Genomic DNA, 56,662 nt, shown 5'->3' with positions numbered 1-56,662 from the left:
GGGGCCGCTGCGCCCGGGGCGGTCGGCCGGAGCTGGCCCGGACACGACCTCTCTGGGTATACCACCCACGCCACGGAGGTCAAACGGGAAAGCTGCGGACGGCGCCGCGCCTTCCTTCAAATACCAATCCCCTCAATGCCGTCCCAGCAGCAGCACCGTCAACGTGGTAAGGGCGATTCCGGGCCCCAGGGGAATTCCGCCAGCGGTAGCACCAAGGCGGTAGATAACATTCTTATGCCCGGTCAAACGCCGAAACACGTACTCCGCTCCGGAGAGGGCGAGTGACGTCGCGCACGCCCCGGCAACCACCGCGAGCCCCCATGCGGGACCGGCCCACGCGCCCGCGGCGCAGAGCAGCTTGACGTCGCCTCCGCCCACCCCGGCGCGCCCCGTGAGCCGTCGCGACGCCGCGGCGGCGAGGACCATCACGCAAAGGACGACTGCCGCGCCGAGCGCCGAGCGCACGACGGGCGCCGGCCCGCCCTCGTCGAGCGCCCTCAGCAGCGCCGAGGCGAGCCCTGACGCCGCAACCGCCGCCGAGCACCCGTTGGGGATGACGCGCCTCTCCAGGTCCGCCCGGGCGGCCCGCACGAGGGCGACCGCCAGAACCACGAGCGCCGCGCCCTCCGCAACCGCAACCATCTCGACCTCCTTGCACATAAAGGGACGTGCCTGAAACATGCAAGCTTCTGCACGAAACGGGCGCGTCCCCCTTTGACGGGCGCTTCGTGCGGGGCCACATCGTAGGGAAGGAGCGGGGAGGCCGAGCCCCGCCGTGGCGCGCCAAAATCGCCCCCGCGGCGCCCTGCGACCAGATTTGACGGCTCTGAGCTGGGACGGTACAAAAAGTGACAAGCGCCGTCAGATTGGTGGCAGGTTCGCGGGCGGCGCGTTTGGAGCGGCGAAGGGCGTATACTGGCCCCGTGATGCCCGCTAGAGCCCGACGGGAGGAGCGCATGAGCCAGAGCCCCGCACCGCGACGCAACCCGCGCATAGAGGCGCTGCGGCTCGTTGCCATAGCGGGCATAGCCGTCTTCCACACCCTGCTCCCCTGGTTTGACATGGCTCAGCTGGGCTGGTGGGTGCCCTCCGCCCCCGTCGCCCTCATACTTGGCGTGGTGAGCCTGCTCGGCGCCTTTGGCAACCACGTCTTCTTCCTCGTCTCCGGGCTCTTTCTCCTGCCGCGCGCCGCCGACGCCTCGGAGCAGCCGGGCTACTGGCACGAGCAGGCACGCTCGACGGCGCGCCGCGCCCTGGCGATAGTCCTCTCCGTCGCGCTCTACGCCGCGGCTGCGCTTGCCGTGAGCGCCTGGGTGACGCCCGTCCCCGGGGTCTCCCTCGCCGAGACGGGCTGGCTCGTGGGCGGGCTCGAGTTCATATGGGTCTACCTGGTGGTCGTAGCGCTCTGCCCCGTCATCGGCTGGGCGTGGCGCCGCCTGCCGCACGTGGGCGGCGTGACGTTTGCCCTCGTGGCCTGCGTCTTTGCCGTCAACGCCTACATCGCCTTCGTCTCCCCCGGTGAGGAGGTCCGCGACCTCCTGGAGTGGCGGAAGCTCATGAGCGCCGTCACCTATCTCGCGTCCTTCCTCACGGGCGGCCTCCTCGCGAGGGCCCGCCTCGAGCGCGCGCTCCTGGCGCTCGCGTGCGGAGTCGCCGCCACGCTCGTGGCCGAGGGGCTCGCCGCCCTCGCGGGCGACCTCGCGGTCATGGACGCCCTCTCCTTCAAGTCGACCTCGCTCCTCTCCTTCGTGCTCGCCGTCTGCGCCGTCGCGCTCGCCGCGCGGCCCCGGCAGGCCGAGAGCGAGAGCGCTGCCACGAGGCTGGTGTGCGCGGCCTCCCCCTCCGTACTGGGCTTCTACATCACGCAGTCGATCTTCTCGCCCCTCTGGCAGCCCGTCGCGACGCAGGTGTGCCAGTGGTCGCTGGACCGCTCGGAGTGGCTCCTGCTGGCCGTGGGAACGGTCTTTAGCCTCGCCCTTCTCGCCCTTGCGCTCCTGATTGACAGAATCATGAGGATTCCCCTGCTCAAGGCGGCCCGCCTCGCCTGAGTGCGGGTATACTCCCACTCGTTTGAATCGGGCCCGGGAGGAGACTCATGACTGACTGGCTGGTGCGCACCTTCGTCCCAGACGCGGACAACGTGGACAGCCCGACCGTGCGCACGCGCTACGGCCTCGTGGCGAGCGTCACGTGCATCGTCTGCAACGTCGCGCTCTGCCTGGGCAAGGGGGCCGTGGGCCTTCTCGCCGGCTCGGTCTCCATCGTGGCGGACGCCGTGAACAACCTCTCCGACGCCTCGAGCAACGTGGTGAGCCTCCTGGGCTTCAAGCTTGCGAGCCGCCCGGCGGACGAGGACCACCCCTACGGTCACGGGCGCTACGAGTACCTCGCCGGCCTCGTGGTGGCGGTCCTGGTGTGCGCCATCGGTCTCAACCTGGTCACCAGCTCCGTCGAGAAGATCGTCCACCCCGAGGCGGTGGACTTCGGCCCCGCCGTCGTGGTGGTGCTCGTTGCCTCCATGGCGGTCAAGCTGTGGATGGCGGCGTTCAACCGGCGCCTGGGGCGCACCATCTCGTCCGAGACGCTCGAGGCCACGGCCGTGGACTCAAGAAACGACGTCATCGCAACCGCGGCCGTCCTCGCCTCGGCCGTCATCTCCCAGGTCACGAGCGTGAACCTCGACGGCTGGGCGGGCCTTGCCGTGGGCGGCTTCATCCTCTGGAGCGGCGTGGAGCTCGTCCGCGAGGCAGTGAGCCCGCTGCTGGGCAAGGTGCCCGACCCCGAGTACGTCGAGCACATCCGCAGAAAGATCCTGAGCTATCCGGGCGTGCTGGGCACGCACGACCTCATGGTCCACGACTACGGCCCCGGCAGGCAGTTCGCGAGCGCGCACGTGGAGATGGCGGGCGAGGGCGACCCCTTCGAGCAGCACGATCTTCTTGACAACATCGAGCAGGACTTCAAGGACGAGGAGGGGCTCGTGATGACGCTGCACTACGACCCCATCGTCACCAACGACCCTCAGGCGCGAGACATGCGCCACTGGATAGACCTCGCCGTCAAGAGCATCGACGAGCGCCTCTCCATCCACGACCTGCGCTGCGTGCCCGGCCCCACGCACACCAACGTCATCTTTGACTGCGTGCGCCCCGCGGGCTTTGGCATGGGCTCCTCCGAGCTGCGCCGCCGCATCTCGGAGCTCGTGACCCAGCGCTACCCGCAGGCCGTCTGCAAGATCACCATCGACGACTCCTACGTCTCCCCTCGCCAGTGACCGCGCCGGGCTTGACAGTTTGCTCAGGCTTGACAGTTTGCTCAGGTCCAGCTGTCAAGTCTAGGCACTTGACAGCTGGACCTGAGCAAACTGTCAAGCCTGAGCAAACTGTCAAGCCCCGCCCCCAGAGAAAGGAACCCCCGTGCCCTCGAGCAGCTACCTTGCCAAGCAGATGATCGTCATGCGCCGAGACCTCAAGATGCGCAAGGGAAAGATCGCCGCGCAGGCGGGGCACGCCTGCGTCGAGGCCGTCCTCATGGCCATCGCGCGCGAGGGCCGCGGGGCGGACGTGCAGGCGGGCGACGGCTGGGCCTGGCTCTACCACGACGAGGACGACCGCACGCCGCTCACGGACTGGTTCGACGCCGGCGTGGCCAAGGTGTGCGTCTACGTGGACTCTGAGGAGGAGCTCCTAGACCTCGCCGAGCGCGGGCGCGAGCTTGGCTTTGCCGTCGCGCTCGTGCGCGACGCCGGGCACACCGAGTTCCACGGCGAACCCACCTACACCTGCCTCGCCTTCGAGCCCCTGCCCACCGAGGAGATTGACCCGCTGACCGGGAAGCTACCGCTCTACTAGGGACGCCGCCCCGCCGGACCCCTGCGACGGCGCCTTTGTTACGGCGCTGTAATTCCTACTTGCAGGGTGGGTTTATAGGTGACACCCTTGCCATACGCGAAGGCCGGAGAGGGAGGCATCATGCGCGTCGCACGCACCGTCGAGGACCTCATAGGGTCGACACCGCTCGTTGAGCTCACCGCCCTGCTGGGCGAGGGGGGCGGCGCGCGCGTGCTGGGAAAGCTCGAGGCCGCCAACCCCGGGGGCTCCGCCAAGGACCGCGTGGCACGCGCCATGGTCGACGCCGCCGAGCGCGAGGGCAGGCTCTCCCCCGGCGGCACCATCATCGAGCCCACGAGTGGCAACACCGGCGTGGGGCTTGCCATGGTGGCGGCCGCACGCGGCTACCACCTCGTCCTCACCATGCCGGACACCATGAGCGTGGAGCGCCGCGCGCTCGCCGCCGCCTACGGCGCGGAGGTCGTCCTCACGCCCGGCGCCGAGGGCATGGCCGGAGCGGTCGCCCGCGCCGAGGAGCTCGCCGCGACCACCCCCAACTCAATCATCGCCGGGCAGTTTGACAACCCAGCCAACCCGCAGGCGCACTACGAGACCACCGGCCCCGAGATCTGGGCAGACACGGAGGGCAAGGTCGACGTGCTGGTTGCCGGCGTGGGGACGGGCGGCACGCTCTGCGGATCCGCTCGCTTTCTCAAGGAGAAGAACCCTCAGCTCCTGACCGTGGCCGTCGAGCCCGCGGAGTCCCAGGTCCTTGCGGGCGGCGCCTCCGGACCGCATGGGATCCAGGGCATAGGCGCAAACTTCGTGCCGGGCAACTTCGACCGCTCGCTCGTGGACGAGATCATGCCCGTGAGCTCGGACGACGCGCTCGCCACGGCACGGCTCCTGGCGCGTGGGCTGGGCCTTCTCGTGGGCATCTCCTCGGGCGCCGCCGCGCACGCGGCGCTCACGGTTGCCGCCCGGCCCGAGCTCGCCGGAAAGACCGTGGTCACCGTGCTCCCGGACACGGGGGAGCGCTACCTCTCGGTGGGTCTCTGATGGAGGCCGTGGCCACACCCTCCGCGCGCTCCGCGAGAGGCGAGAAGAACGGGCCGCTCGGCCTGCGCGACCTCATACGCGAGGACGCCCAGGCGGCCTTCGAGCGCGACCCCTCGGCAGAGAGCGTGAGCGACATCACGCGCTTCTCCGTGGGCTTTCGCATCGTGCGCGCGTACCGCCGGCAGCACTGGCTCTACGAGCACGGGCACCGCACGCTGGCGCTCTGGCTCGCCATGCGCACGCGCGTGAGGTACGGCGCGGACATCCACCCCGCGGCGCAGATCGGCCGCCGCTTCACCATAGACCACGGTATCGGCGTGGTCATAGGAGGCACGGCCATCATCGGCGACGACTGCCTCATCTACCAGGGGGCGACGCTCGGCATGACCGGCAAGCACGGAGGCAAGCGCCATCCCACGCTGGGGAGCGGCGTCATGGTGGGCGCGGGGTCCATCCTGCTGGGCGCCATCACGGTGGGCGACGGCGTGCGCGTTGGCGCGGGTTCCGTGGTGGTGGACGACGTGCCCGCCAACACCACCGTCGTGGGCAACCCCGCGCGCGTGGTCCGCACCCGCGAGTGCCCGCTCTTCGATGACTTCGTCTGCGTCACGGACGACTTTGGCAAGAGCTGGGTCCTCGAGAAGTAGCCCGTCAAAAGGGGACAGGTGCAGAAGGCCAGATAACCTGCCAATAGTGGAAAGAGACCCACTGTTGGCAGGTTTTATCTGGCCTTCTGCACCTGTCCCCTTTTGACGGGCCTACAGCACCTGCTCGAGGCAGGTCTTCTGCACGGACATCCCCATCGCGTCGTAGAACGCGCGGGCTCCCGGGTTGCACTCCCAGACGTTGAGGGTCACGTTGTGGCAGCCCAGCTCGCGGGCGTAGTCGATGACGTGCCGATAGAGAGCGCTCGCCACCCCCTGGTGACGGTGCAGGTCGTCCACGCAGATGTCATCGACGTAGAGGCTCAGAATCGGCTGCATGTTGTTGCTGGAACGGTAGTCGTTGAGCTCGCAGAAGGCGTGACCCAGGACCTCGCCGCCCTCCACGGCAACAAAGACCGGGCGAGAGTCGTCGGCGAAGATGCCAAGGAGCTCCTCGTCGGTGTACTTGCGGGTCCCCGCACGGAAGAGGTCCGGCCTGCCCTCGGCGTGCACCGCGAGCACCTGGCCCAGCAGACGATGGACGCCCTCGAGGTCCTTCTCGCCAGCGCGCCTAATCTCCATCTCTTCCCCCTTCATCCGCGGGCTCGTGAACGTAGGCGACAAACTCGTCCGCCTCTGCGGCCGTGGCGAGGCGTGCCGTGAACTGATAGTTTCCCAGCTCGTCCGAGAGCGCGTCGGGCACGCGCCCGGCGGACACCAGCGCGCGCCCCCAGCGCTCGCGAACCTCCGCCTCGTCGTGGGCGTAGGCGCGGGCGTCGCGGCGACCGGCGTACGCGCAGTACGCGGGGACGTCCTTGGGCGCCGCGTGGCGCAGCTCGTCGTAGCAGACCATGTCCGCCCACGCCTGGTAGACGTCGAGCCCGTGCGCCCAGCACATCATCTCGGGCGTGAGGCCTCCGGGCGGGCGCACGTTGACCTCGAGCCCCACGTAGTCCCCCGCCGCGCCGAGGCCGGGCCGGTCGTGCGCGAGGCGGAAGAACTCCAGGTGGACGAAGCGCCTGGCAAGCCCGAAGGCGCGCGTCACGGCTCGCCCGAGGCGGGCAAGCTCCGGGTCGACCTCCGGGCAGGAGCGGTAGCTCATGTCGAGCCCCAGGCGCGCCACCTCCGCCATCGAGGGCGGGAACTCCTCCTGGTTCTCAAAGAGCGGCTCGCCCCGGCTGTCGAGGATGGCGTCGTAGGAGCAGATGTCCCCCTCCACGTACTGCTCGACCACATAGGGGACGCCGCCGTGGTCCGCGAGCAGCTCCCTGAGGTCGTCGTCGCAGGTGAGCAGCCGCGCGCCGCCAGAGCCCACGCCAAACTCGGGCTTGGCGAAGACCGGGAAGTGCCCCATCTCGCCGATGAGCCAGCGGGTCTCGTCAAAAGAGGTGAGGCGGGCCTGGCGCGCGGTCGGGACCCCCGCCGCGGCGTAGAGGGGCTTCTGCTCCGCCTTGCTCTGCCAGCGGGCCAGAAGAGAGGGGCGCGGCCCCGTGAGGACGTTGAAGTCCTCCCGGAGCCGCGCGTCCTGCGCGAGCCAGTGCTCGTTGTTCGACTCTATCCAGTCGATCTTCCCGTACTTGAACGAGAAGAACGCGACGGCCCTGAAGACCTGGTCGTAGTCCTCGAGGCTGGAGACCCAGTAGTACTCGTCGAGCGAGTCCTTGACCTCCTGCGCGAGCTGGTCGTACGGGGTGTCCCCGATGCCGAGCACGCGCGCGCCGTCGCGCCGCAGCGCGGCGCAGAAGCGCCAGTAGACGGACGGGAACTGAGGGGAGACGAAGACGAAGTTCATTACTTCTCGCTCGTGCTCCGCTTCCTCGTGGTGGTCTTGGCGGCCGTGGCCTTAGCGGCCGTGGTCTTGGCAGCGGGCTTCTTGGCGGCAGCCGGCTTCTCGGCGCCCGCGGTCTCAGCCGTGGCCTCGGCCTTGGCGGCCTTGGTCGCGGTCTTGCGAGCCGTGGTCTTCTTGGCGGCCGGCTTGGCGGCGGGGGCGTCCTCGGCCTTGGCCGGGACGGCGGCCTTGGTGGCCTTGGCGGGCGCCGCCGGCTTCTCGGCCTTGGCGATGGTCGTGGCCTTCTTGGCCGCGGTCTTGGTCGCCGGCTTCTCTGCCTCGGTGGCCTTGGTCGCGGCGGCCTTGGCGGTCGTCTTCCTGGCGGTCGTCTTCTTGGCGGCGGCCGGCTTCTCCTCCGCGGCCTTCACGTCCTTCTCGGCAGCGGCCTTCTTGGTCGCGGGCTTCTTGGCAGCGGTGCTCTTGCGCGTGGTGGTGCGCTTGCGGGCAGGGGCCTTCTTGGCCGTGGACTTCTCGGCAGCCGTGGTCTTCTCGACGTCCTCGAGGACGATAGGCAGGAAGTAGCGGATCTGCTTCTTCCACCAGAACCAGGTGTGGGAGACGTCGCCGCCCCAGTAGTCGCACCAAGCCTCAACACCCAGGCGAACCAGGTTGGCGTCGATCTCGCGCGTGGTGCGGACGCTCTCGGCCTCGCTCGCCTCCTGGCCGGTGCAGAAGAGCAGCTGGCGCTGGTTGTAGAGCGCGACGTAGGGGTGGTCGGCCGGCATGTTGGGCAGGAAGGCGCAGGGCGTGTTGTCGTAGAGCGTCGCATCCATCCAGTCGCCGAAGTAGCGGCGGGCGTCATAGATGCCCGAGAGGCACACGCAGCCCTGGAAGAGGTCCGGGCGACGGAGCGCGAAGATCGCGGCGTGCGTGGCGCCAAGGTCGAAGCCCAGGGCCAGCGGGCGGGCTTCGGAGCCGCTCACCTCGTGCACGAGCGGCACGAGCTCGTCGCAGACGGCCTGGTAGTAGGCCTCCTGGCGTGCGGCGCGCTCCGCGGCGTCGCCGGTGCCGCCCCAGGACTCGTTGTCCACGTTGTTGACGCAGAAGAGCTGGATGACGCCGGCGTCGAGGTAGTCGGAGAGCTCGTCCACGAGCCCGACCTCCTCGAGGTTCTCGGGCGCCTGGCCCTGCGGGGCGAACGCCACGACGGGCTGGCCCGCGGTGCCGTAGACGTTGACGACGAGGTCCTCGCCGAGGTTCTCGCTGTGACGAACAACCATCTTCTTATCCATATTGATTACTCCCCCGTGAGTAACGGTTATCAAAATGACGGCGGTATTCTAGCTCTTATCGGCGAGGCTCGCATTTCCCTTGACAATTCCTGAACACAATGGAAACCCCGCCTCCACGTTTGACCGTTTGCGCGCGGGCCCCGAGTGGCCCACAATTGGAGTTCCTAGCGGGCGGGCGTCGCTGCCGGCGCAGGAGAGGAACGGGAGGTTCCCGATGGGTGAGAACGCGAGGAAGGGCCTGGCAGGAGCCGCAAGGGTGCTGCGCCTGGGTGCCATGGCGGCCCTTGGGCTGGGCGTCGTGGTGTTCCTGTTTGCCTTCCTGGCGCATGGGCTCAGCTGGTCCACGGGGCTTGACTGGTCGCGCAAGCTGCTCCTCCTGGTGGGCGCGCTCATGCTCATCACGGGCGGGTGCGGCCTGTTCATCTCTGGGCGCGACCGCCCGAGCGACACTATGACCCCGCACGAGGACGACACCTTCCGCATGTTCTGGCACGAGGTGGGCATGCCGTGGGGCGCCGCCGTGACCGTGGCCTCCGTTGACTTCCTCGTCCTGGGGACGGTCGTGGACCTCCTGTACTTCTCGCTGGCAGCATAACTTCGTCACAACGCCGGGCGCGGGCGTGCTACTCTGTCTGGTTGGAACGCCGCAGAGAGAGGAAGCCCATGCGCATCGGATTTGACAACGACAAGTACATCTCGCTCCAGGCCGAGAAGATCCGCAAGCGCATAGGCCAGTTTGGCGGCAAGCTCTATCTCGAGTTCGGCGGCAAGCTCTTCGACGACTACCATGCGAGCCGCGTGCTCCCCGGCTTTGCCCCCGACTCCAAGATCCGCATGCTCAAGAGCCTAAAGGATGACGTCGAGGTCATCATCGTCATCAACGCGGACAACATCGAGAACGCCAAGCGCCGCTCGGACATCGGCATCACCTACGAGGAGGACGCGCTGCGCCTCATGGACTCGTTCCGCGCGCTGGACATCCTCGTGAGCGGCATCTGCATCACGCACTTCACCGGCCAGCCGCACGCGGAGGCCTTCGAGCGGCGCCTGGAGAGCCTGGGCGTGAGGTCGTACCGTCACTACCTCATCGACGGCTACCCCTCGGACGTGAACCACATCGTCTCCGACGAGGGCTTTGGCAAGAACGACTACATCGAGACCTCCCGCCCGCTCGTGGTGGTGACCGCGCCCGGCCCCGGCTCGGGCAAGCTTGCCACCTGCCTCAGCCAGCTCTACCACGAGAACAAGCGCGGCATCGAGGCGGGCTACGCCAAGTACGAGACGTTCCCCGTTTGGAACCTGCCGCTCAAGCACCCCGTGAACGTGGCGTACGAGGCCGCGACCGCCGACCTCGACGACCGCAACATCATCGACCCCTGGCACCTCGAGGCCTATGGCGAGGTCACCGTCAACTACAACCGCGACGTGGAGACCTTCCCCGTGCTCAAGGCCATGATGGACAAGATCGCGGGTGAGAGCCCCTACCAGTCCCCCACGGACATGGGCGTCAACATGGTGGGCCTGTGCATCTCGGACGACGAGGTCTGCCGCGAGGCCGCCAAGAACGAGATCGTGCGCCGCTACTTTGCCGCGGCCGAGGAGCTGCGCCGCACCGGCAAGGGCGAGGAGGCGCTCGCCAAGATCGAGCTGCTCATGAGCCAGGTCGACGTCTCGGCCGACTACTCCCCCGCCCACCAGGCGGCGCTGGAGAAGGAGGAGGCCACCGGCGGCCCCGCCGCCGCGATGGTGCTGCCCGACGGCGAGCTCGTGACCGGCAAGACCTCCGAGCTCATGGGCGCCGCGGCCTCGCTTCTGCTTAACGCCGCCAAGCACATGGCGGGCATCCCCAAGAAGACCTACGTGGTGAGCGAGGAGGCGCTCGTGCCGATCTGCCACCTCAAGACCGAGCACCTGCGCAGCCACAACCCGCGCCTGCACTCCGACGAGATGCTCATCGCGCTCTCGCTCTCCTCTGCCACCAACGACCAGGCGGAGGCCACCGTGGACGCGCTCGAGCAGCTTGCCGGCTGCGACGCCTACTTCTCCGTCATCCTCTCCGAGGCGGACAAGCGCACCTACCGCAACCTGGGCATCAACGTCTGCTGCGAGCCCAAGTACGAGCGCCACACGTACTACCACCGCTAATCAGGACTGCTCCGCGAGCTACTTTTGCCGCCCATACGCACCCGTCATATCCTAGGCCGGATTCATCTTGGAAATGACGGGTGCGTATGGTTGTCCTTAGGACAGCTCACTCACGAGCCAATCTCGAAGCTCCGGAGTCGGACCTTCGAGGCTCACCCCAAGATCGCGGGCCACCTGACGCGCGAGGACCTCGAGCGCATCCCCGGATAGCTGACCAAACGTCACGGATATGACCTTCCATCCCATGCTCTTGAGCGAGTTACGCTTCTTGGCGTCCGAGTCAAGCTGGTCGCGCTCCGTGTGGTACTCGTAGCTATCGACCTCGACGATGGCTTTTCTCTTGGGCCAGCACAGGTCGACCTCGTATCTCGCAAACTGGCTGAAGGGAATGTCTTCGGCGCGAGGCCGAATGACGTAGTTCACCTCGGGACGGGGCAATCCGTACCCTCCGAGCTTTCGGGGAAGCGTCAGCAGGAGCGAGGCTTTGGTCTCCAAGGGGGACCTAGTTGGGAAGAGGGCGAGCCTCAGCGCGCGACGTACCTTCTTGACTCCCATGCAGCCCCTCGCCCCCTCGAGATAGTTCCCGAGCTCCTCAGGGGTGAACAACGCCCCTCGGTCTCTGAACCCCCTAGAGGTGTCGGCCTTTCCGTACGCTCCGAGACACTCCATGACAACGGACGCCACACGCGGAAGACTCGAGCTCGAGGCGATTTGGAGACAACAAAACGAGGGTGAGGCAATGAGTACCCCAGGGGCAAGCAGGTAGAGTGAGCCGGCGGGTACCCGTCCGGACCATATGTGATTGACCACGCTTTTTGACTGGATCCTATGCTCCTCGGAGTCCACCAGCACGTGTACGGGGGCTTTTTCCGACGCATGGATGCCCAGCTGCTCAAGTCCGCTTTGTCGAAGCTCCAACATAGAACCCACCGACCAGCTGAGGCCGCCAGCCGAGTACGGGTTGCCCAGCCGTTTGAGCAAGCCGCTCTGCGACCAAACTTCCATAGCGGTTATGTCTGTAAGTGTCACCATAGCAATATATTTGTACTGCTTTAAGTATATTAAAGCAAGATGTTTTTCATCCAAAAGGGTGGGGGCGGTATGGCCGCTGCTTTGTGGCTCGGGGTACCATACGTACCCGTCATTTCTGATTGCTGACTGCCGTCAGAAATGACGGGTACGTATGGTCGGCCGAAATAGAGCCGCGCCCGCCGACACTCCCGGCCGCGCTCGGGGTATCCTTTCTCTGTTCAAACGAGAGGAGAGACGGTGGACTACCAGCTCATAGCCTTTGACATGGACGGGACGCTGCTGGACACGCGCAAGCGCGTGCTCCCGTCGTCCACGCAGGCGATAGACGATGCGGTGGCGGCGGGAAAGGTCGTCGCCATCTGCTCCGGGCGCAGCCCCAAGATGATCGAGATGGACCACGCGAGCTTCGGGCACGTGCGCTACGCGATCTGCTGCAACGGCACCGTGCTCTACGACATCGAGGAGCACCGCGTCCTCTCCACGAGCTCCTTCGAGCATAAGACCATCGCCGCCGCCGTGGACGCCCTTGGGGACAACGACGCCATGACCGACGTCTTCTCCGGGGCGGAGATGTTCTGCCAGACGTCCCAGCTCGAGAGGATGGACCACTACCGCATGGGCATCTACCGCGGTCTCTACGACGCGACCTCGACGCCCGTGGACGACGTCATGGCAAAGCTGCTCGACCCCGCCACGAGCGTCCAGAAGTTCATCTTCCACCTTGCCGACCCCGCCGCGCGCGACGGGCTGCGCGAGCGCACCGAGAGCCTGCCGGTGGAGATCGCCTACTCCGAGGACGCGAGCATCGAGTTCTCCCCTGCCGGCGCGACCAAGGGGTCCGGACTCCTGGCCCTGGCCGAGCTCCTCGGCATCCCCCGCGAGGCCACCATCGCCGTGGGCGACGCGGAGAACGACCTTCCCATGCTGCGCGCCGCAGGTCTTGGCGTTGCGATGGGCAACGCCACCGAGGAGGCCCTTGCAGAGGCGGACGTCGTCGTGGCGGACAACGACCACGACGGCTGTGCCGAGGCCATCCGCCGCTTTCTCCTGGGAGGCGAGCGCGCATGAAGCGAATCCTCATGATCGCCACCGGCGGAACCATTGCCTCCACAGAGGACGGCTCCGGCCTGGCCCCAACCATGACGGGTCCCGAGCTCGCACGCCAGGTCCCACTGCTCGACACCCTCTGCGAGCTGGACTTTGTTCAGCCCATGAACATCGACAGCACCAACATGCGCCCTCGCGACTGGCTGGAGATCGCACGCTCCGTCCGCGACGCCTACGATGACTACGACGGCTTCGTCATCCTGCACGGCACCGACACGATGGCCTACACCGCCGCCGCCCTCTCCTACCTCATACGCTCGAGCGAGAAGCCCATCGTGCTCACGGGCTCCCAGCAGCCCATGGCAAACCCCTTCACGGACGCCAAGCTCAACATCTACCACAGCGTCCTCTACGCCTGCGACGACCAGAGCCGCGACGTCAACGTGGTCTTCGGCGGCAAGGTCATCTGCGGCACGCGTGCCCACAAGCAGCGCACCATGAGCTTCAACGCGTTCACGAGCATGAACTACCCCTCGGTGGCCTACATCCGGGGCGGCCGCATCGTGCGCCCCGCCGGCACGCCCCTCGCCGAGAAGAACGGCGAAGCCCCGCGCTTCTACGACACCCTGAACGAGCGCGTGATCGTGCTCAAGCTCACGCCCGAGCTGCGCCCGAGCATCTTCGACCTTCTGCGTCGCGACTACGACGCCGTGATCCTCGAGACCTTTGGCATCGGGGGCATCCCCGACCATGACGGCTCCTACCAGGAAGCCATCTTCGACTGGGTGGACTCCGGCCGCACCCTCGTGGTGACCACGCAGGTCCCCGAGGAGGGGCTCGACCTCGGCGTCTACGAAGTCGGTCACGCCTACGCGCAGAAGGACGGCATCCTCAAGGGCGACGACATGTCCACCGAGGCGCTCGTGGCAAAGACCATGTGGGCGCTCGGTCAGACCCGCGACCCCGCCGAGATCGCCCGCCTCTTCTACGAGCCCATCAACAACGACCGCGTACCGCGCTAACGAACACGCAGCTAAGCGCCCGCCCCAGGGCCCGGCGGCGGGGTTACGCCAGCTCGGTCACCGTGACGGTCGTCGCGTCGCCGTTCTTCTCGGCGCAGCTGAACGAAATCGTGTCACCGGGGGCGTACGTCACGATCTCCACGAGGCCGGGCAGGGCAAAGTCGTAAATCGTCTCGTCGCCCTCGAGGGTCACGTAGAAGTGCGAGTTGCCCTCGATCACGGCCTGCGCCACGCGCGCTATGGTGCCCGTGACCTCGCGCGTCGACACGGCGGCGTCCTCCTCGGCCAGCAGCCCGTCCGCGGCGAGCATCCCGAGATAGGCCTCCTGGCACTCCTCCACCGTGGAGCCCGTGGCCACGCTCTGGTACTGCTCCACGTTGATCATCGCGTACATCTTCACGAGGCCGGCGGCGTCCTTGAGCGCCATGAAGTACGTGGGCTGCCCCGCCACGTTGAGCAGCAGCGGATAGGTTGCCTGGTAGCCGAGGTGCTGGACCTGCCCCTGGGCAGACGCCATCGCGGAGTCCTCGGTGGCGCCGCCCTGCTCGAGCGCGTAGTAGCGCGAGTCGCCGGTACGCTGGTTCACCAGGATGAAGCCGACGTTGGAGTTGTCCGCCGTCACGGAGCTCACGCCCGTGTAGAGGTAGATGTCCTCGCCCTGCGCCAGATAGTTGTAGCCGAGCTCGCCGTTGGTGCCGCTCGTGGTGCGCACCACGCCCTCCTGGCCCAGCCACGAGTTGAGCCAGCCGCCCTGGTAGGCACCGCTCCAGTTGTACTGCTCGATGAGCAGGTCGGCCGGATAGGCGCGGTCCACCCACGTGGGGCACTCCTCGACGGCATAGTCCTGCGTCTCGCCCGTGCAGGCGTTCACGAGGACCACGCGCGCGACGGTGGTGCCGCCAAAGAGGCCGATGGTCTTGCGCTGCACCGGGTAGACCCACCAGGGATTGCCCTCGTCGTCGAGCTCGAAGGACTTCTGGTCGAACATGTACGTGGGATAGCAGAGCTGCACGTGACGATCCACGTTGCGCATGAGCGGCTCGGAGTCCGAGTAGAGGATCGGCTGCTCAAGGCGCACGACCTCGGCCTCCTGCGTCACCATGTCCACCAGCACGTAGGCCGGGATGCCAGAGTCGCGGTTGGAGAGCCACTTGAAGAGGTCGGCGTAGGCCAGCGGGCTCACGCGCACCGGTCGCCCGTTGTAGTTGATCTGGCTGTAGGTGTCCGCGATCTCGAACTGGCTCACGTACTCCGGGATGGAGCCCATCGCGCGGTTGCCCAGGAGAATGGCCGAGTCACGGTCGATCACGGGAACGTCGGCGTAGTCAACCTGCTCGATGTCCGTGGCGAAGTCGCCGTCCGTGGTCTGGAGCACCGTGGCGTAGCGCTCGGCGTTGCCCGGGACGAAGGGCTGGGAGAGGAGCAGCCCCACCAGGAACGCGGCGATGACCGCGATCGGCAGGACCATGAGCTTCTTGAGGACGGCGGCGTGCTTGGTGCTGCGGGCCGCGGCCACCGCAAGGCCCAGGATCACCACGAGGCAGATGCCGCAGATCCACGTCCACACGCGCGGGCTGCCCAGGTTGAGGGCGGGATGGAACCACCAGTAGCTCGCCGCCAACACCACCACCAGCACGATGCCGGCAATAACGAGCGCGCGGCGGCTCCACCTTGCCATCTGCTCAACAAGGGAGCCGCCCTGCGTCGAGGCCGCCTTTCCCTCGCGCCTGAGCTGCTCCAAGAAGTCCATGAAGTCGGGGCCTTGTGCGGGCATCTGGTTCCTTTCTCGGACGAGACAGTGGTGACACTATACCGTGCCGGCGCGAGCTTCGCCGCGACGCTCGGCGGTCAGGCGCGCGACGGCCAGCACCAGCGCGACCGAGATCACGCAACCGACCACGAGCGCGGGCACGAGCGCGCCGTCAAGGAGGGGCTCCAGCGGCGTCATGAGCTCCGACGCGCCGTTCACGGTCATGTGGAGAAGAACCGCGGCGCGCAGCCTTCCCGTGCGTCGCACGACCCAGCCAAGCAACAGGCCGAGGCCAAACGCGTAGACCCCCTGGACGATGTTGAGGTGCATGACGGCAAAGATCAGCGCCTGGACGACGTTGGCCGCCCAGAAGCGCGCGGCCGGAATCTCGTCGCGTGCCGCGGGACGCGGCTCCGGGCAGAAGGCGCGCAGGCAGAACTCGAGCGCCACGCCGCGACAGATCGCCTCCTCGGCGGTCGGCGCAAGGATGGCCATGTCGACGAACGTCACAAGGTCCGTTTGCCCTGAGATTCCCGCGAGCTCCATAAGCTCGAGATAGAAGTCCATCAACTCGGGAAAGAGCGGCAGCACCAGCGTGAGCGCCACGGAGAGCGTCACCTGCAGGACCACGCCCAGTAGGAGCAGCACGCAGGCGAGAAGAACGCGGCGCTCCGGGCGAGAGGGGCGCGCGACCTCGCGACGCAGGCGCGCCCCCGGCCTGAGATGACGCCACCAGAGCACAGCCAGGACGAGGCTCGCCGCCGTGGCGACGAAGGTCAGCCCGTCAATGTCCGACGCCGGTAGCGTAAGGGTCAGCGCCACGAGGGCGACAATTTGCGCGAGCAGGTAGGCGAAGCCGGCTCCCACGGCCGCAAGCACCCACTTCGCCGCGTGCCCGGCGCTAGAACGGGGCCCCGGAGCCTCTGGAAGCCCTGGGGGCTCCGGAGACTGCGGGGACTCCGGACCCTTGCCCGGAATGCCAACCTCCATGCGCGCCCTCCTTTGGAATGGATGACGGAGCAACAGCTACAGCTAAGATTGTCGCATTAGCGCTCGCGGCGGGAGAGGCTGCGCGCGCAGGGCCCGAGCACCCACCACGCAAGGACGACGCACTCCGCAACAAAGATCGCGAGGGCGAGGCCCAGCGCCAGCGGAGCCTCGAGCACGCCCCAGACCGTGCAGCCCAGAAGCGCGAGCGCGGGAAGCGCCATGACCACGACGCCCACCACAAGCCCGGCGAAGACCATGAGCGTGGCCCCGCCGCCCTTGACGAGCTGCGCCTCGTTGTCCCATGCAAGCCGCGGGAAGCACGCGCCGAGCCCCAGGGAGAGCAGGCCCAGGGCGGCCGTCGCGCCCAGGTAGACGGCAACGAGATAGATGCCCGGGAGCGCGGGCACGCCCAGCACCACGAGCGCGACCACCATGAGCGCGAGCATCGGCACCGTGGAGAGCGCAAACGGGGAGACGAACTTCGCAGCGAGGTACGCGCTCCAGTTCATGGGCAGGCCGCGCAGGAAGAAGAAGTCCTCGCCGTCGCGGCTCACGCCCATCGTGAACGAGTAGGACGAGAAGCCCAGAAGGAGCCCGAAGGCGACCACGCCCACCGCACACCACACAAGAGCCGGGCTGTCGAAGGCAAGAAGAGCCGTGAGGGAGCGCGCCATCTCGAGCAGCGTGGCCGGGTCCATGCCGGCGTCGGTCGCCTGGGAGACGCCCACGGCACCGCTCACGACCATGATGACGATGAAGTAGAGCGGCATGAGCAGCGAGCTCAGGACAAACTGGTTGAAGAACACGGGCACGCGCACCATCATCTTCCAGTCGCGGCTGAGGTTGGCGGCGAACGCGCTGCGGGTGCGCGTGACCTGCGTGAGCTCGGCGCCCTGAACGCGACGCCCGCGCTTCCCGCCCGCGCCCTGGAGCGCCTGGACGCCCTCGAAGTACCACCGACGCGCGACGGCGGAGAGGACGACGGCATAGACCGCCACGCTCGCGAGCATGCCCAGGAGCCCCGCGAGCGCAACCGCAACATCGCCCTCGACGACAGCCCGCCCGAGCAGCGACGGCGGGCACAGCAGCCCCATCACGATCGCGGGGACGCCGCCGGAGAGCAGCCCTCCCGCGCCGGACGCGAGCGAGACGAGCCCGTCACCCTGGAAGGCGAACTGGCTGCCCACGCCGATGGCGAGCGCGAGCACAACGATGAGCCCTCCGAAGACGCGCGAGAAGAGGTCCTTGTCGTGCGCGAGGCGCGAGAAGCGCATGATGGGCACGCACACGATCACGAGCGCGAGGTTGACCGCCACCGCCGCCAGGACAAAGGCGAGCGCCATGGTCAGCCAGGCCCCCGGCGCGGCACCCACGGAGAAGAGGCACCCCAGGCCAACGGGCAGGATGATGAGGTCGCCGAGCAGCGACATCCCCAGGAAGTGGGCGAGCTTGGCCCACATGATCGTCGTGGCCGAGATGGGAAGCGTCAGGTAGTAGCCGAGGTCTCGCACGAAGTAGAGGATGTTCACGGCCTGGTAGAGGCCGGTGAGTGCCGTGAGGCCAACCAGGGAGACCACGCAGAGGCTGAACGCCTGGTACGGGGTAATGCCCACCTCTCCCAGCATGCAGCCCATCATGAAGAACATGGCGGCAAGCAGCAGGAACAGGAGGCCCATGGCCACCTTGCGCGCGCCCGAGCCGAGAGAGCCCCAGAACCCGTGGCGCCTCTCGGTGCCGTCGTCCCCCATGCCCATGCCGGTGGAGTCCAGGTGCTGCTCGCCCTTGATCACCACGCGCAGCATCACCTTGAACTGCTTCCAGGAGAACCCCTGGGCGGCCGCGCGCGCCATCAGCGGGCCTCCGTCGAGGCGGTGTCGTCCCCCTCGCCCGCCGCGGCAGAGCCCTGGGCAAACGGCGAGTTCTCGGACGTGAGCTCGAGGAACATCTCCTCGAGCGAGCCGTTGCTGCGGAAGTGCTCGCGCATCTCGTCGACGGTGCCCACGAAGAGCAGCTCGCCGTGCGCGATCACGCCCACGCGGTCCACGACCTTCTCGGCCACGTCGAGCACGTGCGTGGAGAAGAGCACGGTCTTGCCGGCGTCCGCGTGACGGCGCATGGACTGCTTGAGCAGCCACGACGCCTTGGGGTCGAGGCCGGTCATGGGCTCGTCGAGAATCCAGATGGCGGGGTCCGGCAGCAGGGCGCCCATGATCATCATCTTCTGGCGCATGCCGTGCGAGTAGGACTGGATCTGGTTGTCGAGCTCGCCCTCCATGCCGTACTCGCGCGCGAGCTCCTCGATGCGCGGGCCGCGCACGGCATCCGGCACCTCGTAGACGTCAGCGATGAAGCGCAGGAACTCGTGACCCTTGAGACGGAGCAGGTGGTCGGGCGAGTCGCTCACGTAGCAGAGGTTGCGCTTGGCAGCGAGCGGGTCCGCCGCCACGTTGACGCCGTCGAGCTCGATGGTGCCCGAGGTGGGCGCGAGCACGCCGGCGAGCATGTTGAGCAGCGTGGACTTGCCCGCGCCGTTGGGACCCAGCAGGCCGAAGATCTCTCCGGAGCGAATCTCGAGGGTCAGGTCGCGCACCGCGCAGGTGACGCCGCCGTCGTAGGACTTGGAAACGTGGTCGATCGTGATCATGGGTCTCCCATCCCTGGGGTCCGTAACAGTCGTGCGCGCCATTGTACGCTAGGAGAACCCCCCCCCCGGCAAGATGCGTGTGACGAATTGGTAAGCGGCTCCAGGTGGTCCCAGAAATTAGTTCGCATTGGGAACCTGAAAGAAAATGTCCAACTGCGAAAACGCTGACATACCACGCTATTTCAGGTTCCCAATGCGAACTAATTTCCGCGCCCCTTTCCCAAGCGCACCTCGCGGCACGAAAAAGTCCGCCGCTCGCGGAGCGAACGGCGGACTAGGACAACTCTGGCCGCAGGCTACTCCTCCGCGGGCATGACCTTCTCGCAGTAGTCGCGGATGATCGAGCAGGACTTGCGCATCGCGCGGCGCTCGTCGTAGGAGAGGTCGATCTCGAGCACGGAGTCCACGCCGGTGCTGCCGATGACGCACGGCACGCCGGCGGAGATTCCGGACTCGCCGTACTCGCCGTCGAGGTGGGCGGACAGCGGCACCACGCGCTTCTCGTTGTGCAGGATCGAGGTCACGAGCGCGGACACCACGGAGGCGATGCCGAACTCGGTGCAGCCCTTGCCCGCGATGATCGCGGCGCCGGACTCGCGCACACGGCGCATGACGTCATCGAAGTCGATGGTGTCCACCACGTCGTCGCGCAGGGACAGGTACTCGCGCAGGCCGATGCCCTCGACGGAGATGCGCGAGGTGGGGATGAACATCGAGTCGCCGTGCTCGCCCATGCAGAAGGCCTGGATCTGACGGCTGGAGACGTCGATGGTCTCGGAGAGGACGCGGCGCAGGCGCGCGGAGTCGAGCGAGGTGCCCGTGCCAAAGACCTGGTTGCGGGGCAGGCCGAGCCTGCGATAGAGGTACTCGACCACGATGTCGGCCGGGTTGGAGACGCTGATGAGGATGCCGTGGAAGCCGGACTCCTTGAGCGGGCCCACGATGCCGTCGAGCACCTTGATGGTGCCGTCGAGCATCTGGAGGCGCGTCTCGCCCGGGCGGCGGCTGCGGCCGGCGGTGAGGATCACGAAGTGGGCGTCGGCGCAGTCGGAGTAGTCGCCCACGCGGATGGTGAAGGAGTCGCCGAGGCCGGAGGCCAGGTCGTCGAGGTCGATGGCCTGGGCGCGCGCGGCGTCGGCATTGACGTCCACGAAGACGATCTCGTTCACGAGGTGCTGGAACATGAGGCAGAGGGCCACGTGGCTGCCCACGCGCCCAGCGCCGATGATGACCGCCTTACGGGTCCTGATGCCGTCCAACTTCATGGGACTCTCCTATCGCCGTGACGCGGATGCGTCGCTCTTCTCGCTTGTCTGGCTCACAACGAGGGGCGCCTTCGGGGGCGCCCCTCAATTCTACAGTCTTGTGGACGTTGTGTGTCGATAAGGTTTCAGGAAAACGACGCCGTTCGCCGAGAAGGGCGCGCGCTAGTCGCGCGTGAGCTTGCGGTGCAGACGGTGGGGCCTGGAGGCCTCGGCGCCGAGACGCTTCTCGCGGTCGGCCTGGTAGGCCTCGAAGTTGCCCTCGAACCAGTGCCAGCGGCCGGGGTTCTCGTCGTCGCCCTCCCAGGCGAGGATGTGCGTGGCCACGCGGTCGAGGAACCAGCGGTCGTGGGAGATCACCACCGAGCAGCCGGGAAACTCCTCGAGCGCCTCCTCGAGCGACTCCAGGGTCTCGACGTCGAGGTCGTTGGTGGGCTCGTCCAGCAGCAGGAGGTTTCCGCCCTGCTTGAGCGTGAGCGCGAGGTTCAGGCGGTTGCGCTCGCCGCCGGAGAGCACGCCGGCGCGCTTCTGCTGGTCGGAGCCCTTGAAGCCAAAGGCCGCCACGTAGGCGCGGCTCGGGATCTCGGTCTCGCCCACGCGGATGTAGTCGTTGCCGTCCGAGACAACCTCCCAGAGGCTCTTCTCGGCGTCGATGCCCGCGCGCATCTGGTCAACATAGGAGAGCTTGACGGTCTCGCCCACCGTGAGCGCGCCCGACGTCGGGCTCTCCTGGCCCACGATCATCTTGAACAGGGTGGACTTGCCCACGCCGTTGGGGCCGATCACGCCCACGATGCCGTTGCGCGGCAGGGAGAAGCTCAGGTCGTCGATGAGCACGCGGTCTCCGAAGCTCTTGCAGAGGTGCTCGGCCTCGAGCACCTTGGCGCCCAGGCGCGGGCCCACGGGGATGTGGATGTCCGTGAAGTCCACGCGCTTGGAGGCGCGGGCCTCGGCCTCCATCTGCTCGTAGCGCTCCAGGCGCGCGCGGTTCTTGGCCTGGCGCGCCTTGGGGCTGGAGCGCACCCACTCGAGCTCGGACTTCATCTTCTTGGCGCGGCGGGCGTCCTGCTGGCTCTGGGCCTCCAGGCGCGCGGCCTTCTTCTCGAGGTAGGTGGAGTAGTTGCCCTCGTAGGGGTAGAGCTGGCCACGGTCGACCTCGCAGATCCACTCGGCCACGTCGTCGAGGAAGTAGCGGTCGTGCGTGACGGCCATGACGGCGCCGGGGTACCTGTGAAGGAACTGCTCGAGCCAGAGGACCGACTCGGCGTCCAGATGGTTGGTGGGCTCGTCAAGGAGCAGCAGGTCGGGGGCCTCGAGGAGCAGCTTGCACAGGGCCACGCGACGGCGCTCGCCGCCGGAGAGGATGGAGACCGGCGCGTCCGGGTCCGGGCACTGCAGGGCATCCATGGCCTGCGAGAGCTGGGAGTCGAGGTCCCAGCCGTTGGCGGCGTCGATCTCGTCCTGGAGCTGGCCCATCTCGGCCATGAGGGCGTCGAAGTCAGCGTCGGGGTCGGCCATCTCGGCGCTCACCTGGTTGAAGCGCTCGATCTTGGCAAGCAGGTCGCCAAAGGCCAGCTCGATGTTCTCACGAACGGTCTTGTCCTCGTCGAGCGGGGGCTCCTGCTGCAGGATGCCCACGGTGTAGCCGGGGCTGAGCATGGCCTCGCCGTTGGAGACATCCTCGAGGCCGGCCATGACCTTGAGCAGCGTGGACTTGCCGGCGCCGTTGGGGCCCACCACGCCGATCTTGGCGCCGGGGAAGACGCCCACCGTGACGTCGTCCAGGATGACCTTGTCGTGGACGGTCTTGCGGGCGCGGATCAGCTGATAAACGAACTCTGCCATGGGGTTTCTCGCCTTCTCTAGCAGGGGCTTGTTCGCCGACTATTCTACAGGGCCGAGCGGTCGGAGGGCAGCGCGGCGCTGTCAAAAACAGGGCCAGGGCACGACTTCAACAAATCGCGTTGTCAGATTCGGGGCCAGGGCACGACACCGGGCGGAATGGGACCCGCAAGGCCCGCCCGGCGTGGCAAAAGTCGCGCCCCAGCCCCCGAAGTCGCAACGTCGAAGAATCCCACGGACCGCCAACCGCCCGCCCCCGTGCCACGGCCGCGCATATGACAACGTACTTCTCGCCAAGCCTGCCCCCGCCCCGTTTTCCGCAACGCAACTTGACCGCAACGGCCCAGGCAAACTGCCGGCCGCCTCGCGATCCCCGCCCTCGCAAGACGGGATTTCCTACCGTTTGCACGCAACTGCTAGGATTTGTCCCCGCTCGCGTGGCACAATCAGACGAGGGAAACATCCAGGGGGAAGGGGCACCATGCCAGAGGGGATTCGCAAGGTCAACGTCATAGGCCACCTGCATCCTGACACCGACAGCATCTGCTCGGCCATCGCATACGCGCACCTCAAGAACGAGGTCGAGCACACCGACATCTACCAGCCGCGCCGCGCGGGCGCCATCAACCGCGAGACGGCCTTCGTGCTCAAGCACTTTGGCTTTGCGGAGCCCGAGCTCATCACCTCCGTCACCCCGCAGATCAAGGACACGGAGATCCAGCGCCAGGGCGGCATCGACGGCGAGATGAGCCTCTTCTCGGCATGGAACCTCATGCGCGAGAGCAAGACGGACACGCTCTGCATCACCGACGAGCAGAACAACCTCGAGGGCCTCATCGCGGTCAAGGACATCGCCAACGCCAACATGGACGTCTTTGACAGCGGGATCATCGGGAGCGCGCGCACCTGCTACGCCAACATCATCGACACCCTCAAGGGCGAGATGCTCCTCGGCGACCCCACCGCCCGCGTCACGGGCGGCAACGTCTGCGTGGGCACCACGCCCGAGATGATGGAGGACTCCGTCCACCCCGGCGACATCGTGCTCGTGACCAACCGCTACGAGACCCAGCAGTTCGCCGTGGAGTGCGAGGCCAGCTGCCTCGTCATCTGCTGCAGCGCGCACGTCTCCAGCAAGGTCATCGCCTCGGCGGAGCGCCACGGCTGCGCCATCATCACCACCCCGTACGACACCTACGCCGCCGCGCGCATCATCTCCATGTCCATCCCCGTGCGCGCCAAGATGCTCTCCGAGGGCATCCTCAAGGTGAGCGTCAACACCGCCGTGGACGACGCGCGCAAGATGATGGCCCACTCGCGCCACCGCTTCTTCCCCGTCATCGACGAGCAGAGTCACTACGTGGGCCTCGTGAGCTCCCCCAACCTGCTGGCCGCCAAGAGGAAGCACGTCATCCTCGTCGACCACAACGAGCGCTCGCAGTCCGTCGAGGGCCTCGAGCAGGCGGAGATCATGGAGATCATCGACCACCACCGCATCGGCTCCATCGAGACCGAGGGCCCCGCGTACTTCCGCAACATGCCGGTGGGCTGCACCTGCACCATCGTCCACATGATGTACCGCGAGAACGGCGTGGAGATCCCCAAGGACATCGCCGGGCTCATGCTCTCGGCCATCCTCTCGGACACGCTGGCGTTCCGCTCCCCCACCTGCACGCAGTTCGACCGCGACGCCGCTGCCGCGCTCGCCAAGATCGCGGGCGTGGACATCAACGTCTACGCGGACGAGATGTTCGAGGCGGGCGCCGACCTCACGGGCCGCACCGCCGAGGAGGTCTTCGGCGCGGACTTCAAGATCTTCAGCCGCGGCAACGTCAAGTTTGGCGTGGGCCAGGGCAGCTACATGACCGAGAAGAGCCGCAAGGCCGCCGAGGAGCTCGTGGGTCCCTACCTGGGCGAGGCGGCGATGCAGGAGGAGCTGCCCCTGGTGTTCTACCTCTTCACGGACGTCAAGAGCTCCTCGAGCGAGATTCTGTGGTACGGCGAGGGCGCGGAGGACATCGTCGCGCGCGCCTTCGACGCCGAGCCGCACGACGGCATAGCCAAGCTCCCGGGCGTCGTGAGCCGAAAGAAGCAGGTCATCCCCGCCCTCATGGCAACGCTGCAGAGCATCCAGGAGGATCAGGACTAGGCCCGCGCCGGCGAGAAGAACCTCGAGCAGAAAGCATGTGGAGTGCCGCCCGTCGGATTGTTGTCCGGCGGGCGGTATATCATGTGCTGCGTCAAACAGCCAAAGCAAGGAGCGGTCATGGCCGAATCACAGGAGTCGCACTTCCTCGCGCTGCTCTCCCGCATGAAGTACATCGAGCGCTGGGCGCTCATGAGGAGCTCGCGCCCGGAGAACCTCTCGGAGCACTCCCTTGAGGTCGCGTCCATCGCGCACATGCTGTGCGTCATCGGCAACGCGCGGTTCGGCCGCTCGCTCGACGCCGAGCGCGCCGCCCTGGTGGCCATCTACCACGACGCGTCGGAGATCATCACCGGCGACATGCCGACGCCGGTGAAGTACCACGACGGCACCATTCGCGACGCCTATCGGGCGGTCGAGAAGAACGCGGAGGAGCGCCTGCTCGCCGCGCTCCCGGACGATCTGCGTCCCGCCTTCGAGGACGTGTTCTGGCCGTCCGACGACGCGAGCGAGGACGAGCGCTACCTGCGCCGCCTGGTGAAGGCCGCGGACAAGATCTCCGCGCTCATCAAGTGCGTGGACGAGTCCCGCGCCGGCAACGCGGAGTTCACGAGCGCAGAGAGCACGTGCCGCGCGGCGGTGGACGAGATGGCAGCCGAGCTCCCCGAGGTCGCTGACTTCGTGCGCGAGTTCCTGCCGTCCTTCGGCGCCACCCTCGACGAGCTGCTCTGACGGACGCGCGGTCGTCCCGCCTCGTCACGCGACGTCGCCCTGCCTACGAAAGAGAGACCCATGCACGGAATGCACGCCCGCCTGCCCAAGAACTTCGTGCTGGAGGAGCGCCTCGAGCGCTACTCCCGCGCCATTGAGCTCGAGCCCGCGCGCTGGCGCGGCCGCTGGGCAGAGGCCTGCGCCCCGATTGGCGCCCCCTCCTTCCGCGAGGTGCGCCTGGACCTCGGCTGCGGCAAGGGGGCCTTTGCCGTCGAGGCCGCACGGCGCGAGCCGGATGTCCTCTTCGTCGCCATGGACTCCGAGCCCATCTGCGTTGCGTATGCAGCGCAGCACGTCTGCGAGAGCGGAGTCCCCAACGTGGTGGTGGTTCCGGGCAACGGGATGCGCATTTGCGAGTTCTTCTCCCCGGGGGAGCTCTCCCGCATCTATCTCAACTTCCCCACGCCGTTTCCCCGCAAGCGCGAGGCGCACCGGCGCATGGCGAGCATGGAGCGCCTCATGGACTTCCGCGACGTCCTAACGGACGGCGGCGAGGTGCGCCTGCGCACGGACAGCCAGCCGCTCTTCGACTTCATGCTCACGCAGGTGCCGCTGGCGGGCTACGAGCTTCGCTGGAAGAGCCGAGACGCGCGGGCGGACCTTCCGGACGAGCCCTCGAGCGAGTACGAGGAGCGCCTCGCCGCCCAGGGCGCCCGCGTCTTTGCGCTGACGGCCACGCCGGGACCCGCTCCCGAGAACCCCGTCCAGACCGCCGAGCTCTCGCTCGCGGCCTACCTCCCCCAGGACCTCGAGGCGCTCGAGGGGATTGGCTACGCGCCGCACGGCATGCAGGCCACGGTCACCAACCTGCGCAACCGCGCCCTCAAGGCCGCCGCGGGGGCAACGCGGGGCTAGCGGGCGATCATCGACTCCGGTGCGGGGATGAAGCCCTCGAATATCGCCGGGGCGCCGGCGGCCTCGCTGGCAAGGAGGTCGCGCTCGTTGCGGATGGTCCAGGTGACGAGGCGTGCGCCGAGCACGTCGCACGCCAGGCGAACGGGCGGGCAGCCGCGGTCGGAGAACCTGCACGCGATGAAGTCCGGTCGGGCCGTGGCGTTGCCCAGGAGCGCCGTGCCCGCCAGACGACGCGCCGGCGAGAGGTCCTTCTCGCCAAGGTAGTTTCTGGTGAGCTGCCCCCGGAGCACGTCCGGGCGGTTGCGACGCAGCCACTGCAGCACGCGTGGGTCGAAGCTCTCCACGCAGTAGTCCACCTGGTAGCAGTCGAGGCAGGCGACCGCACGTTGGGCGAGCAGCGCCGCGTTGCCGCCCCATGGCTTGAGCTCCACGATGATGGGCGCGGGCTCCGGCGCCACGGGGTCGCCGAGGTCGCCGCCCGACTCAAAGAGGCGAAGGACCTCGTCGAGCGTGGGGATGGCCTCGTCCGTGCCCAAGAGCCGATGCTCCCCCAGCTCGTCCAGGGTCATCTGCTCGACGGTGCCGGCGCGACCGCACATGCGCTCCGTGGTGTGGTCGTGGAAGACCACGAGCGCGCCGTCGAGCGTGAGGTGGACGTCGAGCTCCACGCCAAAGCCCAGCTCCCGGGCCTTGGAGAAGGCGACGAGGGAGTTCTCCGGAATGCCGGCGGCATGCAGCCCCCTGTGGGCGTAGCGGTGCCGGCAGATGCGCGACCAGCGCTCGCCCAGCTCGTCGCCACCGCGGCGCGGGGCCACGATCGCACACGCCGCGAGCGCGGACCCTGCCGCGACGCCCGCAGCAACCGCTGCTGCGCCCGCGACTCTCCTGGCAATGGATGACATGCGGCCCCCTTTGTCGGTCATCGCGTCAGCTGTCACCACGATGCCAGCAATTTGCCCATTGCGGCCGATTGCCTTCTCGGCTGGCGGCGGAGGGAGCGACGCCGCCGACCGTAATCTCGCAAGCGCGGCGGCGGTTTGGGTAGTAACGTAGATAGTTCGCAACTCACCGCCGCCCGGCATCGGCCCCGGCGTCACGTCCCAAGGAGAGACCATGCCCAAGATCACGCCCGGCAATCGCCTGTACCTGTACCGGCTTCTCTCGCAGGCGCTCGGCGTCGGGCGCCAGACCCTCATGCCCCGCGTGGAGGAGGCGCTGGTCGAGGACGGTCTCCAGCCGGAGGACCTGGGGTGCGAGACCATGCGGGAGCTCTGCGAGCAGCTGCCCGAGTTCATCAAGCTCACGGTCTTCAAGAAGGGCTACGTCTACGCCACCGTGCTCGCCAACGAGGAGTACGACCGCGCGCTCGAGCGCTCCGAGGCGGGTACCGCGGACAAGGCGGCCGCGAGCGGGAAGCCCTGGAAGCGCAAGCGCGGCGCGAAGGCGCTCAAGCCCGTGAGGCCGCGGCACGTCGAGCGCGCCCCGGAGCCCGAGCCGGAGGTCGCCGTGGCCGAGCCTGAGCCGGAGGCCGCCGTGCCCGAGCCGGAGCCGGAGGTCCTGGGAGATTCCGGTCATTCTGACGAGAAGAACCGTCCGGATGAGCCCAAGACCGAAGACGCCGCGGAGGTCCTCGAAGAATCCGGACGTTCCACGGGGGAAGACCGTCCGGACGAGCCCAAGACAGAGGCGGAGCCCGAGCCCACACCCGCGCCCGAGGCGGAGCACGTGCCCCCCATCACCTTTACCATCACGTACGTCCCGGAACCCGAACCGGAGCCGGACTTCTCCCCGGAGCCCGCGCCCGAGCCCGATGCCGCCGCAGGCACGCAGGCGGAGACGCCCGCCTCACCTGAGCCGGAGGAGCCCGTCGCGCCCATCGCCGCGGTGTCCGCGCGCGCCCAGTCCGACCTCCCGCGGGACTTTCACGCGGACGTGCGCTGCTCGAGCGAGCAGCTCAGCACCCTCTACCAGGTGCTTCCGGCAGACGTGGACCCCATGGCCACGCTCGAGGAGGACTTCCGCGTTGCACGCTCGTCCGGAGCGCTCGAGGGCACCCGCAGCAACGTGACGTTCTCGCTCCGCTACCTCCAGGCGGACGGGAGGACGCCCGTCCGCGTCACGCTCAGGCGGTCCGCCCGAGCGGTCGCTGGCAAGCGCTGGGCGCTTACCGAGGTGGACGCCGGGGCCACGGACGAGGTGGGCCTCGAGGGGCTCGACGTCGCCCGGCGCGGTTCCTGGGGCGCGTTCCAGACCGGCGACTCGCAGGCTGACCCCGAGCGAGCCTTCGCGCAGACGATCTCTCTCGGATCGCGCGACGAGGCGCTCGAGCGCCTTGCCGGCCTTGCCCGTCCGGAGGAGTGGGGCGAGGGTCGCCGCATCCTGAGCGACTACCTCGTCATGACCTTCGCGCGCGTGACGGCCGAGGGCAAGCTCGTCGTGGCTGATGGCGGGCCCTCCGCACGTTTTGACACCGGCCTCGTCACGCCCGAGGGCTCCCCCATCGGCGCGGAGCTCTCCGCGGGCGCGGGCGACATCCCCTGGCAGCTCGAGGGCTTCTCCGCCACGGACCCGGTCGACCCCGTTCGCTACGTGACCTCGCTCGCGCAGATGACCCTCGACCCCGCGCTGCCCGCGCCGCCCTTCTCGTCTCGCGAGGAGGTCGTGAGGAACCCGCGCCTGGCAACGCCCGCCTACGACCCCGTTGCCAACGAGGTCAGGCTGCTCGTCCCCCACGACGGCCGCGCGCTCGCGCTGGCGGCGACGGAGTCCGGGTACGAGGCCGTCGCCACCCTCGAGCTCGCGGACGCCTATGCCTGCGCGCGCGTGATAAGCTCCGACCTGCCGGCATGGCTCGCGACCGCCGTTCGCTCCTAGGGCACCGCGCAGAGCCGCCCCTCGTGTGACCTTCTGTGACAAGCAGGTCTCGGCTTTGCCCGCGAGGGAATCGGACGCGCGGCCACGTGCTACCCTCAACGAGTTGGTTGTCAACGATGCTTGGAGGAGCGCATGGCCAAGATTGAGATGAAGACCCCGCTCGTCGAGATGGACGGCGACGAGATGACCCGCATCATCTGGCAGATCATCAAGGACGAGCTCATCTGCCCGTACGTGGACCTCAAGACCGAGTACTACGACCTCGGCCTCGAGTACCGCGACAAGACGGACGACCAGGTCACCATCGACTCCGCCGAGGCCACCAAGCGCCTGGGCGTCGCCGTCAAGTGCGCCACCATCACGCCCAACGCGGCCCGCGTGGAGGAGTACGGCCTCAAGAAGATGTGGAAGAGCCCCAACGGCACCATCCGCGCCATCCTCGACGGCACGGTCTTCCGCGCTCCGATCGTGGTGCGCGGGATCGACCCGGTGGTGAGCTGCTGGAAGAAGCCCATCACCATCGCCCGTCACGCCTATGGCGACGTGTACAAGAACTCCGAGATGCGCATCGACGGCCCCGGCAAGGTGGAGCTCGTCTACACCGCCGAGGACGGCACCGAGCGCCGCGAGCTCGTCCACGTCTTCGACGGCCCCGGCGTGGTCCAGGGCCAGCACAACCTCGACGCCTCCATCGAGAGCTTTGCGCGCAGCTGCTTTGAGTACGCGCTCTCCACTGGGCAGGACCTGTGGTTTGCCACCAAGGACACGATCTCCAAGACCTACGACCACCGCTTCAAGGACGTCTTCGCCGACATCTACGAGGCGGAGTATCGCGAGAAGTTCGAGGCGGCCGGCATCGAGTACTTCTACACGCTGATCGACGACGCGGTGGCCCGCGTGGTCAAGTCCGAGGGCGGCTTCATCTGGGCCTGCAAGAACTACGACGGCGACGTGATGAGCGACATGCTGTCCTCGGCATTTGGCAGCCTGGCCATGATGACCTCCGTGCTCGTGAGCCCGCACGGATACTTTGAGTACGAGGCGGCGCACGGCACCGTCCAGCGCCACTACTACAAGCACCTGAAGGGCGAGCCCACCTCGACCAACTCCGTGGCCACGATCTTTGCCTGGACCGGGGCGCTCCGCAAGCGCGGCGAGCTCGACGAGCTGCCCGAGCTGGTGGACTTTGCCGACCGCCTGGAAGCCGCCACGGTCAAGACGATCGAGTCCGGCCGCATGACCGGCGACCTCGCACGCATCACGTCGCTGCCCGAGCCCGAGACGCTGGGAACGCGCGAGTTCATCCTCGCCATCCGCGAGACCCTCGACGCCTAGCGAGTGACCCAAAAGGGGACAGGAGCAAATTGGGACATCGGCCGATGTCCCAATTTGCTCCTGTCCCCTTTTGGGTCAGAGATTGCCCACCAGCGCGTCCTTCACGATGGCTGCGCACTCGCGCAGCGTCGCTTGGGGCAGGTAGAGCGGGTTGGTGCGGGCGGCCAGGCCGTGGGCGCCGGGCAGCCCGTTCTTCTCGGCAATCCTGAGCGCGCGGTAGAGGTGGAAGTCGTTGGTCACCACGGCGACGGAGGCATTGGGGTCGATCAGCTCGGACGAGTTGCGGACGTTCTCGGCCGTTGTGGTAGAGAGCTCCTCCTTGGTGATGCGCGACTCGTCCAGCCCGCGCGCCACGAGGTACTCCGCCATGGCGTCCGCCTCGGTCAGGGGCTCGCCAAAGCCCTGCCCGCCGGAGACGATGCACGTGGTCTCGGGGTTCTCGTTCATATACTCAAGCGCCGCCTCAAGGCGGAAGCGCAGCGTCTCGCTCGGGTAGCCGTCCGGCCTGAGCCCCGCACCCAGCACCACCAGGCAGTCCATGCCCGCGGGCGGCGCCGCAGCCGCCGTAGTGGCTATGAGCGCGGAGAGCGCTCCCACGGCAATGACGCCCGCCGCAAACGCCGCGCACACAAAGAGGCGCACCCGCTCGACGCGCGAGGCCGCCAGCAGCGCCGCGCCCATCGCGATCCACACGAGGAAGAACCCGCCCGCAGGGTACAGCGCTGCCATGAGCGCGCCGTAGGCGACGAGCGCCACCCCGAGCACCGTGAGCACCACGACCATTCTCGCCTCCCGCGACCAAAACCTGACAGTTTGCCCTGTCCCTCCTGTCAAGATGGTAGCAGGCGCGCTACGGTGACAGATGAGCCTGACGCAATTGTCACCCGCCCATTGTCACCCGGCGAGAGGGGGCAGCATGTCCGTTGTCATAGCCGTCGCAGTTCCGCACCCGCCCCTCATAGTCCCCGGCGTCGGTCACGGCCGGGAGCGCGAGATCCAGGGGACCGTGGACGCGTACCGTGAGGCCGCGCGTCGCATAGCCGAGCTCGAGCCGCAGACCATCGTGGTCTCGAGCCCGCACACGGCGATGTACCTCGACTACCTGCACATAGCGCCCGGACGCGGCGCGAGCGGCACGTTCGCGCAGTTCGGGGACGCGGCTGACGGGTCGAGCGTCACCTATGACGAGGAGCTCGTGGCGGAGCTCTGCCGCCTCGCGCGCGAGTCCGACCTTTCCGCCGGCACCGCCGGGGAGCGCGAGCGCAGCCTGGACTGGGGCGTGCTCGTCCCGCTTCACTTCATCCAGGCCGCCTACGACGAGCTCCGCGCGAGCGGCCGCGAGCTCGCGCCGTACCGCGTGGTGCGCATGGGCATCTCCGGCATGAGCCCGCTCGACCATTACCGCATGGGGCAGCTCGTCCAGCGGGCCGCCGCCACCCTGGGACGGCGCGTGGCCTACGTCGCCTCGGGCGACCTCTCGCACAAGCTCGCCGCGGACGGCCCGTACGGCTTTGCCCCGGACGGCCCCGTCTTCGACGAGCTCGCGTGCCGGGCGCTCGGCGCGGGAGCGTTCCTCGACCTGCTCACGGCCGATCCGGGGCTCTGCGAGCGGGCGGCCGAGTGCGGCCTGCGCTCCTTCCAGATCATGGCCGGCGCGCTCGACCGCACGCCCGTCACCTCCGAGCTCCTCTCGTACGAGGGTCCCTTTGGCGTGGGCTACGGTGTGGCGGTGATCACGCCCGCGGGGCCGGAGGGGTCGGACGCGGGACGCGACTTCGCCGCCGCGTACGAGGCGTGGCATGCCGGCGACATGTCTCGCCGCCGCGCGGAGGAGGACCCGTACGTCCGGCTGGCGCGCGCCTCGCTCGAGCATCGCGTCCTCACGGGTGAGCGGCTGCGAGACCTCCCCGGGGACGTGCCGCCCGAGCTCCTCTCCCGCCGCGCGGGCGCCTTTGTCTCCATCAAGAAGAACGGCCAGCTCCGCGGCTGCATCGGCACCATCGCGCCCGTGCGCGCAAGCCTCGCCGAGGAGATCGTCTCCAACGCGGTCTCCGCCGGGTGCCACGACCCGCGCTTCTCGCCCGTGCGGCCGGACGAGCTCCCCGAGCTCGTCTACGACGTCGACGTCCTTGGGGAGCCGGAGCCCGTGAGCGGCCCCGAGCAGCTGGACCCGCGCCGCTTTGGCGTCATCGTGAGCGCAAGCCGCGGGCGCCGGGGGCTTCTCCTTCCGGACCTCGACGGCGTGGACACCGTGGACGAGCAGCTGCGCATTGCCGCGCGCAAGGGTGGCATCGACCTCGACGAGCCCAGCGTGCGCCTGGAGCGCTTCGTCGTGGAGCGCCACGAATGAGCGCCGAGAAGAACGACGCGCTCGTCTGCGACGTCTGCCCTCGGCGCTGCCGCCTCTCCCCCGGCGGCCTCGGGGCCTGCCGCGCCCGCCGCAACGTGGGCGGCGCCGTCGTGGCGGAGAGCTACGGCAGGCTGACCTCCCTCGCCCTCGACCCCGTTGAGAAGAAGCCGCTCGCGCGCTTCATGCCCGGCACCTACGTGGTCTCCGTCGGAAGCTACGGCTGCAACCTCCGCTGCCCCTTCTGCCAGAACTGGGAGATCGCGCAGGCGGACGAGAAGGACGTGCGCACGCGCGAGGTCATGCCCGACGAGCTCGTTGCCATGACGCTCGAGGCCAGACGGCGGGACGGGCGCGTCTCCGGCATCGCCTACACCTACAACGAGCCGCTGGTGGGCTGGGAGTACGTGCGCGACTGCGCGCGGCTGGCACACGAGGCCGGGCTCGCGAACGTGCTCGTGTCCAACGGCTGCGCAAACGAGGGCGTGCTCGAGGGGCTCGAGGGGCTCCTGGACGCGGCGAACATCGACCTCAAGGGCTTCTCGGACGCGTTCTACGACGCGTGCGGCGGGGCCGCCGGGTCGCTGGCATGCGTGATGCGCACGATCGAGCGGCTTGCCGCGGACCCGCGCTGCCACCTCGAGGTGACCACGCTGGTGGTGCCGGGCATGAATGACTCCGAGGCGGAGATGGAGGACCTTGCGAGCTGGCTGGCCGGCCTTGACGGCGGGCGCGGCCGCGAGACGGTGACGCACCACGTGACGCGCTTCTTCCCGCGCTGGCACATGACGGACCGAGGGCCCACCCCGGTCTCCGACGTCTACCACTTAGCCGACGTGTCGCGTCGCCACCTTGCCCACGTCTTCGTCGGCAACTGCTAGGCTTGCACAAAAGGGGACGTGCCAGAAACGTGCAACTTTCTGCACGTTTCAGGCACGTCCCATTTTGCGCAATCCCAATTTGTGCAATCGCCTGCGGCTACTCCTTGCCGTTCCAGCAGTAGGTGCAGACCTTCTTACGGTCGATGCCAATGGCCTCGAGCATGCCGTCGAGGCTCTGGTACTCCAGCGAGTCGAAGCCCATCTCCTCGCAGATGGAGCGCAGCAGGCAGCGACCGCGCTCGGTGCGGCCGTCGGCGTACTCGTCGAGGTGCTTCTCGCCCTCGTCGCCCTCGAGCTCGCGGACCTTGCGACGGGCGATGAGCTCGTACTCGGAGCGGCTGCGCGAGAACGAGAGGTACTTGCAGCCGTACATGATGGGCGGGCAGGCCGAGCGCATGTGGACCTCGGAGACGCCGGTGTCGCGCAGGAAGTCGATGGTCTCGCGCATCTGCGTGCCGCGGACGATGGAGTCGTCCACGAGCAGCAGGCGCTTGTCGCGGATGAGCTCGGGCACCGGGATCTGCTTCATCTTGGCGACACGGTTGCGCACCTCCTGGTTGGCCGGCATGAAGGAGCGCGGCCAGGTGGGGGTGTACTTGACAAAGGGGCGAGCCAGCGGCACGCCGGACTCGTTGGCGTAGCCGATGCCGTGGGGCAGGCCGGAGTCGGGCATGCCCGCGACGTAGTCGACCTCGGGGAGCAGGCCGGCCTCGCGCTCGTCGCGGGCCATGATGGCGCCGTTGCGATAGCGCATGACCTCGACGTTCACGCCCTCGTAGTTGGAGTTGGGGTAGCCGTAGTAGACCCAGAGGAAGGCACAGATGCGCATCTCGTCGCGCGCCGGGGAGATGGTCTCGTAGCCGTCCGCGGTGAGGCGCACGATCTCGGCCGAGCCCAGCTCGTACTCGTCGGCGTAGCCGAGCTTGCCGTACGCGAAGGACTCGAAAGACACACAGTAGCCGTCATCGTCCTTGCCAATGAGGACGGGCAGGCGGCCCATGGCGTCACGCGCGGCGATGAGCTCGCCGGACTCGGTCATGATGAGCAGCGTGAGGGAGCCCTCGATCTGGTCCTGAGCGTAGCGGATGCCCTCGACGATGCTGGCCTGGGTGTTGATGAGCGCGGCGATGAGCTCGTTGATGTTCACCGCACCGGAGCTGGTGGCCATGAACTGGTGGCCGTCCTTCTCGAAGCGCTCAACGAGCTCGTCCACGTTGCCCACGGCGCCCACCGTGGCGATGGCATAGACGCCCAGGTGGGAGCGGACGAGAAGCGGCTGCGGGTCGGAGTCCGAGATGCAGCCCATCGCGCAGGTGCCGGAGAGCTCAGGCAGGTCGTGCTCGAACTTGGTGCGGAAGGGCGTGTTCTCGATGGAGTGGATCTGACGGTTGAAGCCGCCCCCCTCGCGGCACGAGACCATGCCGGCGCGGCGGGTGCCCAGGTGCGAGTGGTAGTCGACGCCAAAGAACACGTCCAGTGCAACGTCACGGTGAGAAACAGCGCCAAAGAACGCTCCCATAAGACCTCCCAGTCCTGCGGCGGCGCCCCCGTGCACCCCTCCGCTCCTGACAACCGCACTAGTATATCTTGCGCTCCGCGCCGTGACGGCACGTCTGCGACCTCTGCGAATCTGCACAATCGGCAAGGCTTGTGTCGACATTGTGCGCCAGTTTGGCAAGAGTTAGATAGGGTATACATTTGCTTGTGAAGTTAGCCTAGTCAAACTGAAAGGCGGGCACCATGAGCAAGATCAGCAAGGTGTACGGACGCGAGGTCCTGGACTCCCGCGGCAACCCCACCGTCGAGGTGGAGGTCACGCTCGAGGACGGATCCTTCGGGCGGGCCATCGTCCCGTCGGGGGCGTCCACCGGCGAGTTCGAGGCCGTCGAGCTGCGCGACGGCGAGAAGGACCGCTATCTGGGTAAGGGTGTCGCGCAGGCCGTCGCGCACGTCAACGACGAGCTCGCCGCCGTGCTCGTTGGCCGCGAGGCCGCGGACCAGCGCGGCGCCGACGAGGCCATGATCGCCGCGGACGGCACCCCCAACAAGGGTCGCCTGGGCGCGAACGCCATCCTCGGCTGCTCGCTCGCCATCGCGCGCGCCGCTGCCGCCTCCGCAGGCCTGCCGCTCTACGCCTACCTCGGCGGGCCCAACGCCCACACCCTCCCCGTTCCGATGATGAACATCCTCAACGGCGGCGTCCACGCGGACAACAACGTCGACTTCCAGGAGTTCATGATCATGCCCGTGGGGGCGCCCGATTTCCGGACCGGCCTGCAGTGGTGCGCCCAGGTCTATCACACGCTCAAGGACACCCTCAGGAAGGCAGGGCTCTCCACCGGAGTGGGCGACGAGGGCGGCTTCGCCCCCGACCTCAAGACCAACGCGGAGCCCTTTGTCTACCTGATGGAGGCCGTGGAGGCCGCCGGGTTCAAGCCGGGCGAGGACTTCGTATTTGCCATGGACCCCGCCACCTCAGAGCTCTTTGATCGCGAGACGGGCCTCTACGAGCTCAAGGGCGAGGGCCGCGCGCTCACATCCAAGGAGATGGTGGACTACTGGGCCGAGCTCGTTGACCGCTACCCCATCATCTCCATCGAGGACGGCCTTGCCGAGGAGGACTGGGAGGGCTGGGCGCTCCTCACCAAGCGCCTGGGCAAGAAGGTCCAGCTCGTGGGAGACGATCTCTTCGTCACCAACACCGAGCGCCTGCGTCGCGGAATCAACCTAGGAGCCGCCAACGCCATCCTCATCAAGGTCAACCAGATCGGCACCCTCACGGAGACGCTCGACGCCATCGAGTGCGCCAAGCGCGCCGGCTACGCCGCCGTCGTCTCCCACCGCTCCGGCGAGACCGAGGACACCACCATCGCCGACCTCGCGGTGGCCACCAATGCCGGCCAAATCAAGACCGGAGCCCCCGCGCGCACGGACCGCGTGGCAAAGTACAACCAGCTCCTCCGCATCGAGGACGAGCTCGGCGCCTCGGCGGAATATCCCGGACGCGCCGCCTTCTACAACCTCGCGTAGCACCGCTCCGCGCACGGCTCAGCACCACGGAGATGCCGTCCCGGCTTGGCCCGGGGCGGCATTCTCCTGCAAAAGTGCCCTTCGGGCCGGCGGCGCGGACGTCAGGCTGCAAAACGGGCCTTCGGGCCGGTGGAATTGCGGAAGCCGTCGGAGGCCATACCATCGTTATCCCATATATAAATATCAAGTATCTAATCTTATTTCCCAGCGGCGCCAAATCTCCCCCAAAATCCACCGGCCCGAAGGCCCGTTTTGCAGCCGGCGGTCCGCACTACCGTCCCGAAGGGCACTTTTGCACGCTCAGCCTCCTCGCTGGTGAGCTCGGCGACAAGCGGATATCCTTATGTGTGGAAGCCGAGCAACGATTGGAGCCCTTATGAGCGACAAGTGCATTCTGGTGGGGCAGTCCGGCGGCCCCACGACCGCCATCAACTCGAGCCTCGCCGGCGTGATTGCCGCAGGGGTCTTTGACGGAACCCGCATCGAGGGCATGCGCTACGGCATCCAGGGGTTTCTTGAGGGCCGCTCCGTCCGCCTGGACGAGGCCTTCGTGAGCAGGGTGGACATCGAGCTCCTGCGCAACACCCCCGCCAGCTGGCTCGGCAGCTGCCGCTACAAGCTCCCGCTCCCCTCCGAGGACGAGGCCACCTACGAGCGGCTCTTCCAGCGCTTCGAGGAGATCGGCGCAGAGGGCGTCCTCTACATCGGCGGCAACGACTCCATGGACACCATCGCCAAGCTCTCCGAGTACGGCCGCCAGATCGGGAGCGACATCCGCTTCATCGGCGTGCCCAAGACCATCGACAACGACCTCGTGGACACGGACCACACGCCCGGCTACGGCAGCGCCGCGCGCTTCGTGGCCACCGCCGTCAACGAAATCGCGTATGACGCCAACGTCTACGACCTCAAGAGCGTTACCTTCGTCGAGATCATGGGCCGCGACGCCGGCTGGCTGGCAGCCTCCAGCGCGCTTGCCCTGGCAGCGCCCGACCTCGTGCTCCTGCCCGAGGTGCCGCTGGATCTGGACGTCCTGATGGAGCGCATCGCCTCGATCCTGGACGAGAAGAACACCGTGATGGTTGGCGTGAGCGAGGGCGTGCGCACCCCCGACGGCCAGCTCATCTGCGAGCGTGCCGCCGAGCCGGGCGTGGGCGTCGACGAGTTCGGCCACCTGGCCACGCTCTCCGGCACGGGCCGCTACCTCGCCGCGCTGACGAAGGAGCGCCTGGGCTGCAAGACGCGCTCGGTGGAGCTCTCCACCCTCCAGCGCTGCGCGAGCTATGCCGCCAGCAGGGTCGACCTTGACGAGGCCTTCGACCTCGGGCACGCCGGCTTCAACGCGGCGCTTGCGGGCGAGACGGGCAAGATGTGCGCCGTCGAGCGCGTCTCCAACGACCCGTACAGCATCAACATCCAGCTCGTTGATGTCGTCTCCGTGGCAAACAGGGTCAAGAACGTCCCGCGCGAGTGGATCGCCGAGGACGGCATGGGCGTCACCAAGGAGCTCCTCGACTACATGAAGCCCCTCGTCGGCGAGCTGCCGGCGCAGATGGCCTCCCTCGACTAAGAGGGTCCTGACAAGGGGGCGGGGCTGACAAAGGGGACGGGGTAGTTTGTCAGCCCCGTCCCCTTTGACACAACCCCTGTCAGCGCGTCTCTACTTCTGCAGGTGCATGCAGGTCTGCGTGGCGCGAGCGACGGGAGTTCCCAGCTCGTCGGTCACGTAGCAGGTGTAGAACGCCAGCGTGCGGCCGTTCTTGTCCACGTCCGCCGTGGCTATGAGCTTGTTGCCTTTGGCGCCGCTCATGAACTCGATGTTGCTGCTCACAGAGACGGTCACGGACTCGCCCACGTTGGACGCCACCGCAAACGCGAGGTCAGCCACCGTGAAGATGGCACCACCCATCACGCCGCCCTTCTCGTTCCTGTGACCGGGCGTGATGTCGAACTCGGTCACGGCGTGCCCGCGCGCGGCCTCCACCACGCGGCAGCCGCACGCATCCGTTGCGAAGCGGTCGTTCTTGAAGACCGCCTGAACCTCCTCGAGGGAGGCGTTCTCGTCTAGGAGAGCCATTCTTCCTCCTTGATCTTGATGCCCAGAAGCCCCGCGAGCTGCACGGCCTGCTCCGCGCTCACCTCGGCGCCACGTAGCTCGCGGAAGTCACCGGAGACGCGGACGCCGGAGATGTCGCAGGTGGAGAGGTCAACGCCCGCGAGACTCACGCGGTAGAGCGTGGCACGCGTGAGGTCACAGCGGTCCAGCTCCACGTGGCTGAGCTTGGTTGAGAACACATTTGCCTCGGCGAGGCTGGTGGAGCTCGCGCGCAGGCGGCTCACCGACGCCTCGGCGAGGTCGCAGTAGCCAAACTGGCTGTCCGCAACGAGCACGCCCGTGAGGCGCCCCTTGACGAAAGTCATTCCCGGGGCGGAGCAAGACGAGAAGTCCACCCGATTGAGCCACGAGCGTCCCATATCGCACCGAATGAATCGGCAGCCCGAGAAGAGCACGTCCGTGAACGTACAGCCGGAGAGGCTCACGCAGTCGAACGTGCACCCCCGGAAAACCACGTTCTCGAAGGTGGTGCCATGCGCCGTCACGTCCGCGAGCTCGAGTCCGGAGAACGCCGAGCCGGACACGCGGGCGTCCGGCTCCTCCATCCTGGCGAGAAGGTCCTCGAGCCCCAGGTTCTCGCCAAGATTGGGCGTGACCTGCGCAAAGCCCCTCGACCTCGTTGAACGGGACCGGGGCACCCTACGCCACCTTGACGATCTTGGTGCCGTGGACCTCGTGCACGCCGAGAGCGGACGCCACGTCCTCCGCGTTCTCCCACGTGATGCCGCCGCCGGGCAGGATGATGATGCGGCCCGCGGCGCGCTCGACGTAGGCGTGCAGGCGGTCGAGGTTGTCCATGATGGGCGTGCCCGCCTCGCCGCCGTGCGTGAGGATGCGCTCCACGCCCTGCTCCGCCAGCCAGTCGATGGCCTCGAGCTGGTCCTCCGGAGCAAGCGCGTCGAAGGCCATGTGGAAGGTCACATCAACGCGACCGGGAGCCTCGGGAGAGTCCTCGTGCGCCAGGCGAACGAGCTCGGAGGTGAGTTCGCGGTCGAGGCGGCCGTCGCGCAGGCAGCCGAAGACCACGCCGGTCACGCCCAGGCTCTTGGCCATGATGAGGTCGTCGCGCATCATGGCCACCTCCTCGGCGGTGTGCTCGAAGCAGCCGCCACGCGGGCGCACCATGCACATCACGTCAACGCCGTGCTCGCGCGCAAAGGCCACCGCCGCGCGGATGACGCCGTAGCTGGGCGTGGTCCCGCCCACGGCGAGGTTGTCGCAGAGCTCAATGCGCGCGGCGCCGGCGGCCACGGCCGCGGGGACGAGCTCCATGTTCTCGGCGCAGAACTCCCTGGTTAGCATAGCTTCTCCTCCCACTCTGCCTCGCGGAACCCCACGAGCACGAAGTCCTCCCCCACCACGATGGGGCGCTTGACGAGCATCCCGTCCTCAGCGAGAAGGGCAAAGGCCTCGACGTCCGACATGCCGGCGTCGAGCTGGGCCTTCACGTTGCGCTCCCTGTACAGGCGACCGCTCGTGTTAAAGAAGCGGCGCACGGGCAGGCCCGAGCGCGCCTGCCACTCGGCAAGCTCGTCGGCCGTGGGGTTGTCCTCGACGATGTGGCGGTCCGTGTACGAGACGCCGTGCTCGTCCAACCACGCCTTTGCGCGGCGACAGGTGCTGCACTTGGGATACTCAACAAAGAGCACGTCAGCCATGGTGTTTCCTTTCCCCTGGTCATGTGGGAAAAGTGTAGCACGCCGCAGCCGGGCATCATGCACGGTCGCGGCGAGCGTTATGCGGAAGGGCCCACCATACGTAGCCGGCATTCTTGTAGCGATATCGGCCCCAATATTGATGGGTACGTATGGTGGGCCAAAGTAGCAACCTATAGCTCGAGCTCGGGCTCCGTGAGCACACGGCCAGTCGCATGAGAGACGCCCACTGCAAGAGCATCGTATAATCTAGTCGCTGAGGGGAGGTCCACCGACATGCCAAGCCAGCTCGTCTATGAATGCCCCGTTCTTCTTCCCACGCTTGCTCGCGCCGAGCAACTCGTACCCTTGCAGTTTGTCCCGTGTTACGACTGGTTCATCGCTAATACCGGAAATGCCATCCCCAAGCTCCCCCACCACATGGAGAACAAGCCCCAGACGCCCATCCCCCTAAGCCGCGATTCCGGCATCTACGTCCCAGGGGCGGCGCAAATCTCCTATGACGGAGATCGAAGGTACGCCCTTTCGGTACACTCGAACAGCGCTGGCCGCTACGATGACAGGGCTCCCATTCCCCTGGCCGACGGCACATGGATTCTCGACTACGCCGCCCACCAAGGGTCGGACGTGAATCAACAATACAATCGAGCCCTGATGAACTGCCTCGAAGACGGCATTCCCGTAGGCGTAATGACCCGCGAGCAAAGAGGCGGCTATCTTGTACGCGGCCTCGCATTCGTTGAGTGCTATAACAGCGTCACGCGCATGTTTACCCTACACGGTCCCGTTTCGCACGAAACGGAAGCGCGTGGCGCCTTCGTACCGCAGGGGTTCGACGATCTTTCGCCTGAACAGCAGCAGATAGTCGTCGAATACGACGGAGAGGACGAGCGTCGCCGAGTGACGGCGCAGCAAGTGAGGCGCGAGCAGCAGAGCCTCTTTCGCAGCAAGCTTCTTGAGGCCTACAACGAAGCGTGCGCGATCTCTGGCACAAACGTAACGACTGTTCTTCAGGCAGCTCACATCAACCCATACCGAGGGCGCAGGTCCCAGATCGTTCAGAACGGACTTCTCCTCCGTGCGGATCTCCATCTCCTCTACGATGCCCATCTCATCTCGGTAACCCCGGATCATCACGATGTGGTCCTGAGCAAGCGCCTTTCTTCGACTGAGTACGCACGATACGAGTCCGTCAAGCTTCGCGAGCCCTCTGACCCCACCCAATCTCCCAGCGACGAGCTGCTCTCGATTCATTACGAGCAGTTCAGGCGCGAGAACGAATTGTTTGTTGCTTAATCAGCCAATTCCAGAAGAGGCCCCCACGGCCAAGGAAGATGCCGGCTCTCCCGCACATTCCCGCACCACCTCACGAAAAGAGTGCGTCCCCCTGATAAGACACTCATCAAGACCCCCACTCTCCACAACCGCCCTACACCACCTAGAGAACTGGGGCCTCAGACCGCAGGGTACCCTCAGTATCGCGCGCCCCCTTTCCCTCCTTGGAATCGCGGCCAAGATTCTTGTCAGAGCCTCGGCCCATGAGTCGCCCATTTCCATTAGCTCATGGAGATCGTCCATTGCGACTGGCCACAGAGCCTGTCGCGTTTCTCCCCCGAACACATGCCAGCATCCCCGCATCGGATCAAAGTGGAACACGTCCATGACAAATTGATTCACCGAAGAATAGCCGGTGAATACTCCACCACGACCTTCGCACCATTCTCTTCCAGCCTCGTCGAAGGATCGGATGCTGCCATCCATGGGAACACAGCCATCAACGAGCTCCTCATCTCCCACGGACTCCCACGCTTCTATCACCCGGACAAGTTCCACCGGTCGATCCCCACCTGCCGGACAAATCACCCAAGCTCCTTCTGACCTGAACGTCTCTCCCATGTTCTCCCCCTCTCTCAACTTGTGGAGCCAAGTCTGAGGCGATCACGACGCCTTTCCGCACGTCATTGGACGATCCGATCAATCCACACGATCGCCCGCCTCCCCCGCAGCGCTATACTCTCCGCAAGCACCCGCGACCGAGGAGGCCCCATGCCCGAGCCCACGTCCAAGCTCATCCGCAACATCGTCTTTGACATGGGCGGCGTGCTCATGAACTTCGACGGGCCCTACTTCGCGAGCCTGTTCACGGACACGCCGGAGGACGCAGAGCTGCTGCAGGGCGCGCTCTTTGGAACCACGATGTGGTCGCTCCTGGACTCGGGCACCATCACGCACGAGACCATGCGCCGCTACGCGGAGTCCCACCTACCGGAGCGGCTGCACCCCAACCTGCACGAGTGCATCGCCCACTGGCCCGAGCACTCGGAGCCCTTCTCCGCCACCAACGACCTCGCCATCCGCCTCAAGGGCGAGGGCTACGGCATCTACCTGCTCTCCAATGCCTCCACGCGCATCATGGAGCAGCTCGGCCACGCGCCGGTGCTCCCCCACCTCGACGGCTACGTGGTCTCCGCCATGGAGCGCCTCATGAAGCCGGACCCGGCCATCTACCAGCTGCTCTGCGTTCGCTACGACCTCGACCCCGCCGAGTGCGTCTTTGTAGACGACAACCTGGACAACTGCATCGGCGCGGAGGCGGCGGGCATGCGCTCGTTCCACTTCACCCGAGAGCCCGGCCACGACGCCGCGGCGCTGGAGGCGTTCGTCCGCGAGCTGAGCTAGGGAGACCCTGCACGAATTAGACGAAGGTGAATCTCGCTCGGGGATCTCCAGCCGTCCACTCGATGTCGAACACCGTCACCAACTGAGCCTCATCGTCCGTCAGATAGTAGAGCGTGAACGGCGTGTCCGAAAGCGGCAGATACCGACAAGGAAACGGAGGTCTTGCCGCAGCGTAGTCCGGGTTGTATGACGGCCCCGCCTCAGGATACTCGGCAAGCATCTCGACGGAACGCTCGATTCTCTCGAGCACGCGTTCGCTGGTGACGTTATCTAGGAGGAACGACTCGGCATATTCGGTAAGCTCAACGGCATACGCCATGTCTACCAGCCCTTCTGCTCTCGCACGCGAGCGAAGGCGCTCTTTGCGTCCGAGGTCCTACCTTCCTGAACATCCTGGTATCCGCGAAGAAGACCCCTGTAGACGCTCATCTCCCTCTCGTGAACCTCGTTCCTAAAGGACATGGCGCGATCAAACGCCTCCGCATCCATCACGACAACCGCGCTCTTGCCATTTCGCGTGAGGTAGAGCGGCTCTTCAGTCTCTGAAAGGCGCGAAATGACCTCGGACTGGTTCCTGTTGAAGTCAGACAGCGAGGTAACGGCTGGCATGCGAGTTCCTTTCCCCTACTAGAAGTAACTGCAAATATACAGTAAATTACCTACTTTTGGTAGTCAACGGGCCTACACGCCCGCCGCGGCTGAGGTCAGAACCCACGCGACAAAAATCGCGATCAGAGCAAGAAGCCCTACGCGCGTCTCCTGCCGTACGGAGAGGCTTGCGAGCGCGGGAATCGCCCGCCTCACCGGACGACGATCCAGCAGCAGGTAGCACGCAATAAGTAGCATGGGCATAAGAAACACGAGGTAGGACGTCCAGAGATACCACGCGGGCCACTTGGCGTTCTCGGGCGTAGGCTGAACCACGCCCATGACGCATCCCACGACGCAGAGCGCGGCCACGCCCAGAACCACCACGTCCCAGACGACACCCGCCCATCCGGGCACCCGAGCAAGCCAAGACCAGAACGAGCCGCCCTCTGCCCGCGGGGCATACGGCTCGGCAAAGTCCGGCGGCGCGGGGGCAAGCTCCCCGCTCTTCTCCGCAGGGCCCTCCGGAACGGCAGGCTCACCATCAAGGGCCGAGAAGAACGCGGACTTGAGCTCCCGCACGGAGGCGTAGCGCGCCGACGGGTCGAGCTCGGTCGCGCGCCGCACCACGACGCGCAGCCCCTCCGGCAGCGCGGCGTCGCGAAAGCCGGACTCGCGGTCCGCCTGCGACGGCTCCCGGCCGGTCACGCAGAAGAAGAGCAGCATACCAAGGGCATAGACGTCACTCGTGACGCCGGTCTGCCCAAATCCGAACTGCTCGGGCGGGGCGTAGGCGCGCGTGCCAAAGTGCGTGGTGTCCTGCTCGGCTCCGTCGCGATACGCGCGAGCGATTCCCAGGTCGATGAGGGTGACGCCGCCCGGGGACACGATGACGTTATCGGGCTTGAGGTCGCGGTGGATGACGGGCGGGTCGAGAAGCTCGTGGAGCTCGGAGACGGCGTCGCAGAGGTCCGGGAACGCGCGCCGCACGAGCGCGAGGCGCTCCTCCCGCGAGCGGCACGCCTCCACGCAGCTCCCGAGCGTCTCCCCGGGAACGTACTCCATCACCACCACGAGGTCGCCGTCTCGGCGGTGGCACTCCACCATCCGTGGCAGGTGCGCGAGCCGCACGCCGCGCCGCTGCGCCGCGAAGACGGTCTCGTACGCACCGCCCAGCCCAGACTCGCCGCCGATGCGCTTGCGCACGAACGGCCCCAGCACCGAGCCGTTCTCCCCCACGAAGGAGACGCGCTCGGTGGTCTCGAGCGCGCCCTCCTTGAGCACGGCGTCCACACGATAGCAGGCGTCGCGCTCGAGGGCGTCAAGATAGCTGGCGAGTTCGTCTTCTGTGTTCATGCGCCCATCCTAGCAGAGCGGGGCCAACGCCACCGCGCCGACCCCGCCGGGAGGAGTCCTGTCCGGAGCGGAGGGCCAAGGCCGCCGCCCGCTTCCGCAAGCTAGCAGATGGTCTTCTCGCCAAAGCGATAGAGCTCCTCGTTGACCTTCTGCAGCGAGCAGCCGCGATCCAGGCAGAAGATGATGATCGCGTCACGGCGGTCCTTGCAGTAGAGCTCGCTCACGCCGGCCGCCGTGAGCGCGCGGTTGGTCTCTCGCAAAGTGAGGGCCATCGCAAAGGCAATCTGCAGCACCTTGTCGCGACTGGGGTTTCGCGTGCCCTGGAAGATCTGGTAGCCAAAGGTGTCGTTGAGGTTAGCCATGCGCACCACGCGCGAGCGCTCGAGGCCCTTCTCGGCAAGAAGCTGGTTGAGGTACTCGGAGAGGGTGCGCCTGCCGGGCTCGTTCCTCTCGAGGTACTCCTCGAGGTCCGATGTGGAGAGGAGCTCGTCCAGCAGCTCCTCCGTCAGTCGTTCAGCCATGGTCTCACCACCCTCGCACCGAGCATATCAGAGCGGGCATCTCACTACGCCACAGAGAACGTGGCCTCGGCGAGGACGGTGTCGTCGAGCGAGATGAGCTTCTCCACCTCAACCGTGACGTCAGACTGGTCCGTGAGGCTGTAGGCCATGCGGGCAGTGGTGGTGGCGCCGGGCTTTATCTCGGCCATGTAGCCGTTGCCGAGGTCCTCCGACACGATGGCAGTCTCGAGCTGTACGCCGTTCTGGAATGCCTTCTGTGAGCAGGCAACCGCAAAGGAGGTGGCGTCGTCAGAGTTGTTGGTAAAGGTGTAGTCAACGATGATGGCAGGCGCGCCCTGGTAGTCAGTCGTCACCGTGGAACCATCGATGGAGACAACGTACTCGGACTCCTGGGGCGCCGCCTCCTCGGCCTGCTCCGCCTGCTGCTCCTCGGCAGCGGGGGTGGAGTCCCCACCCGAGGAAGAGCCATCGCAACCTGCAAGGGCAACCGGCGCCACCACTGCGGCAGCGGTCAGCGCAAACGTGAGGGCAAAACGGGCAATAGGCGCGGTCTTTCTCATTGCAACCACCCAATCCTTCCAGTCATCTGTTCCGGGTAGTTGCACCCTAGCAGCTGACTGAAGGAGATTCATTAGCTGCGAGCTAGACCCCGAGACGGACGTGTGGCGATTATCGGGGCCAGGGCACGTTTCGGCGGGAAGGCGTTGCGTCATTTTGAGCTGGGGCACGACGGCGGAGAGGCAAGGGCGAGAAGAGCCTTCGGCGTGAGACGGCAGCTGGACAAAACCCCAGTTGAACGTCGCTGCCCCAAGGTAGTCAGGGAATGCCGCCGTGCCCCAGCCCAAGAACTCGCAACGCTCCCGAGCACAACCGTGCCCTGCCCGGCAAACTCGCAACGCCTCGAGCGCCAACCGTGCCCCAGCCCCTGAAACCGCAGCGCCCCAGCACCCGCAGCGTCCCCGCCGCCCGCAGCGCCCCACGCTTCCGCAGCGCCCGCGGCACCCCCCGCCGCCCGTCGCACACCGCGACGCGCTATCCTTGAGCACGGCAATCAGATCCCGAAAGGCAGACATGGCACAGAAACTCACCGAGCAGGAGCACGCCGCGGTCGTGAGCCTGGCAAAGCTCCTGGGCAGGGAGCTCCCCTCCAAGCAGCGCAGCATCGCGGGCGGCATCGCCAGCGGGCTCGTGCGCCTGCGCAAGAACCCGGTTCCCTTCCAGGACGTGGAGGCGATCCTCGCAAAGTACGGCGCCGGGCAGGAGACCCTGGACTCCCTGCGCGAGCTGGGCGTACTCGAGCCCGTCGCAGATGACGGCGGCTACCTGCTCACCGTATCCCCCGCTCGGCCGGCCGAGAAGGACGTCGAGTCCCAGGCGGAGAACCATGACAAGAAGGACGCCCAGAAGGGCTCGCCCTCCCCGCTTGCCCGTCGCGAGACGCGGACCCTCGCGCACCTCAACTGCGTGCGCAAGCAGACCCCCGAGCTGGGGGAGATCCGCCGTCGCATCATCGACCTCGATCCGCGCCTGTGGATCAACGGCTGGCTGCTCAGCACGCCAGAGGCGTTCGTCCGCTTTGAGCGCGAGCTTCGCGGGCTCGACGCCGAGCTCGCCGGCAGGCCAGCCCTCGGCGACGGCACCCTCAGCCTGCGCGAGCTCTCCTATCGCGTCTTCGGGGACGAGAAGTTCCTCGCGCCGGAGTCCGACGGCCGCAAGCTCCTGCACCTCATGGGCCTCACGGACGTGGTGCGCACGCGCCCGCAGGTAAGGCTCGAGCTCCTGCACCACATCCCCAAGTACCACCGCCACCTGCGCATCGTAGTCTCGGAGAACCTCGACCCCTGGGTCAACATGAGAAACGCGATGTTCCGCGACGGGCGCAAGCGCATCTTCGACGAGCGCGTGCACGGCGTGGTCTTTGGCAACGGGTACCTCGTGGATGACCCGCACAAGCTGCCCGACCTCATTGCCACGCTGGGAGCCGAGGACGTGACTGTGCTCTACTGGGGCGACCTCGACCGCGCGGGCCTCTCCATCCTGGCAAAGCTCGCCGAGATGGCGGGCGACCGCTTTGCCGTGGAGCCCTTCGCCGCGGCGTATCGTCGCATGCTGCGCCGCGCGATGAGGCGCTTCCCGGATCCGCTGGAGAACGAGCCTACGGACCAGGCGGGCGTCAGCGTGACGGGCATCGAGCTACTGGAGCCCTACCTCAAGGAGCGAGAGCTCGCGTACCTGCGCGTGGTCCTCGGGAACGCGCTGCTCATCCCGCAGGAGATCCTCACGGCGGAGGATCTGTAGCGGGCGCGCTCACGGCATTGCCGGGGGCGTTGCGGTTTGCCGGGCTGGGGCACGGTGACGGGCCGGGGCGTTGCGGGATTCGGGACTGGGGCACGGGGCGGCAGGCCGCGGCGTTGCGGGATTCCGGACCGGGGCACGGTAAGCCAGCCGCGGCGTTGCGGGAATCGAAGCCAGGGCACGGTGATGGGTCTGGGCGTCGCAGAATCCGCGGCCAGGGCACGTCCCGCGCGGCGAGAAGGACCCTCCGCCCGGCATCGCGCCCCTCCCGGCGCGCCCCGGCCCCGATTTTCGCGACGCCACAGCGCGAAACCGTGCCCCCGCCGGAGTTCTCGCGACGCCCCGGCCCGCCACCGCGCCCCGACCCGGCAGACCGCAACGCGCAAATGCCAGAGCCGAACCCCCAGCAGACACTCCCGCCCCAACCAGCTCGGCACAGAAATGCACCACAGACCGAGCCCCGCACGCACCCGTCCCAGGCAACTGCTCAAACACGACATCTACACAGCGTGCACCACCATTTCGAGCAATCTCGTGCGAAACCCCCACCTCGATAAACACCTTGCGGCGAAAGCAGGCGTGAAGAATCCCGCAAGCTCCGTGTCGAGCTTTTTCAGCCTGTCAGCCGCACACGCCCACGCGAGCCATAGCATTTTGAGCATGGATATCGTGCTCACACACTTCACCGCACTTGAGGCGCTTCGCAGCCCGTCGCTTCGAAAGCGTCTCGCAAAGGGACAGCGCTGCGACGCAAACCTGCCCGACCGACCTCCGACCAAAGAAGAGCTCACCCAGGCCATGTCCAGTCTCCCGGATAGTGTGCGAGAGATCGACATGCCCGAGATTCTTCTCGATCACGACGCGCCGAGGTCGCGCCCGCGTCACGTGAAGACGCATCGAGCAATCTCCTCCTTCCCCTCGGGCTCCGCCGTAGAATTGGCACCCGGCGTCCGCTGCGTCTCACCAGAGCATCTTGTCGTTCAGCTGGCGGCGATGCTCACGGAACTCGAAATCGTATGTCTGCTCTCGGAGATGCTTGGCACATACGCCATCGCACCTGGCCTCGAGAAGGGCATGTTCTCGCGTGACCAGCCCCTCACCACGCCTGAACTCATCAAAGGTCAACTCGAGCAGCTTGGCCCGGTAGCAGGAACCGCAAAGACAAGGCGTGCCCTCAAGATGGCATGCGTCAGATCGGCGTCGCCGCGCGAGACCAAACTCTCGCTCCGAATGGGACTCAGCAAGGCGCGCGGCGGCTATGGCTTCGAGGTGCTGTCGATGAACGATCCTGTCGAGGTCCAGCGCATACACGATTCCATGCGAACCGGCGTAAGAAAACCGGACATCTTGCTGCGCGCTCCGGGAGACTCGGGGGCAAGCGGCGTGACACTGCGCGGAGTGGCTCTGGAGTACGACGGACGAGACCATGAGGGGGCGGAGCAGCACGCAGCCGACGTCGAGCGCCACAACGAGCTCACCGCCAAAGGCTTCAACGAATACGTCGTCACCAGGCGCCAGTACGCAGATCTTGACTACATGGACGGCCTCGCGGAAGCCATCCGTCGCGACCTGGGAATCCGCAAGGTCCGCGTGACGCGTGCGGTCGCCAACGAGCGTCGCTGCAGACGCGAGAAGCTGTGGCACGAGCTCGAGGGAATCGACGGCGTCAACTGGAGCTGTCTCACGAGCAAAGATGAAGGCGAACGGGATCCGGATCCGGACCAGGGAGACGATGGCTGGGACGAGGTGCCGGTAGAGGCGTACGGGTTCGAGTAGCGCGTCAAATAACTTGAGGACTGTAATACGCGTTGAGGTTTGCCGGGCCGGGGCACGGTTCCGGGCGGGGGCGTCGCGGGATTCGGGACTGGGGCACGGTGACGGGCCGGGGCGTCGCGAGAACTCCAGCCGGGGCACGGAGCGGCAGGCCGGGCGTTGCGGGAATCGGGACCGGGGCACGACTCCTCGCCAAGGCGTCGCGGAATCCGCGGCCGGGGCACGTCCCGCGCGGCGAGAAGGACCCTCCGCCCGGCATCGCGCCCCTCCCGGCGCGCCCCGGCCCCGATTTTCGCGACGCCGCAGCGCGAAACCGTGCCCCGGCCGGAGTTCTCGCGACACCCAAACCCGCCACCACGCCCCGACCCAACAGACCGCAACGCAAAGCGACAAGCGCCCCCTCACACCGCCTTGACGCCGCGCTCTCCGGTGCGGATGCGCACGCATTCCTCCACGGGATAGACGAATATCTTTCCGTCGCCCACCTCTCCGGTGCGCGCAACCTCGCACACCAGGTCAATCAACGCGTCCACCTGCGCGTTGTTCACCACCAGCTCAACCTTGACCTTGGGAATCATGTTGAGCATCACCGGTTTGCCGCGGTAGTACTCGGTCCAACCGTGCTGGCTGCCGCAGCCCATGACCTCGTAGACGGTCATGCCGTGGACACCCTTCTCGTTGAGCGCATCCTTGAGCTCCTCGAGCTTCTCCGGTCGGATGATGGCCGTTACCTTCTTCATGTGAGACTCCTTGATAGTAGGGAATGATCGGTGTCGAGCACGAGAAGAACCGCAGCTACGCGTCCAGTCCGGTGAACGCCGGGTACGCGCTCTCGCCGTGGGCCGTCACGTCGAGGCCGAGCGCCTCGTCGTGCGCGCTCACCCGCAGGCTTCCGCCAAACGCCGCGCGCACCGCAGCAACGATCACCAGGTCAAGCACCACTACGATCGCAAGCGTCACCAGGATGCCGAGCACCTGGCTCACCAGCAGCGACGGATCACCGGTGTAGAGCAGGCCGCCCTTGCCGGTCCAGGAGAGCTCGGGCACGCAGAAGAGGCCGGTGAGCACGCCGCCCAGAAGACCGCCCACGCCGTGGCAGCCAAACGCGTCGAGCGCGTCGTCATAGCCAAAGCGAGCCTTGAGCTTGGAGATGGCCAGGTAGCACACCGGGGAGACCACGAGCCCCATGACCACCGCGGCCCACGGCTCCACAAAGCCGGCCGCCGGCGTCACCACAACGAGGCCCGCCACCAGGCCCGTGCAGGCGCCCACGAGCGAGGGCGTGCCGCTTGCCACGCGCTCCACCACGAGCCAGGACGCCAGGCCAGCCGCGCTGGAAATCACGGTGTTGAGCATCGCCAGCGCCGCGACCTCGTCCGCCGCAAACTCGGAGCCACCGTTGAAGCCAAACCACCCGAGCCAGAGCAGCCCCGCCCCCAGCGCAACAAAGGGCACGTTGTGCGGCCGGTAGCTCTTGAGGCCAAAGCCCGCGCGCCCGCCCAGGACAAGGCTCAGGATGAGGCCCGTGACGCCGGAACTGATGTGCACCACGTCGCCACCGGCAAAGTCCAGCGCGCCGATGACGTCGCCGATGAGCGATCCCTCGCCGCCCCACACCATGTGCGCAAGCGGGGCATACACCACGAGCGACCACACACCGATGAACGCGAGCACGGCACCAAAGCGCATGCGCCCCGCAACGGACCCGGTGACGATGGCCGCCGTGATCATGGCGAACGCCATCTGGAAGCACACGTCAACCAGGCTGGGGTAGACCGCGTCCGCAGGAACGGCGTCCGCCTCGGAGAGCATGCCCGGGACCAGGCCAACGAGTCCCAGCTGGTCGAGCCCGCCAAACCAGGGGAGCGAGCCGTCCCCGCCGTAGGCGAAGGACCACCCCGCGATCACCCACAGCAGGCCCACGACACCGATCACGGCAAAGCACATGAGCATCGTGTTGACCACGTTCTTCCGGCGGGCGAGGCCGCCATAGAAGAACGCCAGCCCGGGCGTCATGAACAGTACGAGCATGGTGCAGACGAGCATGAAGGCGGTTGAACCGGTGTCATACATGACGGCCTCCCAACGTCGCGCGCGGCCGGGACGCAGGGCGGACCGGCACGCAGGGCAGATGTGACGCGGCAGATGGTGCCACCCTCAAGCTGCCTGAAGGCGCAGCCGGGCGCGCTGTTTACGAGCCCGCGGCCGGACCGTAACGTCGGAAGCCCGCCGGCAACGCTGGGCCATGCGGCGGCAACGCGCTCGCAACGCAAGGGGCCGCGCGGACTCGCCGCCCGAGGCAACTGGCCTACAATCAAACCGTCGCGCAAGCGCAACGCACCGCACCCGCAGCGCACCACGCGCCACGCGCCCAACACCCGAGCAATCGCCGAGAAGAACCTCTCGCCCAAAGGACCCGCCATGAAGAAGACCCTCCACGCGCTCCCGCTGTCGTTCGCCCTCTCCGCGGCGCTCACCGTCGGCACAATCGCGCTCTCCCCTGCCGTCGCCCTCGCGGACGGCCCCCAAACCAACGGCATCCTCGTGACGCTGCAGGCGCCCGCCCCGGACGGCGCCTCCCTGCTCGCACAGGCAGACTCGGCGCTCGACGCGGCTGGCGTGGAGGTCACCGGCATCGTCTCCTCCGAGGACGGCACCGTGACCGTGGAGGCCCAGCCCGCCTCCGGCCAGGCGGACGAGCAGGCCCTCGCGGCGGCCAGGGCCGTGCCGGGCGTGGAGAGCGCCCAACTCAACTACGTCTACCACCTCATCGACGCCGTGGAGGAAACCGCAGGCGCACCCGCCGCAGCGCCTCTCGCCGCCCCGAGCGACGGCATCGCCTCCCTCGCCAGCATCTCCGTCAACGACCCGTTTGCCCAGGTCTCTGACCCGGATGAGAGCCCCAACCAGTACTGGCTCTACGCCAGCGGCCTCGCTGAGGCGTGGGATTCGCTCCCCTCGGGCGCGCAGAGCAACCCCGTCACCGTGGTCACGCTGGACTCCGGCGCCCAGCTCGACCATGAGGACCTCGCGGACAACCTCGTGGCGGAGCACGCCTACGACTCCGCCAACGAGCACCCGCTCTCCCAGAACGCCTCCACGGACGCCTATGGTCACGGCACCGCCGTCGCGGGCGTCATCGCGGCCGTGGCGAACAACGGGATCGGCGTCGCCGGCTCCACGCGCAACGCCGCCCAGGTGCTGCCCATCAAGGTGATCTACGACTCCGGTGACTTCGCTGGCAAGGCGGACTCCGCCTCACTCGTCCGCGCCTACGACTACGTCCTCGGCCTCATCGAGGACGGCGAGCTCCAGAACGTGCGCGTCTTCAACCTCAGCCTCGGCGCCTACGGGCAGAGCTTCGACTCCGACGGAGCCCTGCGCGCAGTCATCCGCGAGGCCCGCAACAGCCATGGGATCCTCTCCGTGTGCTCCGGCGGCAACGGTGACTCCCGCTCGAAGCCCTACACCGACCCCGTCTACCCCGGCGACTACGACGAGTGCGTGAGCGTCACCGCCCTGGAGCAGGACGGCACCAATATCCCCTGGTCGGACTACAACCAGTACAAGGACATCAGCGCGCCCGGCGCCTCCGTCTGGTCGACCTACACCCGCTACAGCGCCGAGGCGGACGGAAACTACGGCGCGCTCTCCGGCACCTCCCTCTCCGCCCCCATGGTCTCCGGCGCCGCGGCAGTCCTGATCTCCGCCAACCCGGACGCCACCGTCGACGACGTCCTCGAGGCGCTCTACGCCACGGCCACCCCCGTGAACGACACGGATAACGACCGCACCCAAACGAGCGGCAGCCACGGCGCCCTCTCTGCTGGAGACGCGGCCGAGCACCTTGCCTGGCACGCCGAGAATCCCGTGAGCTTCGTGGACGTCACCTCGGGCAGCTGGTTCTACGACGCGGTCACCCACGCCGTCGCCAACAAGATCATGAGCGGCTACGATAACGGCTCCGGAGCTTTTGGCGTGGGCGACCAGATCCAGCGCCAGGACGTCGCCCTCATCCTCTACCGTCACCTGGGCAACGGCGAGACTGCGCCCTCGTGCGGCCTCGTGGACGTGCCGCAGGACTACTACACCCAGGCTGTCGACTGGTGCGTGGCCAACGGTGTCTTCACCGGGTACGAGGACGGCTCCAACGAGTTTGGCGTGGGTGACCCCCTCACGCGCCAGGACCTCATGACGGTCATCTACCGAATCTCCGGCGCCACAGCCGAGGGCGTGGACGGCTCCGCCTTCGACGGGCTCCCCGACAGCTCCCTCACGAGCCCCTGGGCCATCGACGCCGCAAAGTGGGCCCTTTCCGAGGGCATCATCTCCGGCATGGAGCAGACGGACGGAACCCGCCTCCTGGCCCCGCTCAACAACATCTCCCGCGCCGAGGTGGCCCAGGTGATGCATCGCGCGATGGAGAAGGACGTGCTGTAGGGACTCAAGCGCAGGACGACCTGCCGAGAAGAACGAGCTGCCACCGACTCCCCCGATCCAGACACAGCTCCAATGCGGCCCAGGCCAGATTCCCGGCCTGGGCCGCTTTCGTTGGCAGAGGACCCCGCCATGGCCGACCTCAAGTGCTGTCTTTGGCCACGTCTCCCGGAAAGACTCTTTGAAAGGAGACAACACATGACAGCTTGCAGGAACAAGGCCTCGCGCGCGGTGACCGCGGCCCTCGTGGGCGTGCTCTCCGTGGGCGCGGTCCCGATGGTGGCCATGGCGGCCGGCGTCAACGACGGCGCCAGCCTGATGTTCACCCAGCCGGACGGCGCGTTTGCGAACGCCAGCATCGATGCCATTACCTTCTCCCAGGGCGATTGGTCTGGAACCCCGACCCTCGATGGGGATGTCTATCAGTTTGACTACGAGCGCAACCAGCCCGTCAGCCTGAGGGCCCTCCAGCTCGACGTGGCCCCCGGCGCCGACTCGCACCCCGACTTCACGGTGGACGCCACCGAGGAGGACGCCTCCTACGACATCCAGTACTTCAATCGCGGCGCGAACGGCTACGAGGAGGGCGACGAGCTCACCGGAGACATCATCAACGTCGGCGAGTACGTGATCAAGATCACCGCCCTCGAGGGCAGCGGCTACGAGGGCGGCGTCTACTACGTCCGCTTCGACATCAACCAGGTCGACATCAGCGACATCAAGCTCGAGGGAGAGCTCGACACCACCTATGACGCCGAGCCGAAGGAGTTCACGTTCTCTCTGAACGGCGAGCCCCTCTACGTGGGCTCCGACATCGACGTCCAGTGGTATCGCACCACCGGTGACACCAGCAAGGACTACGAAGTCGACTCGGTCGTGGATGCGGGCAACTATAAGGTGCTCATCACCGGCAAGGGCAACTACACCGGCTCGGCCGACCTCAACGATCAGCTCGTCACCGTTAAGAAGCTCGAGCTCGGCCACAACGTTAACTTCATCGCAAACAACCCTAGCGTCTACATCCCCGAGATCTACTCGGACAGCTCATCCAAGCCGTCGGGCTTTGATGGCCTCTTCATCGACGGCACCTTCTACGGCGCCGACTCCAACATAGCTAAGGAGCTCACCGCCTCCTTTGACGATGACGTTGTGTGGTATGACAACGCACGTTACGTCTACAACGTTACCAAGGCCGATCCCGACAACGAGAACATCGACGGCACCTACGAGATGAACGCCTCCAAGGTAGGCCAGCTCGTAAAGTGGAGCTACGAGGGCAAGGCTCTTGACAACTACCAGGAGATCATCGTCTCCGCAAAGGAAGGCAACTTCACCGACGAGAAGATTGTCGCCACCGATGCGAGGGGGAACAAGCAGACCGTCACGAAGATTGCCGTCTACGACAGCGAGGGCGACGTAAAGACCAACGACGATGCCTGGTGGAACAACCCCGGCACCTACACGGCGATTTATCGCGTCAACCCCACTGATGGGTACGCCGTCGGCGGGCAGGTTATTCTCACCGTTCGAGTCTACGCCGATGCAGTGAACGCAGACGCCAACGCGGTCGTGACCTACAACAACAAGGTCGTCACCTCCGTCGCCACCACCTACGACGGAACCGACGTCCTCGACGACATCACCCTCACCGTCAAGGGCGTCAAGAACGGTAGCGAGACCACGCTTGTTGAGGGAGACGACTATACCGTCTCCTACTACGACGCCGACGGCAACCAGGTCAGCGAGGTCATCAACGCCGGCACCTACACCATGAGGCTCACGAGCTCCACCTACAAGCTCTCCGGAACCACTGAGATGACCATCACCGTCTCCCCGCTGACCATCGGCTCCGTGAGCTCCGACAAGCTTATGACCACGACCTTCGACAAGGTCGGCGTCGGCAACTACGACTACCTCCCGTGGGACGAGGACGGCTACGCCGTCGCCCCCGAGGGTGACGTGAACGGCCTCGGCCTCTTCTACCTCGACGAGGACGATAACAAGGTCTGGCTCGTCACCGACGGGCTCGCCAATGACGTCGTCAGGGTCACCATCACCGACGCCGCCGGCAACGAGGTCGACAAGATCGTCGACGAGGGCGTCTACACCATCAGCTTCGAGGCCCGCAACGCCGACGCCGAGAACAACTACGTGATGCCCGGCGACCTCAAGATCACCTGCGTCCAGAACTACAACGACTTCGAGAACGACGTGCACAACCACACCCTGTTCAGCGACGTCAGGTGGGACAGCTACTTCGCCGACCAGGTGGCCTTCGTCTCCGCGAACACGATCATGAGCGGCTACAAGGACACCAATGGTGTCTCCACGGGCGTCTTCGGAGCCACCAACAACCTCACCCGCGGCGAGGTCGCCGTCGTCCTCTACAACATGGCCGCCCGTGACGGGAAGGTCGAGACCGACCCCGTCTACAACGAGATCTTCGGCTACGAGACCGGCTTCGAGGACTGCAACGGCAAGGCCTTCTACGCCAAGTCCGTCGCCTGGTGCAGGCAGCTCGGCCTCGTCGAGGGCTACGTCGACGGCACCTTCCGCCCGGACCAGTTCGTGACGCGCCAGGAGTTCGCCACCATGCTCAAGAACTACGAGCAGCTCTTCGGTGACTACTCCGCCGCCGACGAGTCCGTCCTCGACAAGTTCTCCGACGCCTCCGAG

The 56,662-nt window shown here is 66.9% G+C and carries 50 protein-coding genes; 24 read left to right on the top strand and 26 right to left on the bottom strand.

From position 1 onward, the window contains the following. Positions 1-132 precede the first annotated feature (132 nt). Positions 133-642, bottom strand: a complete 510-nt coding sequence (locus tag B5F79_RS01785) for a prepilin peptidase (protein ID WP_158094816.1) — start codon at positions 640-642, stop codon at positions 133-135. Positions 643-956: 314 nt separating this feature from the next. On the opposite strand from B5F79_RS01785, the gene B5F79_RS01780 reads away from it, so the two are divergent. From B5F79_RS01780 to epsC, 5 genes are all read left to right on the top strand, one after another. Next, a complete protein-coding gene (locus B5F79_RS01780) occupies positions 957-2,048 on the top strand; it encodes an acyltransferase family protein (protein ID WP_158094815.1) in 1,092 nt (363 codons plus the stop codon). A 47-nt stretch (positions 2,049-2,095) separates the two neighbouring features. Beyond that, on the top strand, positions 2,096-3,274 hold the full coding sequence (locus B5F79_RS01775; protein ID WP_087217193.1) for a cation diffusion facilitator family transporter: 1,179 nt from the start codon (positions 2,096-2,098) through the stop codon (positions 3,272-3,274). A 172-nt stretch (positions 3,275-3,446) separates the two neighbouring features. Next, positions 3,447-3,851, top strand: a complete 405-nt coding sequence (gene pth2 / locus B5F79_RS01770; protein WP_446723459.1) for an aminoacyl-tRNA hydrolase — start codon at positions 3,447-3,449, stop codon at positions 3,849-3,851. Positions 3,852-3,971: 120 nt separating this feature from the next. Continuing rightward, on the top strand, positions 3,972-4,889 hold the full coding sequence (gene cysK, locus B5F79_RS01765) for a cysteine synthase A (protein WP_206390956.1): 918 nt from the start codon (positions 3,972-3,974) through the stop codon (positions 4,887-4,889). Next, positions 4,889-5,536 carry a serine O-acetyltransferase EpsC gene (gene epsC, locus B5F79_RS01760; protein ID WP_087217191.1) on the top strand — a complete coding sequence of 216 codons (648 nt, stop codon included), beginning with the start codon at positions 4,889-4,891 and terminating at the stop codon, positions 5,534-5,536. Before cysK ends, epsC begins: the two co-directional genes overlap by 1 nt. 111 nt (positions 5,537-5,647) lie before the next feature. Here epsC and B5F79_RS01755 read toward each other — a convergent pair whose 3' ends face one another. Genes B5F79_RS01755 through B5F79_RS01745 form a run of 3 tightly spaced genes read right to left on the bottom strand, consistent with a single transcriptional unit; the run spans position 5,648 to position 8,593 of the window. Next, positions 5,648-6,115 carry a GNAT family N-acetyltransferase gene (locus B5F79_RS01755; protein WP_087217190.1) on the bottom strand — a complete coding sequence of 156 codons (468 nt, stop codon included), beginning with the start codon at positions 6,113-6,115 and terminating at the stop codon, positions 5,648-5,650. Then, entirely contained in the window at positions 6,105-7,325 is a 1,221-nt protein-coding gene (locus B5F79_RS01750; protein WP_087217189.1) for an ATP-grasp domain-containing protein, read from the bottom strand. The genes B5F79_RS01755 and B5F79_RS01750 overlap by 11 nt, the downstream gene beginning before the upstream one ends. Further along, complete coding sequence (locus B5F79_RS01745; RefSeq protein WP_087217188.1) at positions 7,325-8,593, bottom strand: alpha/beta hydrolase-fold protein; 1,269 nt, start codon at positions 8,591-8,593, stop codon at positions 7,325-7,327. The genes B5F79_RS01750 and B5F79_RS01745 overlap by 1 nt, the downstream gene beginning before the upstream one ends. Before the next feature lie 214 nt (positions 8,594-8,807). Between B5F79_RS01745 and B5F79_RS01740 the strand changes: the two genes are divergently transcribed. Together B5F79_RS01740 and B5F79_RS01735 are read left to right on the top strand one after the other, a co-directional pair. Continuing rightward, positions 8,808-9,188 (top strand): hypothetical protein, encoded by a 381-nt coding sequence (locus B5F79_RS01740; RefSeq protein WP_087217187.1) that lies wholly within the window; start codon positions 8,808-8,810, stop codon positions 9,186-9,188. Between the two features lie 68 nt (positions 9,189-9,256). Further along, entirely contained in the window at positions 9,257-10,738 is a 1,482-nt protein-coding gene (locus tag B5F79_RS01735) for a DUF1846 domain-containing protein (RefSeq protein WP_087217186.1), read from the top strand. A gap of 96 nt (positions 10,739-10,834) precedes the next feature. On the opposite strand, the gene B5F79_RS10930 is transcribed toward B5F79_RS01735, so the two are convergent. Then, positions 10,835-11,407 carry a DUF559 domain-containing protein gene (locus B5F79_RS10930; RefSeq protein ID WP_158094814.1) on the bottom strand — a complete coding sequence of 191 codons (573 nt, stop codon included), beginning with the start codon at positions 11,405-11,407 and terminating at the stop codon, positions 10,835-10,837. A 600-nt stretch (positions 11,408-12,007) separates the two neighbouring features. Between B5F79_RS10930 and B5F79_RS01725 the strand changes: the two genes are divergently transcribed. Together B5F79_RS01725 and B5F79_RS01720 are read left to right on the top strand one after the other, a co-directional pair. Next, positions 12,008-12,838 (top strand): Cof-type HAD-IIB family hydrolase, encoded by an 831-nt coding sequence (locus tag B5F79_RS01725; RefSeq protein WP_087217184.1) that lies wholly within the window; start codon positions 12,008-12,010, stop codon positions 12,836-12,838. Continuing rightward, on the top strand, positions 12,835-13,839 hold the full coding sequence (locus B5F79_RS01720) for an asparaginase (protein WP_087217183.1): 1,005 nt from the start codon (positions 12,835-12,837) through the stop codon (positions 13,837-13,839). The genes B5F79_RS01725 and B5F79_RS01720 overlap by 4 nt, the downstream gene beginning before the upstream one ends. A gap of 43 nt (positions 13,840-13,882) precedes the next feature. On the opposite strand, the gene B5F79_RS01715 is transcribed toward B5F79_RS01720, so the two are convergent. The 6 genes from B5F79_RS01715 to ettA all read right to left on the bottom strand — a co-directional run bounded on the left by B5F79_RS01715 (position 13,883) and on the right by ettA (position 22,330). Further along, positions 13,883-15,613, bottom strand: coding sequence for a Tat pathway signal sequence (locus B5F79_RS01715; RefSeq protein ID WP_241147228.1), 1,731 nt, complete (start codon positions 15,611-15,613; stop codon positions 13,883-13,885). Positions 15,614-15,646: 33 nt separating this feature from the next. After that, entirely contained in the window at positions 15,647-16,579 is a 933-nt protein-coding gene (locus B5F79_RS01710) for a CPBP family intramembrane glutamic endopeptidase (RefSeq protein ID WP_087217182.1), read from the bottom strand. Positions 16,580-16,635: 56 nt separating this feature from the next. Continuing rightward, positions 16,636-18,429 carry a putative ABC transporter permease subunit gene (locus tag B5F79_RS01705; RefSeq protein WP_087217181.1) on the bottom strand — a complete coding sequence of 598 codons (1,794 nt, stop codon included), beginning with the start codon at positions 18,427-18,429 and terminating at the stop codon, positions 16,636-16,638. Next, positions 18,429-19,223, bottom strand: coding sequence for an ABC transporter ATP-binding protein (locus B5F79_RS01700; protein WP_087217180.1), 795 nt, complete (start codon positions 19,221-19,223; stop codon positions 18,429-18,431). The genes B5F79_RS01705 and B5F79_RS01700 overlap by 1 nt, the downstream gene beginning before the upstream one ends. 296 nt (positions 19,224-19,519) lie before the next feature. Then, positions 19,520-20,488, bottom strand: a complete 969-nt coding sequence (locus tag B5F79_RS01695; RefSeq protein ID WP_087217179.1) for an L-lactate dehydrogenase — start codon at positions 20,486-20,488, stop codon at positions 19,520-19,522. Between the two features lie 162 nt (positions 20,489-20,650). After that, on the bottom strand, positions 20,651-22,330 hold the full coding sequence (gene ettA / locus B5F79_RS01690; RefSeq protein WP_087217178.1) for an energy-dependent translational throttle protein EttA: 1,680 nt from the start codon (positions 22,328-22,330) through the stop codon (positions 20,651-20,653). A 478-nt stretch (positions 22,331-22,808) separates the two neighbouring features. Here ettA and B5F79_RS01685 point away from each other — a divergent pair, with 478 nt between their 5' ends. From B5F79_RS01685 to trmB, 3 genes are all read left to right on the top strand, one after another. Beyond that, entirely contained in the window at positions 22,809-24,476 is a 1,668-nt protein-coding gene (locus B5F79_RS01685; protein ID WP_087217177.1) for a putative manganese-dependent inorganic diphosphatase, read from the top strand. Positions 24,477-24,593: 117 nt separating this feature from the next. Continuing rightward, positions 24,594-25,205 carry a 5'-deoxynucleotidase gene (yfbR, locus tag B5F79_RS01680; protein ID WP_087217176.1) on the top strand — a complete coding sequence of 204 codons (612 nt, stop codon included), beginning with the start codon at positions 24,594-24,596 and terminating at the stop codon, positions 25,203-25,205. A gap of 60 nt (positions 25,206-25,265) precedes the next feature. Continuing rightward, positions 25,266-26,099, top strand: a complete 834-nt coding sequence (gene trmB, locus B5F79_RS01675; RefSeq protein WP_087217175.1) for a tRNA (guanine(46)-N(7))-methyltransferase TrmB — start codon at positions 25,266-25,268, stop codon at positions 26,097-26,099. Here the strand turns inward: trmB and B5F79_RS01670 are convergent. After that, complete coding sequence (locus B5F79_RS01670; RefSeq protein WP_158094813.1) at positions 26,096-27,001, bottom strand: glycerophosphodiester phosphodiesterase family protein; 906 nt, start codon at positions 26,999-27,001, stop codon at positions 26,096-26,098. The two genes, trmB and B5F79_RS01670, sit on opposite strands and share 4 nt — an antisense overlap. Positions 27,002-27,212: 211 nt before the next feature. Here B5F79_RS01670 and B5F79_RS01665 point away from each other — a divergent pair, with 211 nt between their 5' ends. Both B5F79_RS01665 and B5F79_RS01660 read left to right on the top strand, forming a co-directional pair. Next, positions 27,213-28,973, top strand: a complete 1,761-nt coding sequence (locus B5F79_RS01665; protein ID WP_158094812.1) for a DUF3825 domain-containing protein — start codon at positions 27,213-27,215, stop codon at positions 28,971-28,973. A 132-nt stretch (positions 28,974-29,105) separates the two neighbouring features. Beyond that, the gene (locus B5F79_RS01660; RefSeq protein WP_087217172.1) at positions 29,106-30,308 is read left to right on the top strand and encodes an NADP-dependent isocitrate dehydrogenase; all 1,203 of its coding nucleotides are present in this window, start codon (positions 29,106-29,108) and stop codon (positions 30,306-30,308) included. A gap of 75 nt (positions 30,309-30,383) precedes the next feature. On the opposite strand, the gene B5F79_RS01655 is transcribed toward B5F79_RS01660, so the two are convergent. Continuing rightward, on the bottom strand, positions 30,384-31,091 hold the full coding sequence (locus tag B5F79_RS01655) for a YdcF family protein (RefSeq protein WP_087217171.1): 708 nt from the start codon (positions 31,089-31,091) through the stop codon (positions 30,384-30,386). Between the two features lie 133 nt (positions 31,092-31,224). Between B5F79_RS01655 and amrA the strand changes: the two genes are divergently transcribed. Together amrA and amrS are read left to right on the top strand one after the other, a co-directional pair. Further along, positions 31,225-32,658 (top strand): AmmeMemoRadiSam system protein A, encoded by a 1,434-nt coding sequence (gene amrA / locus B5F79_RS01650; protein ID WP_087217170.1) that lies wholly within the window; start codon positions 31,225-31,227, stop codon positions 32,656-32,658. After that, positions 32,655-33,536: an AmmeMemoRadiSam system radical SAM enzyme gene (amrS, locus tag B5F79_RS01645; protein WP_087217169.1), complete on the top strand. Its 882-nt coding sequence runs from the start codon at positions 32,655-32,657 to the stop codon at positions 33,534-33,536. The genes amrA and amrS overlap by 4 nt, the downstream gene beginning before the upstream one ends. Before the next feature lie 97 nt (positions 33,537-33,633). Here amrS and B5F79_RS01640 read toward each other — a convergent pair whose 3' ends face one another. Next, a complete protein-coding gene (locus tag B5F79_RS01640; protein ID WP_087217168.1) occupies positions 33,634-35,055 on the bottom strand; it encodes an amidophosphoribosyltransferase in 1,422 nt (473 codons plus the stop codon). A 221-nt stretch (positions 35,056-35,276) separates the two neighbouring features. Here B5F79_RS01640 and eno point away from each other — a divergent pair, with 221 nt between their 5' ends. Both eno and B5F79_RS01630 read left to right on the top strand, forming a co-directional pair. Then, the gene (eno, locus tag B5F79_RS01635) at positions 35,277-36,566 is read left to right on the top strand and encodes a phosphopyruvate hydratase (RefSeq protein WP_087217167.1); all 1,290 of its coding nucleotides are present in this window, start codon (positions 35,277-35,279) and stop codon (positions 36,564-36,566) included. Between the two features lie 376 nt (positions 36,567-36,942). Next, positions 36,943-38,136 carry a diphosphate--fructose-6-phosphate 1-phosphotransferase gene (locus B5F79_RS01630; protein WP_241147227.1) on the top strand — a complete coding sequence of 398 codons (1,194 nt, stop codon included), beginning with the start codon at positions 36,943-36,945 and terminating at the stop codon, positions 38,134-38,136. A gap of 90 nt (positions 38,137-38,226) precedes the next feature. Here B5F79_RS01630 and B5F79_RS01625 read toward each other — a convergent pair whose 3' ends face one another. From B5F79_RS01625 to B5F79_RS01610, 4 genes are read right to left on the bottom strand one after another with little or no spacing between them, the layout of a single operon-like run. Further along, the gene (locus B5F79_RS01625) at positions 38,227-38,643 is read right to left on the bottom strand and encodes a PaaI family thioesterase (RefSeq protein WP_087217165.1); all 417 of its coding nucleotides are present in this window, start codon (positions 38,641-38,643) and stop codon (positions 38,227-38,229) included. Then, entirely contained in the window at positions 38,631-39,320 is a 690-nt protein-coding gene (locus B5F79_RS01620; protein ID WP_241147226.1) for a pentapeptide repeat-containing protein, read from the bottom strand. Before B5F79_RS01620 ends, B5F79_RS01625 begins: the two co-directional genes overlap by 13 nt. Position 39,321: 1 nt before the next feature. After that, positions 39,322-39,984 (bottom strand): copper homeostasis protein CutC, encoded by a 663-nt coding sequence (locus tag B5F79_RS01615; RefSeq protein ID WP_087217164.1) that lies wholly within the window; start codon positions 39,982-39,984, stop codon positions 39,322-39,324. Continuing rightward, a complete protein-coding gene (locus B5F79_RS01610) occupies positions 39,978-40,340 on the bottom strand; it encodes an arsenate reductase family protein (protein WP_087217163.1) in 363 nt (120 codons plus the stop codon). Before B5F79_RS01610 ends, B5F79_RS01615 begins: the two co-directional genes overlap by 7 nt. A gap of 273 nt (positions 40,341-40,613) precedes the next feature. Here B5F79_RS01610 and B5F79_RS01605 point away from each other — a divergent pair, with 273 nt between their 5' ends. Continuing rightward, entirely contained in the window at positions 40,614-41,633 is a 1,020-nt protein-coding gene (locus B5F79_RS01605) for an HNH endonuclease (RefSeq protein ID WP_087217162.1), read from the top strand. On the opposite strand, the gene B5F79_RS10765 is transcribed toward B5F79_RS01605, so the two are convergent. Further along, positions 41,634-42,233, bottom strand: coding sequence for a hypothetical protein (locus B5F79_RS10765; protein ID WP_143786210.1), 600 nt, complete (start codon positions 42,231-42,233; stop codon positions 41,634-41,636). 150 nt (positions 42,234-42,383) lie between these two features. On the opposite strand from B5F79_RS10765, the gene B5F79_RS01600 reads away from it, so the two are divergent. After that, positions 42,384-43,016, top strand: a complete 633-nt coding sequence (locus B5F79_RS01600) for an HAD family hydrolase (protein WP_087217161.1) — start codon at positions 42,384-42,386, stop codon at positions 43,014-43,016. 16 nt (positions 43,017-43,032) lie between these two features. Here B5F79_RS01600 and B5F79_RS01595 read toward each other — a convergent pair whose 3' ends face one another. The 5 genes from B5F79_RS01595 to B5F79_RS10925 all read right to left on the bottom strand — a co-directional run bounded on the left by B5F79_RS01595 (position 43,033) and on the right by B5F79_RS10925 (position 46,041). Further along, positions 43,033-43,335, bottom strand: a complete 303-nt coding sequence (locus B5F79_RS01595) for a type II toxin-antitoxin system RelE/ParE family toxin (RefSeq protein WP_087217160.1) — start codon at positions 43,333-43,335, stop codon at positions 43,033-43,035. Positions 43,336-43,337: 2 nt separating this feature from the next. After that, entirely contained in the window at positions 43,338-43,625 is a 288-nt protein-coding gene (locus B5F79_RS01590) for a type II toxin-antitoxin system Phd/YefM family antitoxin (RefSeq protein WP_087217159.1), read from the bottom strand. A gap of 72 nt (positions 43,626-43,697) precedes the next feature. Further along, the gene (locus tag B5F79_RS01585; RefSeq protein WP_087217158.1) at positions 43,698-44,960 is read right to left on the bottom strand and encodes a serine/threonine protein kinase; all 1,263 of its coding nucleotides are present in this window, start codon (positions 44,958-44,960) and stop codon (positions 43,698-43,700) included. A 101-nt stretch (positions 44,961-45,061) separates the two neighbouring features. After that, the gene (locus B5F79_RS01580; protein WP_087217157.1) at positions 45,062-45,481 is read right to left on the bottom strand and encodes a transcriptional regulator; all 420 of its coding nucleotides are present in this window, start codon (positions 45,479-45,481) and stop codon (positions 45,062-45,064) included. A gap of 44 nt (positions 45,482-45,525) precedes the next feature. Next, positions 45,526-46,041 carry a DUF5067 domain-containing protein gene (locus tag B5F79_RS10925; RefSeq protein WP_158094811.1) on the bottom strand — a complete coding sequence of 172 codons (516 nt, stop codon included), beginning with the start codon at positions 46,039-46,041 and terminating at the stop codon, positions 45,526-45,528. A gap of 511 nt (positions 46,042-46,552) precedes the next feature. Here B5F79_RS10925 and B5F79_RS01570 point away from each other — a divergent pair. Beyond that, complete coding sequence (locus B5F79_RS01570; RefSeq protein ID WP_241147225.1) at positions 46,553-47,779, top strand: Wadjet anti-phage system protein JetD domain-containing protein; 1,227 nt, start codon at positions 46,553-46,555, stop codon at positions 47,777-47,779. Between the two features lie 576 nt (positions 47,780-48,355). Further along, complete coding sequence (locus tag B5F79_RS01565; protein WP_143786208.1) at positions 48,356-49,552, top strand: hypothetical protein; 1,197 nt, start codon at positions 48,356-48,358, stop codon at positions 49,550-49,552. Positions 49,553-49,950: 398 nt separating this feature from the next. Here B5F79_RS01565 and B5F79_RS01560 read toward each other — a convergent pair whose 3' ends face one another. Further along, on the bottom strand, positions 49,951-50,289 hold the full coding sequence (locus B5F79_RS01560) for a P-II family nitrogen regulator (protein ID WP_087217154.1): 339 nt from the start codon (positions 50,287-50,289) through the stop codon (positions 49,951-49,953). 55 nt (positions 50,290-50,344) lie between these two features. Beyond that, complete coding sequence (locus tag B5F79_RS01555) at positions 50,345-51,622, bottom strand: ammonium transporter (protein ID WP_087217153.1); 1,278 nt, start codon at positions 51,620-51,622, stop codon at positions 50,345-50,347. Positions 51,623-51,970: 348 nt separating this feature from the next. Between B5F79_RS01555 and B5F79_RS01550 the strand changes: the two genes are divergently transcribed. Then, the gene (locus B5F79_RS01550) at positions 51,971-53,989 is read left to right on the top strand and encodes a S8 family peptidase (protein WP_158094810.1); all 2,019 of its coding nucleotides are present in this window, start codon (positions 51,971-51,973) and stop codon (positions 53,987-53,989) included. 195 nt (positions 53,990-54,184) lie between these two features. Continuing rightward, the coding region (locus B5F79_RS01545; RefSeq protein ID WP_143786206.1) for an S-layer homology domain-containing protein at positions 54,185-56,662 on the top strand (2,478 nt) is incomplete at its 3' end.

The sequence above is a fragment of the Olsenella sp. An285 genome (assembly GCF_002159625.1).
In the GTDB taxonomy this organism is placed as follows: Bacteria; Actinomycetota; Coriobacteriia; order Coriobacteriales; family Atopobiaceae; genus Thermophilibacter; species Thermophilibacter avicola.
This window is presented reverse-complemented; position numbering and strand designations above follow the sequence as displayed.

Bases quoted from the DNA above. Each gene is read 5' to 3' on its own strand.
- cysK (WP_206390956.1), top strand. From the start codon at position 3,972: ATGCGCGTCGCACGCACCGTCGAGGACCTCATAGGGTCGACACCGCTC.
- B5F79_RS01700 (WP_087217180.1), bottom strand. From the start codon at position 19,223: ATGATCACGATCGACCACGTTTCCAAGTCCTACGACGGCGGCGTCACC.
- B5F79_RS01570 (WP_241147225.1), top strand. From the start codon at position 46,553: ATGGCACAGAAACTCACCGAGCAGGAGCACGCCGCGGTCGTGAGCCTG.
- B5F79_RS01605 (WP_087217162.1), top strand. From the start codon at position 40,614: ATGCCAAGCCAGCTCGTCTATGAATGCCCCGTTCTTCTTCCCACGCTT.
- B5F79_RS01745 (WP_087217188.1), bottom strand. From the start codon at position 8,593: ATGGATAAGAAGATGGTTGTTCGTCACAGCGAGAACCTCGGCGAGGAC.
- B5F79_RS01590 (WP_087217159.1), bottom strand. From the start codon at position 43,625: ATGCCAGCCGTTACCTCGCTGTCTGACTTCAACAGGAACCAGTCCGAG.
- trmB (WP_087217175.1), top strand. From the start codon at position 25,266: ATGCACGGAATGCACGCCCGCCTGCCCAAGAACTTCGTGCTGGAGGAG.
- eno (WP_087217167.1), top strand. From the start codon at position 35,277: ATGAGCAAGATCAGCAAGGTGTACGGACGCGAGGTCCTGGACTCCCGC.
- amrS (WP_087217169.1), top strand. From the start codon at position 32,655: ATGAGCGCCGAGAAGAACGACGCGCTCGTCTGCGACGTCTGCCCTCGG.
- B5F79_RS01775 (WP_087217193.1), top strand. From the start codon at position 2,096: ATGACTGACTGGCTGGTGCGCACCTTCGTCCCAGACGCGGACAACGTG.
- B5F79_RS01740 (WP_087217187.1), top strand. From the start codon at position 8,808: ATGGGTGAGAACGCGAGGAAGGGCCTGGCAGGAGCCGCAAGGGTGCTG.
- B5F79_RS01655 (WP_087217171.1), bottom strand. From the start codon at position 31,091: ATGGTCGTGGTGCTCACGGTGCTCGGGGTGGCGCTCGTCGCCTACGGC.
- B5F79_RS01640 (WP_087217168.1), bottom strand. From the start codon at position 35,055: ATGGGAGCGTTCTTTGGCGCTGTTTCTCACCGTGACGTTGCACTGGAC.
- B5F79_RS01630 (WP_241147227.1), top strand. From the start codon at position 36,943: ATGAGCGACAAGTGCATTCTGGTGGGGCAGTCCGGCGGCCCCACGACC.
- B5F79_RS01580 (WP_087217157.1), bottom strand. From the start codon at position 45,481: ATGGCTGAACGACTGACGGAGGAGCTGCTGGACGAGCTCCTCTCCACA.
- pth2 (WP_446723459.1), top strand. From the start codon at position 3,447: ATGATCGTCATGCGCCGAGACCTCAAGATGCGCAAGGGAAAGATCGCC.
- B5F79_RS01595 (WP_087217160.1), bottom strand. From the start codon at position 43,335: ATGGCGTATGCCGTTGAGCTTACCGAATATGCCGAGTCGTTCCTCCTA.
- B5F79_RS01555 (WP_087217153.1), bottom strand. From the start codon at position 51,622: ATGTATGACACCGGTTCAACCGCCTTCATGCTCGTCTGCACCATGCTC.
- epsC (WP_087217191.1), top strand. From the start codon at position 4,889: ATGGAGGCCGTGGCCACACCCTCCGCGCGCTCCGCGAGAGGCGAGAAG.
- B5F79_RS01670 (WP_158094813.1), bottom strand. From the start codon at position 27,001: ATGTCATCCATTGCCAGGAGAGTCGCGGGCGCAGCAGCGGTTGCTGCG.
- B5F79_RS01705 (WP_087217181.1), bottom strand. From the start codon at position 18,429: ATGGCGCGCGCGGCCGCCCAGGGGTTCTCCTGGAAGCAGTTCAAGGTG.
- B5F79_RS01735 (WP_087217186.1), top strand. From the start codon at position 9,257: ATGCGCATCGGATTTGACAACGACAAGTACATCTCGCTCCAGGCCGAG.
- B5F79_RS10765 (WP_143786210.1), bottom strand. From the start codon at position 42,233: ATGGGAGAGACGTTCAGGTCAGAAGGAGCTTGGGTGATTTGTCCGGCA.
- B5F79_RS01755 (WP_087217190.1), bottom strand. From the start codon at position 6,115: ATGGAGATTAGGCGCGCTGGCGAGAAGGACCTCGAGGGCGTCCATCGT.
- B5F79_RS01780 (WP_158094815.1), top strand. From the start codon at position 957: ATGAGCCAGAGCCCCGCACCGCGACGCAACCCGCGCATAGAGGCGCTG.
- B5F79_RS01785 (WP_158094816.1), bottom strand. From the start codon at position 642: ATGGTTGCGGTTGCGGAGGGCGCGGCGCTCGTGGTTCTGGCGGTCGCC.
- B5F79_RS01600 (WP_087217161.1), top strand. From the start codon at position 42,384: ATGCCCGAGCCCACGTCCAAGCTCATCCGCAACATCGTCTTTGACATG.
- ettA (WP_087217178.1), bottom strand. From the start codon at position 22,330: ATGGCAGAGTTCGTTTATCAGCTGATCCGCGCCCGCAAGACCGTCCAC.
- B5F79_RS01625 (WP_087217165.1), bottom strand. From the start codon at position 38,643: ATGGCTCTCCTAGACGAGAACGCCTCCCTCGAGGAGGTTCAGGCGGTC.
- amrA (WP_087217170.1), top strand. From the start codon at position 31,225: ATGTCCGTTGTCATAGCCGTCGCAGTTCCGCACCCGCCCCTCATAGTC.
- B5F79_RS01695 (WP_087217179.1), bottom strand. From the start codon at position 20,488: ATGAAGTTGGACGGCATCAGGACCCGTAAGGCGGTCATCATCGGCGCT.
- B5F79_RS01665 (WP_158094812.1), top strand. From the start codon at position 27,213: ATGCCCAAGATCACGCCCGGCAATCGCCTGTACCTGTACCGGCTTCTC.
- B5F79_RS01720 (WP_087217183.1), top strand. From the start codon at position 12,835: ATGAAGCGAATCCTCATGATCGCCACCGGCGGAACCATTGCCTCCACA.
- B5F79_RS01710 (WP_087217182.1), bottom strand. From the start codon at position 16,579: ATGGAGGTTGGCATTCCGGGCAAGGGTCCGGAGTCCCCGCAGTCTCCG.
- B5F79_RS01660 (WP_087217172.1), top strand. From the start codon at position 29,106: ATGGCCAAGATTGAGATGAAGACCCCGCTCGTCGAGATGGACGGCGAC.
- B5F79_RS01715 (WP_241147228.1), bottom strand. From the start codon at position 15,613: ATGCCCGCACAAGGCCCCGACTTCATGGACTTCTTGGAGCAGCTCAGG.
- B5F79_RS01585 (WP_087217158.1), bottom strand. From the start codon at position 44,960: ATGAACACAGAAGACGAACTCGCCAGCTATCTTGACGCCCTCGAGCGC.
- B5F79_RS01550 (WP_158094810.1), top strand. From the start codon at position 51,971: ATGAAGAAGACCCTCCACGCGCTCCCGCTGTCGTTCGCCCTCTCCGCG.
- yfbR (WP_087217176.1), top strand. From the start codon at position 24,594: ATGGCCGAATCACAGGAGTCGCACTTCCTCGCGCTGCTCTCCCGCATG.
- B5F79_RS10925 (WP_158094811.1), bottom strand. From the start codon at position 46,041: ATGAGAAAGACCGCGCCTATTGCCCGTTTTGCCCTCACGTTTGCGCTG.
- B5F79_RS01685 (WP_087217177.1), top strand. From the start codon at position 22,809: ATGCCAGAGGGGATTCGCAAGGTCAACGTCATAGGCCACCTGCATCCT.
- B5F79_RS01610 (WP_087217163.1), bottom strand. From the start codon at position 40,340: ATGGCTGACGTGCTCTTTGTTGAGTATCCCAAGTGCAGCACCTGTCGC.
- B5F79_RS10930 (WP_158094814.1), bottom strand. From the start codon at position 11,407: ATGGAGTGTCTCGGAGCGTACGGAAAGGCCGACACCTCTAGGGGGTTC.
- B5F79_RS01615 (WP_087217164.1), bottom strand. From the start codon at position 39,984: ATGCTAACCAGGGAGTTCTGCGCCGAGAACATGGAGCTCGTCCCCGCG.
- B5F79_RS01750 (WP_087217189.1), bottom strand. From the start codon at position 7,325: ATGAACTTCGTCTTCGTCTCCCCTCAGTTCCCGTCCGTCTACTGGCGC.
- B5F79_RS01560 (WP_087217154.1), bottom strand. From the start codon at position 50,289: ATGAAGAAGGTAACGGCCATCATCCGACCGGAGAAGCTCGAGGAGCTC.